55 protein-coding genes (2 of these 55 only partly in view) are annotated in these 56,892 nt (G+C 52.2%); 24 read left to right on the top strand and 31 right to left on the bottom strand.

Annotation, left to right across the window (positions count from 1 at the left end; translation table 11 throughout):
- The 11 genes from ACF8PK_RS21395 to ACF8PK_RS21345 form a co-directional block, all read right to left on the bottom strand.
- Positions 1-494, bottom strand: partial view of a protein-disulfide reductase DsbD gene (locus tag ACF8PK_RS21395; RefSeq protein WP_392443473.1) — the 5' portion only. The gene continues 1,294 nt to the left of window position 1, outside the view; 494 of the gene's 1,788 nt are visible here — the first part of the coding sequence; the start codon lies at positions 492-494; the stop codon falls past the left edge of the window.
- A gap of 223 nt (positions 495-717) precedes the next feature.
- Complete coding sequence (locus ACF8PK_RS21390) at positions 718-1,191, bottom strand: arginine repressor (protein WP_172475432.1); 474 nt, start codon at positions 1,189-1,191, stop codon at positions 718-720.
- Between the two features lie 351 nt (positions 1,192-1,542).
- Positions 1,543-2,004 (bottom strand): aspartate carbamoyltransferase regulatory subunit, encoded by a 462-nt coding sequence (pyrI, locus tag ACF8PK_RS21385; RefSeq protein ID WP_004728498.1) that lies wholly within the window; start codon positions 2,002-2,004, stop codon positions 1,543-1,545.
- Positions 2,005-2,019: 15 nt separating this feature from the next.
- Positions 2,020-2,949 (bottom strand): aspartate carbamoyltransferase, encoded by a 930-nt coding sequence (pyrB, locus tag ACF8PK_RS21380; RefSeq protein WP_004728499.1) that lies wholly within the window; start codon positions 2,947-2,949, stop codon positions 2,020-2,022.
- 432 nt (positions 2,950-3,381) lie between these two features.
- Entirely contained in the window at positions 3,382-4,392 is a 1,011-nt protein-coding gene (argF, locus tag ACF8PK_RS21375) for an ornithine carbamoyltransferase (protein WP_004728500.1), read from the bottom strand.
- Positions 4,393-4,481: 89 nt separating this feature from the next.
- Positions 4,482-5,396, bottom strand: coding sequence for a carbamate kinase (gene arcC / locus ACF8PK_RS21370; protein WP_014204301.1), 915 nt, complete (start codon positions 5,394-5,396; stop codon positions 4,482-4,484).
- A 66-nt stretch (positions 5,397-5,462) separates the two neighbouring features.
- Positions 5,463-6,683 carry an arginine deiminase gene (gene arcA, locus ACF8PK_RS21365; RefSeq protein ID WP_004728502.1) on the bottom strand — a complete coding sequence of 407 codons (1,221 nt, stop codon included), beginning with the start codon at positions 6,681-6,683 and terminating at the stop codon, positions 5,463-5,465.
- Positions 6,684-7,629: 946 nt separating this feature from the next.
- Entirely contained in the window at positions 7,630-9,075 is a 1,446-nt protein-coding gene (locus ACF8PK_RS21360) for a YfcC family protein (protein ID WP_004728504.1), read from the bottom strand.
- 698 nt (positions 9,076-9,773) lie between these two features.
- Positions 9,774-11,081, bottom strand: coding sequence for an anaerobic C4-dicarboxylate transporter (locus ACF8PK_RS21355; protein ID WP_004728505.1), 1,308 nt, complete (start codon positions 11,079-11,081; stop codon positions 9,774-9,776).
- A gap of 157 nt (positions 11,082-11,238) precedes the next feature.
- Positions 11,239-12,690 carry an aspartate ammonia-lyase gene (gene aspA / locus ACF8PK_RS21350; protein WP_004728506.1) on the bottom strand — a complete coding sequence of 484 codons (1,452 nt, stop codon included), beginning with the start codon at positions 12,688-12,690 and terminating at the stop codon, positions 11,239-11,241.
- A 183-nt stretch (positions 12,691-12,873) separates the two neighbouring features.
- Positions 12,874-14,784 carry a GGDEF domain-containing protein gene (locus ACF8PK_RS21345; RefSeq protein WP_392443468.1) on the bottom strand — a complete coding sequence of 637 codons (1,911 nt, stop codon included), beginning with the start codon at positions 14,782-14,784 and terminating at the stop codon, positions 12,874-12,876.
- 223 nt (positions 14,785-15,007) lie between these two features.
- Here ACF8PK_RS21345 and ACF8PK_RS21340 point away from each other — a divergent pair, with 223 nt between their 5' ends.
- Positions 15,008-15,499 carry an FxsA family protein gene (locus ACF8PK_RS21340; RefSeq protein ID WP_004728508.1) on the top strand — a complete coding sequence of 164 codons (492 nt, stop codon included), beginning with the start codon at positions 15,008-15,010 and terminating at the stop codon, positions 15,497-15,499.
- Between the two features lie 98 nt (positions 15,500-15,597).
- Here ACF8PK_RS21340 and trmL read toward each other — a convergent pair whose 3' ends face one another.
- The 4 genes from trmL to ACF8PK_RS21320 form a co-directional block, all read right to left on the bottom strand.
- Positions 15,598-16,071, bottom strand: a complete 474-nt coding sequence (gene trmL, locus ACF8PK_RS21335; RefSeq protein ID WP_004728509.1) for a tRNA (uridine(34)/cytosine(34)/5-carboxymethylaminomethyluridine(34)-2'-O)-methyltransferase TrmL — start codon at positions 16,069-16,071, stop codon at positions 15,598-15,600.
- Positions 16,072-16,151: 80 nt separating this feature from the next.
- Positions 16,152-16,769: a superoxide dismutase gene (locus ACF8PK_RS21330; RefSeq protein WP_392443465.1), complete on the bottom strand. Its 618-nt coding sequence runs from the start codon at positions 16,767-16,769 to the stop codon at positions 16,152-16,154.
- A gap of 79 nt (positions 16,770-16,848) precedes the next feature.
- Positions 16,849-18,228, bottom strand: a complete 1,380-nt coding sequence (cpxA, locus tag ACF8PK_RS21325; protein ID WP_392443462.1) for an envelope stress sensor histidine kinase CpxA — start codon at positions 18,226-18,228, stop codon at positions 16,849-16,851.
- On the bottom strand, positions 18,228-18,914 hold the full coding sequence (locus ACF8PK_RS21320; protein ID WP_004728512.1) for a response regulator: 687 nt from the start codon (positions 18,912-18,914) through the stop codon (positions 18,228-18,230). The genes cpxA and ACF8PK_RS21320 overlap by 1 nt, the downstream gene beginning before the upstream one ends.
- Positions 18,915-19,102: 188 nt before the next feature.
- Between ACF8PK_RS21320 and ACF8PK_RS21315 the strand changes: the two genes are divergently transcribed.
- The 3 genes from ACF8PK_RS21315 to pfkA all read left to right on the top strand — a co-directional run bounded on the left by ACF8PK_RS21315 (position 19,103) and on the right by pfkA (position 21,913).
- On the top strand, positions 19,103-19,648 hold the full coding sequence (locus ACF8PK_RS21315) for a CpxP family protein (protein ID WP_392443525.1): 546 nt from the start codon (positions 19,103-19,105) through the stop codon (positions 19,646-19,648).
- 131 nt (positions 19,649-19,779) lie between these two features.
- Complete coding sequence (gene fieF / locus ACF8PK_RS21310) at positions 19,780-20,688, top strand: CDF family cation-efflux transporter FieF (RefSeq protein ID WP_154180472.1); 909 nt, start codon at positions 19,780-19,782, stop codon at positions 20,686-20,688.
- Between the two features lie 262 nt (positions 20,689-20,950).
- On the top strand, positions 20,951-21,913 hold the full coding sequence (pfkA, locus tag ACF8PK_RS21305) for a 6-phosphofructokinase (RefSeq protein ID WP_004728515.1): 963 nt from the start codon (positions 20,951-20,953) through the stop codon (positions 21,911-21,913).
- 64 nt (positions 21,914-21,977) lie between these two features.
- On the opposite strand, the gene glpX is transcribed toward pfkA, so the two are convergent.
- Complete coding sequence (gene glpX, locus ACF8PK_RS21300; protein WP_004728516.1) at positions 21,978-22,985, bottom strand: class II fructose-bisphosphatase; 1,008 nt, start codon at positions 22,983-22,985, stop codon at positions 21,978-21,980.
- A 314-nt stretch (positions 22,986-23,299) separates the two neighbouring features.
- Here glpX and zapB point away from each other — a divergent pair, with 314 nt between their 5' ends.
- Positions 23,300-23,542, top strand: a complete 243-nt coding sequence (zapB, locus tag ACF8PK_RS21295; protein ID WP_004728517.1) for a cell division protein ZapB — start codon at positions 23,300-23,302, stop codon at positions 23,540-23,542.
- Between the two features lie 75 nt (positions 23,543-23,617).
- Here the strand turns inward: zapB and metF are convergent, their stop codons facing one another.
- The 3 genes from metF to ACF8PK_RS21280 form a co-directional block, all read right to left on the bottom strand.
- The gene (gene metF / locus ACF8PK_RS21290) at positions 23,618-24,505 is read right to left on the bottom strand and encodes a methylenetetrahydrofolate reductase (protein WP_004728518.1); all 888 of its coding nucleotides are present in this window, start codon (positions 24,503-24,505) and stop codon (positions 23,618-23,620) included.
- A gap of 276 nt (positions 24,506-24,781) precedes the next feature.
- A complete protein-coding gene (locus ACF8PK_RS21285) occupies positions 24,782-27,193 on the bottom strand; it encodes a bifunctional aspartate kinase/homoserine dehydrogenase II (protein WP_392443456.1) in 2,412 nt (803 codons plus the stop codon).
- Positions 27,193-28,359 carry an O-succinylhomoserine (thiol)-lyase gene (locus tag ACF8PK_RS21280; RefSeq protein WP_014204308.1) on the bottom strand — a complete coding sequence of 389 codons (1,167 nt, stop codon included), beginning with the start codon at positions 28,357-28,359 and terminating at the stop codon, positions 27,193-27,195. Before ACF8PK_RS21280 ends, ACF8PK_RS21285 begins: the two co-directional genes overlap by 1 nt.
- 217 nt (positions 28,360-28,576) lie before the next feature.
- Between ACF8PK_RS21280 and metJ the strand changes: the two genes are divergently transcribed.
- Complete coding sequence (metJ, locus tag ACF8PK_RS21275) at positions 28,577-28,894, top strand: met regulon transcriptional regulator MetJ (RefSeq protein ID WP_004728521.1); 318 nt, start codon at positions 28,577-28,579, stop codon at positions 28,892-28,894.
- Between the two features lie 76 nt (positions 28,895-28,970).
- Here metJ and ACF8PK_RS21270 read toward each other — a convergent pair whose 3' ends face one another.
- Together ACF8PK_RS21270 and rpmE are read right to left on the bottom strand one after the other, a co-directional pair.
- Positions 28,971-30,245: a malic enzyme-like NAD(P)-binding protein gene (locus tag ACF8PK_RS21270; protein WP_004728522.1), complete on the bottom strand. Its 1,275-nt coding sequence runs from the start codon at positions 30,243-30,245 to the stop codon at positions 28,971-28,973.
- A gap of 210 nt (positions 30,246-30,455) precedes the next feature.
- Positions 30,456-30,674 carry a 50S ribosomal protein L31 gene (rpmE, locus tag ACF8PK_RS21265; protein WP_004728523.1) on the bottom strand — a complete coding sequence of 73 codons (219 nt, stop codon included), beginning with the start codon at positions 30,672-30,674 and terminating at the stop codon, positions 30,456-30,458.
- A 246-nt stretch (positions 30,675-30,920) separates the two neighbouring features.
- Here rpmE and priA point away from each other — a divergent pair, with 246 nt between their 5' ends.
- From priA to rraA, 7 genes are all read left to right on the top strand, one after another.
- Positions 30,921-33,122: a primosomal protein N' gene (priA, locus tag ACF8PK_RS21260; protein WP_143680264.1), complete on the top strand. Its 2,202-nt coding sequence runs from the start codon at positions 30,921-30,923 to the stop codon at positions 33,120-33,122.
- A 307-nt stretch (positions 33,123-33,429) separates the two neighbouring features.
- Positions 33,430-34,437, top strand: coding sequence for a DNA-binding transcriptional regulator CytR (cytR, locus tag ACF8PK_RS21255; protein WP_004728525.1), 1,008 nt, complete (start codon positions 33,430-33,432; stop codon positions 34,435-34,437).
- Positions 34,438-34,566: 129 nt separating this feature from the next.
- Positions 34,567-35,118 carry an SPOR domain-containing protein gene (locus ACF8PK_RS21250; protein ID WP_038152602.1) on the top strand — a complete coding sequence of 184 codons (552 nt, stop codon included), beginning with the start codon at positions 34,567-34,569 and terminating at the stop codon, positions 35,116-35,118.
- A gap of 138 nt (positions 35,119-35,256) precedes the next feature.
- Positions 35,257-35,814 (top strand): ATP-dependent protease subunit HslV, encoded by a 558-nt coding sequence (gene hslV, locus ACF8PK_RS21245; protein ID WP_014204312.1) that lies wholly within the window; start codon positions 35,257-35,259, stop codon positions 35,812-35,814.
- A 36-nt stretch (positions 35,815-35,850) separates the two neighbouring features.
- Positions 35,851-37,182, top strand: coding sequence for an HslU--HslV peptidase ATPase subunit (hslU, locus tag ACF8PK_RS21240; protein ID WP_004728528.1), 1,332 nt, complete (start codon positions 35,851-35,853; stop codon positions 37,180-37,182).
- A 93-nt stretch (positions 37,183-37,275) separates the two neighbouring features.
- Positions 37,276-38,193, top strand: a complete 918-nt coding sequence (locus ACF8PK_RS21235; RefSeq protein WP_014204315.1) for a 1,4-dihydroxy-2-naphthoate polyprenyltransferase — start codon at positions 37,276-37,278, stop codon at positions 38,191-38,193.
- Between the two features lie 75 nt (positions 38,194-38,268).
- Positions 38,269-38,799 (top strand): ribonuclease E activity regulator RraA, encoded by a 531-nt coding sequence (gene rraA / locus ACF8PK_RS21230; protein ID WP_143680265.1) that lies wholly within the window; start codon positions 38,269-38,271, stop codon positions 38,797-38,799.
- Between the two features lie 117 nt (positions 38,800-38,916).
- Here rraA and ACF8PK_RS21225 read toward each other — a convergent pair whose 3' ends face one another.
- Entirely contained in the window at positions 38,917-40,278 is a 1,362-nt protein-coding gene (locus ACF8PK_RS21225) for an MATE family efflux transporter (RefSeq protein ID WP_154180469.1), read from the bottom strand.
- A gap of 173 nt (positions 40,279-40,451) precedes the next feature.
- Positions 40,452-41,222 (bottom strand): triose-phosphate isomerase, encoded by a 771-nt coding sequence (gene tpiA, locus ACF8PK_RS21220; protein WP_004728532.1) that lies wholly within the window; start codon positions 41,220-41,222, stop codon positions 40,452-40,454.
- Between the two features lie 232 nt (positions 41,223-41,454).
- Here tpiA and ACF8PK_RS21215 point away from each other — a divergent pair, with 232 nt between their 5' ends.
- Positions 41,455-41,802: a 5-carboxymethyl-2-hydroxymuconate Delta-isomerase gene (locus tag ACF8PK_RS21215; RefSeq protein ID WP_004728533.1), complete on the top strand. Its 348-nt coding sequence runs from the start codon at positions 41,455-41,457 to the stop codon at positions 41,800-41,802.
- A gap of 34 nt (positions 41,803-41,836) precedes the next feature.
- Positions 41,837-42,274, top strand: coding sequence for a DUF805 domain-containing protein (locus ACF8PK_RS21210; protein WP_392443451.1), 438 nt, complete (start codon positions 41,837-41,839; stop codon positions 42,272-42,274).
- A 54-nt stretch (positions 42,275-42,328) separates the two neighbouring features.
- Here the strand turns inward: ACF8PK_RS21210 and ACF8PK_RS21205 are convergent, their stop codons facing one another.
- Both ACF8PK_RS21205 and ACF8PK_RS21200 read right to left on the bottom strand, forming a co-directional pair.
- A complete protein-coding gene (locus tag ACF8PK_RS21205; RefSeq protein WP_004728535.1) occupies positions 42,329-42,679 on the bottom strand; it encodes a DUF3135 domain-containing protein in 351 nt (116 codons plus the stop codon).
- 113 nt (positions 42,680-42,792) lie between these two features.
- A complete protein-coding gene (locus ACF8PK_RS21200) occupies positions 42,793-43,410 on the bottom strand; it encodes a metalloregulator ArsR/SmtB family transcription factor (RefSeq protein ID WP_038152609.1) in 618 nt (205 codons plus the stop codon).
- A 251-nt stretch (positions 43,411-43,661) separates the two neighbouring features.
- Between ACF8PK_RS21200 and ACF8PK_RS21195 the strand changes: the two genes are divergently transcribed.
- The 4 genes from ACF8PK_RS21195 (at position 43,662) to ACF8PK_RS21180 (ending at position 47,879) form a co-directional block, all read left to right on the top strand.
- Complete coding sequence (locus tag ACF8PK_RS21195) at positions 43,662-43,952, top strand: co-chaperone GroES (RefSeq protein ID WP_004728537.1); 291 nt, start codon at positions 43,662-43,664, stop codon at positions 43,950-43,952.
- Positions 43,953-44,000: 48 nt separating this feature from the next.
- A complete protein-coding gene (gene groL / locus ACF8PK_RS21190; protein ID WP_143680267.1) occupies positions 44,001-45,638 on the top strand; it encodes a chaperonin GroEL in 1,638 nt (545 codons plus the stop codon).
- Between the two features lie 126 nt (positions 45,639-45,764).
- Positions 45,765-47,213, top strand: a complete 1,449-nt coding sequence (gene modF / locus ACF8PK_RS21185; protein WP_392443449.1) for a molybdate ABC transporter ATP-binding protein ModF — start codon at positions 45,765-45,767, stop codon at positions 47,211-47,213.
- Positions 47,214-47,321: 108 nt separating this feature from the next.
- A complete protein-coding gene (locus ACF8PK_RS21180) occupies positions 47,322-47,879 on the top strand; it encodes a VC2662 family protein (RefSeq protein WP_158107820.1) in 558 nt (185 codons plus the stop codon).
- A gap of 86 nt (positions 47,880-47,965) precedes the next feature.
- On the opposite strand, the gene ACF8PK_RS21175 is transcribed toward ACF8PK_RS21180, so the two are convergent.
- Both ACF8PK_RS21175 and epmB read right to left on the bottom strand, forming a co-directional pair.
- A complete protein-coding gene (locus ACF8PK_RS21175) occupies positions 47,966-48,439 on the bottom strand; it encodes an MgtC/SapB family protein (RefSeq protein ID WP_004728541.1) in 474 nt (157 codons plus the stop codon).
- 125 nt (positions 48,440-48,564) lie between these two features.
- A complete protein-coding gene (gene epmB / locus ACF8PK_RS21170; RefSeq protein ID WP_392443447.1) occupies positions 48,565-49,587 on the bottom strand; it encodes an EF-P beta-lysylation protein EpmB in 1,023 nt (340 codons plus the stop codon).
- A gap of 32 nt (positions 49,588-49,619) precedes the next feature.
- Here epmB and efp point away from each other — a divergent pair, with 32 nt between their 5' ends.
- Positions 49,620-50,186 carry an elongation factor P gene (gene efp, locus ACF8PK_RS21165; protein WP_038152610.1) on the top strand — a complete coding sequence of 189 codons (567 nt, stop codon included), beginning with the start codon at positions 49,620-49,622 and terminating at the stop codon, positions 50,184-50,186.
- Positions 50,187-50,306: 120 nt separating this feature from the next.
- Here the strand turns inward: efp and frdD are convergent, their stop codons facing one another.
- From frdD to frdA, 4 genes are read right to left on the bottom strand one after another with little or no spacing between them, the layout of a single operon-like run.
- Positions 50,307-50,669: a fumarate reductase subunit FrdD gene (gene frdD / locus ACF8PK_RS21160; protein ID WP_004728544.1), complete on the bottom strand. Its 363-nt coding sequence runs from the start codon at positions 50,667-50,669 to the stop codon at positions 50,307-50,309.
- A 10-nt stretch (positions 50,670-50,679) separates the two neighbouring features.
- A complete protein-coding gene (gene frdC / locus ACF8PK_RS21155) occupies positions 50,680-51,063 on the bottom strand; it encodes a fumarate reductase subunit FrdC (RefSeq protein ID WP_004728545.1) in 384 nt (127 codons plus the stop codon).
- Positions 51,064-51,065: 2 nt separating this feature from the next.
- A complete protein-coding gene (locus ACF8PK_RS21150) occupies positions 51,066-51,806 on the bottom strand; it encodes a succinate dehydrogenase/fumarate reductase iron-sulfur subunit (protein WP_004728546.1) in 741 nt (246 codons plus the stop codon).
- The gene (gene frdA, locus ACF8PK_RS21145; protein WP_055465843.1) at positions 51,806-53,611 is read right to left on the bottom strand and encodes a fumarate reductase (quinol) flavoprotein subunit; all 1,806 of its coding nucleotides are present in this window, start codon (positions 53,609-53,611) and stop codon (positions 51,806-51,808) included. Before frdA ends, ACF8PK_RS21150 begins: the two co-directional genes overlap by 1 nt.
- A gap of 305 nt (positions 53,612-53,916) precedes the next feature.
- On the opposite strand from frdA, the gene epmA reads away from it, so the two are divergent.
- From epmA to gpsA, 4 genes are all read left to right on the top strand, one after another.
- Entirely contained in the window at positions 53,917-54,891 is a 975-nt protein-coding gene (gene epmA / locus ACF8PK_RS21140; RefSeq protein WP_038152612.1) for an elongation factor P--(R)-beta-lysine ligase, read from the top strand.
- Between the two features lie 163 nt (positions 54,892-55,054).
- A complete protein-coding gene (locus ACF8PK_RS21135) occupies positions 55,055-55,489 on the top strand; it encodes a rhodanese-like domain-containing protein (protein ID WP_014204325.1) in 435 nt (144 codons plus the stop codon).
- A 162-nt stretch (positions 55,490-55,651) separates the two neighbouring features.
- Positions 55,652-56,119 (top strand): protein-export chaperone SecB, encoded by a 468-nt coding sequence (gene secB / locus ACF8PK_RS21130; RefSeq protein ID WP_004728550.1) that lies wholly within the window; start codon positions 55,652-55,654, stop codon positions 56,117-56,119.
- Between the two features lie 188 nt (positions 56,120-56,307).
- On the top strand, positions 56,308-56,892 hold the 5' portion of the coding sequence (gpsA, locus tag ACF8PK_RS21125) for an NAD(P)H-dependent glycerol-3-phosphate dehydrogenase (protein ID WP_055465841.1). 450 nt of this gene lie beyond the right edge of the window; only the first 585 of its 1,035 coding nucleotides appear in the window; it begins with the start codon at positions 56,308-56,310; the stop codon falls past the right edge of the window.

Raw genomic sequence — 56,892 nt, 5'->3', positions numbered from 1 at the left:
TTCGTCGAGGCCGATGGTGCGGGCGTGACTTCGGCTGGCTGATCAAAACTGAAACTGTCGAGCGTAATCACGCGGGTTTCCGGCGGATAACAGAAGCCGGCTTTGGCACAGCCCTGATACTGCACAATCAGTCGCGCACCGTCCTGATAGTCGCGCAGTGGCAGCGTGACAGACAGCGGTGTGGTGTAAATGGTGACATCCCCAAAGAATTCATCGTGATACGGCTGGCCCTGCTGCAACTGATAGTCGCCGAGTGTGACGTTGTCTGCACTGATGCTGATGCGATCCTGATACAGGTAGTAGCCGTCTTTGACCTGCCAATCGAGATAGACCTGATTGCCTTGCTGGAAATAGCTGAACGGAAAGGCTTCATCGACGGTGACAAAACGCGAGTGACTGCCCAGCGCCAGCGGATTGCTGTTGCCAAAGGCGGCCAGTGCGGGCTGGCTGAGTGCGGCACACAGCAGCAGAAAAAAAGACAAAAATATACGCATTATCGAGACATTCTGAAAAAGTGGACGGTCATACTATACCCAAAAAATCCGCGACTGCGTTTGTTGGTGTCAAATTCTGTGCAACATCAGGCGCACCCATGGTGTTTGGGGGGGTTGTTTGATGAGACCGGTGGAAAGGGGATTTGGTTTCATGTTGGGTCGCAAATGGCGTCAATTTGCTGAAAAACCGTGGGCAAACACCCGCACAGGGCGGGTGCTTGAGTTAGGCCACGCCGAGGCGGGTTTTGACGATGTGTTCGCACGCTTCCACATTGTTGGCGTCGCGCGGGATCACCAGTACGGTGTCATTGCCGCCCACGGTGCCAAGAATTTCGCTGTGCGGGTCGATGTCCACTAATCGCGCCACCAACTGCGCGCTACCGGGATGGGTTTTGACCACCACAATCGCTTGGTTGTGAGTGATAAATTCAATCTGCGAGGCGATGGAGGATTCCACGCGCACCGGCGCGGTTTCCACCGTGATGCAATAAACTTTCTTACCGCAGGCATTTTGTACTTTCACCACGCCAAGCTGTGACAGCAGGCGCGACACCGTCGATTGACTGATGCCCTCAAAGCCCAGTTCGATGAGTTTTTCACGCAGTTCATTTTGATTGGCAAAGCTCTGCTGTTGAAGCAGGCGTTTGCACGCCGCCGCCAGAGATTCATCCTCATACGTGAGTGCACTGTGAGGCATTTTTCTGTTCACGGGTAACTCCTTATCCAGTCACGCCTAGGCGCGAGACAATCTGGTATTCCATACCCTGTCAGCACACTCCCAAAGCCTTAGAGTGCGACATCCACCCACGATGCACATCGCAGCATGGGCGGGAAACCTGTGTTGAGCACTGGGATCATTATCGTTGATGGCAGCAGCTTACCATTATTCACAATGTGGCTTTTTGAATAGGATCACCAAACAATAATTCGGATAAATATGTCATGCTTGGTATTTTATGTTGAAGTGATGTAACTTTATGCAATATTGCGTGCGGTGAGCGGGGAGCCACTCAGCGCCAACGTAGGCGGCTGAGTGGCTGGCGGTGAATCAGTTCTCGGTCATGATTTCGCGCGAGAATACTTTTTCACAGTAGTGGCATTTGAGCTGCACATTTTCTTGTTTCAGAATCACGCGAAAGCGGCTGTTGACCGGCTCGCCGTGTGAGATGCAGTTGCTGTTCGGGCAAGCAAACACGCCGTCGATGCGCTCAGGCAGTGCCAGCGTCAGTTTATTCACCACCTGATACTCTTCAATTTGGTTCACGGTCGCATTCGGTGCGTACAGCGCCAGTTGGTTGGCCTGCTCTTTGCTCAGGTAGACGTTCTCAATCTTAATCAAATCTTTATGACCCAGCGCAGACGAGGGCAGGTTGAGGCCGATGGTGATGCGTTGATTGGTTTCATGCAGTTTGAACAGCGACAGAATCTTGATGCCGAGGTTGGCAGGAACGTGGTCAATCACTGAGCCGTTGCGGATCGCTTCTACCTGTAGTTGGTTCTCTTTTACCATGATGACATCTCCTGCTTATAGATTTGGGTTCAGAACAAGGGCGAGTAGGGCTTGGCGGGCATAAACGCCGTTCTCGGCCTGTTGGAAATAGTAGGCGTAAGGGGTGTGATCCACGTCGGTGGTGATTTCGTCCACGCGGGGTAGCGGGTGGAGCACTTTCAGGTTCGCGCGCGCTGCTTTGAGTGTGTCGGCCGAGAGGACGTACGCCGATTTCATGTGCGCGTATTCGGACTCGTCAAAGCGCTCTTTTTGCACGCGAGTCATGTACAGAATATCCAGCTCCGGCACCACTTCCTCAATGCTGGCGTGAGTGCTGAACGCGATGCCTGCTTCTTCCAGTTCTTGGCACAGGTAATCGGGCATCGCCAAGACCTCGGGGGCGATGAAGAAGAAGCGAATGTTGTTGAATTTCGCCAGTGCTTGCGTCAGCGAATGCACGGTGCGGCCATATTTCAAATCACCGACGAATGCGACGTTGAGGTTATCCAGCGTGCCTTGTGTTTCGTAAATCGAGAACAGATCGAGCAAGGTTTGCGTCGGGTGCTGGTTGGCGCCGTCACCGCCGTTGACCACTGGCACGCCGTTGGAGAACTCGGAAGCGAGACGCGCGGCACCTTCTTGCGGGTGGCGCATCACGAACGCGTCGACGTACGAGGAAATCACTTGCACTGAATCGGCTAGCGTTTCGCCTTTCTTCGCCAGCGAGGTGTTGCCGCCGTTGTCAAAGCCAATCACGGTGCCACCGAGGCGTTGTACTGCGGTTTCAAACGACAGGCGGGTGCGGGTGGAGGGTTCAAAGAAACAGCTCGCCACCACTTTGTTTTTCAGCAGCTCAGGGTTAGGTTCCGCTTTGAGGCGGGCGGCCGTATCGACGATAAGTTCCAGTTCATGGCGTGTGAATTCTGGAATCGAAATGATGTGTCGGTTAAACAGCGAGTGTGCCATAACGTCTCTTCCTTTTGTGTGGGTTCATGGCTCGGCCGATGGGCTGAGGACGAAAAAAACTCAAAAAAAAGCCCCCTGAAATAGGAGGCTTTAACAACGATCACCACAGCAAAACAAAACGGCGTGACACGCCCAATACGGACGGCTTTTCAAACGCGATGCTCGATTGAATACGCTCATTTTTTGTTCCCTGTAGACAAATTGCGGAGGATTATACGGACAAAAATCACCGGTGCAATAGCTTTTGAAAAATATTCAAGTTATGGATTTTTATGCGAATTTTACCCAAATGTTCTGCATTTTACCCGCCAGTTTATGCGTCTGGCTTGGTGGTGGTTTTTGCCGAAAAAGCGTTGAAAAAAGGCTGAAAAAAAATGCGGGCTTTATTCAGCCCGCATTGGTCGGTAGGTAAAGGAAGTTTTGGTTTTTGGCTTAGTCGCCGAGTGTTGCCACCATGATTGCTTTGATGGTGTGCATGCGGTTTTCCGCTTCATCGAACACGATGGAGTAGTCGGATTCGATCACTTCGTCAGTCACTTCGCAGCCGTCTTTCAGCACTGGGTAGTCGTGTGCCAGTTGTTTGCCCACGGTGGTGTCTTCGCCATGGAATGCTGGCAGGCAGTGCATGAATTTCACATGCGGGTTGCCGGTTGCTTTAATGACGTTCATGTTGACTTGGTAAGGCAGCATCAAGTTAATGCGCTCTGCCCACGCTTCTTTCGCTTCGCCCATAGACACCCACACGTCGGTGTAGAGGAAGTCACAGCCAATCACACCTTCTTGCACATCGTCAGTCAGGGTAATTTTACCGCCGGTTTGTTTGGCGATTTCGCGGCAAGTCGCAACCAATTCTTCAGTCGGCCAGAATTGTTTAGGTGCCACGAGGCGAATGTCCATGCCCATTTTAGCGGCGCCGACCATCAATGAGTTGCCCATGTTGTTGCGCGCATCACCAAGGTAAGCGAATTTGATTTCGTGCAGTTGTTTGCCACGGCTGTGTTCCATCATGGTCAGGAAGTCAGCGAGGATTTGCGTTGGGTGGAATTCGTCAGTCAGGCCGTTCCATACCGGTACACCGGCATGTGCACCCAGCTCTTCAACGATCGCTTGACCGAAACCGCGGTATTCAATGCCGTCGTACATACGACCCAGCACGCGGGCGGTGTCTTTCATCGATTCTTTGTGACCAATTTGAGAGCCTGAGGGGCCAAGGTAAGACACTTGCGCGCCTTGGTCGAATGCCGCCACTTCAAATGCACAACGGGTACGAGTGGAGGTTTTTTCAAAGATCAGTGCAATGTTTTTGCCAGTCAGGCGTGGCTGTTCATAGCCGTTGTATTTGGCTTTTTTCAGTTCAGCGGCAAGATCCAACATGTGTTGAATTTCGCGTGGTGTGAAGTCGAGTAGTTTCAGGAAATTACGGTTACGTAGGTTAAAAGCCATGATCTTATCCTCATCTGGGAAGCGCTTACGCCATCTTGCCTAAGCGCTGAAAATTCAATGTTTGATTACCAGTGACGCTGCACGGGTGATTACTGATCGCGAGTGATGTTGGTGCCTGCTTGGCCTTCCAGAATGCGCAAGCCATCTTGTAGCGCGCCAATGCCAACCACGGTGCCGCCTTTGCGAATGAATTCGCAGGACGCTTCGATTTTTGGCCCCATGGAGCCTGCATCAAATTGGTATTTCGCCAGCTCAGACGGGGTGGTGTTGCGCAGTGCAGTTTGAGTTGGTTTGCCCCAGTCGAGGTACACCGCATCAGCATCGGTCAGGATCAGCAGTGCATCGGCGCCGATCTGTTTGGCAAGGAACGCGGCTGACATGTCTTTGTCGATCACCGCTTCCACACCGACCAGTTTGCCGTTTTCACGTTTGACTGGGATGCCGCCACCGCCAGTACAGATCACCAAGTGACCTTCATCGATGAGCTTAGTGATCGCTTCATGTTCGATGATGCCGGTGGGTTGTGGGCTTGGCACCACGCGGCGGAAGTATTTGCCGTCCGGTTTCACCGTCCAGTGGTACTTCTCGGCCATTTCACGCGCTTCGGCTTCTTCGTAGACTGGACCAATCGGTTTGGTCGGGTCGGCAAAGGCCGGGTCGTTCGGATCGACCGACATTTGAGTCAGCATGCAAGTCACGTTGCGTTCTGGCAGCAGGTTTTTGAATTCCTGCATCAGCATGTAACCGATCATGCCTTGAGTTTCGCTACCCAACACGTCAAGTGGGTAAGGGCTTACTTTCTTGTATTCCAAACCTTGCAGCGCGAGCAATCCCACTTGTGGACCATTACCGTGCACCAACACCACGTTGTACGCTTTGGCAATTTCAGAAATGGTTTTGGCTGCAATTTCAATGTTGTGGCGTTGAACATCCGCTTCTAACGGTTCACCGCGACGAAGCAATGCGTTACCACCTAATGCGACGACTACTGTTTGTTTAGTCATGGTTATATCTCTTATTATGTGGGCCGAAGCTGGCAGAGGAAGGTCAGCCCCGGCCCGAGTTAGTCACTAGATGTCATCACGTTCAATTGGGCAGCTCATGCAGCGAGCACCGCCACGGCCGCGGCCCAGTTCATCACCCGGAATTGGCAGAACGGTGATGCCGGCTTTGTCGTATTTTTCGTTGGTGTAGGTGTTACGTTCGTAACCAATCACCACGCCAGGACGAACGGTCAACACGTTGTTGGCATCGTTCCACTGTTCACGTTCGGCTTCGAAACTGTCACCGCCGGTGGTGATCATGTTCAGTTTGTCGACGCCCAATGCGTTTTCGATGGTGTGAATGTAAGACGCTTGTTGGGTCGCTTTCACGCGGCCAGATTCATCACCGGTCAGGCTCCAGCAGTTCACATCATCTGGAATCACGTTTGGATACACAGAGAAGGTGTCTTCACGCATGTGTGTCATCACCGTATCCAAGTGCATGCAAGAACGATCTTTTGGCAGTTCCAGTGCGATCACTTGTTTGGCTTGGCCATGTTTGAACAGAGAAGAAGCCAACTGCTCAACCCCTTGTGGCGTGGTACGTTCTGACATACCAATCAGCACAGCGCCGCGACCAATTACCAGAACGTCACCGCCTTCAATGGTGGATTTGTCGTAGTTGCGTTCTTCGTCGCCGAAGTACTTGATGAAGTCTTGGCCGGCGAATGTTGGGTGCCAGCGGTAAATTGCACGCAGGTGGTTGGTTTCACGTTGGCGTGCCACTTTCGCCATTGGGTTGATGGATACACCCCCGTAAACCCAGCATGAGGTGTCACGAGTGAACAGGTGGTTTGGCAACGGTTTGATGATGAAATCGTTCGCCTTGTTCATGGTTTGTAAAATAGAAGACGATTTGATGGGTAGCTGACCGTAAGACAGACCGCCGGTCAGAATTTTCGCCAATTCCATGTGGGGTTGATCTGCAAGGTAGCAGCGCAGATCGTTGGCGAACGTTGGACCAAAACGGTTATCAGAAATTTGCGTATTCAGCAGCCATTCTTTGGCTTCCGGCACATCCAGTGTTTCTGCAAGCAAATTGGTGAGCAGCAATACTTCCACACCTTGGTCGCGAAGTGTTTGGGCAAACACATCGTGTTCTTTGCCCGCACGTTCGATATCCAAAACGTCATCAAATAACAGGTCGTGACAGTTTGATGGCGTCAGGTGGGTGAGTGCGCGACGTGGACGGTGAATTAAAACGCGACGTAATTGACCGATTTCAGAACCTACGTATAACTTACTCATAATCGTATCTCTCTTATTTTCTGTGTATTTCTTAATTTGAAATACATATTTATTTGTAGGGTTAGGTAATGAATTTAAATTAGCTTTTAATTAATTCATTGTTTCGTTCTGATATTCATATTACCCAGTGAGAGAGGCCTTTCTTAGAGAACGATCACAGTTCGATTTTTAATAAATGACCGCCAAAAATAGTCCTTTTTAACAATGTTTATTCATCGAATAGGGATTGATACGCTTGGGTGAATGCGCGTCATTTACGGAAATTTAATCGAGCAAAATAAAGAATATTCATGAAATGAGTGAGATGAATTGATAGTTGGGGAAGTTTATGCAATTTAATTTGATTTATTCGGCTTGTTGAACGACCGAAGTATGCATTTCTAAAGGGTAGATAGTGACTTTAACCGCCGCGAATGGCCGTGTTGTAACAAAAATATCGTGCAAAATATTGATCTGAGACAATTGAAAATACACGTCCAAAGTTTGGGGTGATGATAAAAAACGTCGCATTTTGAATCCGAATATTGTGCATCACGCGCGCATGAAAAAATGCGGCAGAATAATATTTCCGCGTTTGGCACTAATTATCCACGCGTTGAACCGACTGGATTCAAGACGGCGGCATGGATGCGCCGAACTGTGTAGTCGAGGCGTATTTGCTGTTGAAAGGCGAGCAGCAAAAGCTGGTGTCGAAAGATTGAGGCCGAATGATTGGAGGCCGAAGCTGGGTCGCAGAAGATGGGGAACGGACGACTGAGGCGACAAATCGCGGACAAAAGATAAAGGACGAAAGAGAAACGGCGTCCTGATGGCGTCTCTTGCTCCGTCATGGCGCAGAACCCTGTGCCATGGATCATGAGATGGCGGGCAGAAAAAAGCCGCGCTGAGCGCGGCTTGGTGAGCCGTAGAGGCTTTGGTGTGACAGGCCTCGGGGGCACGAACTCGGTTACATAAAGGCACCGACACTGAGCATGATCATGATCAGCACACACAGAATGCCCAGTAGCGGGGCGACCCATTTTAGCCAGCGCACGTAAGGGACACGGGCAATCGCTAAGCCACCCATCACCACTGCTGAAGTGGGCGTGATGAGGTTGACGATACCGGACGCAGATTGGTAAGCGGTCACCACCAGTTCACGACCCACGCCTGCAAAGTCGGCCAATGGTGCCATGATCGGCATGGTCAGGACGGCCAAACCAGATGAAGAAGGCACCAAGAACGACAACAGGATTTCCAACCAGTACATCACGTTGATGAAAATCACCGATGACAGGCCAGTCACCAGTTGTTCGGCTGAATTCAGAATGGTGTCGGTGATCATGCCGCGGTCCATGACCACCACGATACCGCGTGCAATCCCGATGATCAGAGCCACACCCAGTAGGTCACGGGCGCCATCAATAAAGCTTGAGGTAAACTCTTCTTCGCTCATGCGAGCGACCAAACCGATGATGATGGTCGCGCCAAGGAACATGGCCGAGATTTCCGCCATCCACCATCCGGCGACGGAGACCCCGTAAATCATCACGGCAAACGCAGCCGCGAAAATAGTCAGAATCACTTTACGCGTGCCAGTGAACTCCAAGGTTTCACCACTGCGGCTGCCCAGGAAGTGCGCTTTGTTCTCTTCGTATTTATCAAACACGATGGATTTGCTTTGGTCGGCACGCACCATTTTGGCGTAGCGCATGACGTACATGACACAGATGATCCAACCCACAATCAGCATCGCCACGCGTAACCAGATGCCATCGGTGAAGGGAATGCCCGCCGCATTGGCCGCGATGACGGTTGCAAACGGGTTGATGGTGGAACCAAGGGTACCAATGCCTGCGCCGAGCAAAACGGTCGCAGCGGCCACCACAGGGTCAAAACGAGCGGCCATCATCACCGGCACCAACAAGGTGTAGAACGGCAGGGATTCTTCCGCCATGCCATACACAGTCCCGCCGGTGGCAAACAGCGCCATCAGAATGGGAATCATCAACTCTTCGCGGCCTTCCAAGCGTGCGGTGACACGTTCAATACCGGCGTCAATCGCTCCGGTTTTGGTCACCAAACCAAGGAAGCCACCAATCACCAGAATGAATAGCGACACGTCAATCGCCGCCGCTTCATAGCTGTTGTGATCGTAGAAGCCGTCAATCGGCGCAAGCAAAACATCAATCACGCCTTGTGGGTTGCCTTCGGTGGCGTGGTAGGTGCCAGCAACGGGCACTTCACGGCCGAGATCTTCGTTCATGGCACGGTCGTACTGACCGGCGGGCACGATCCAGGTGAGCATCGCCACCAGGGCGATCAACACAAAGAGAATGGTGTAGGCGGAGGGGAACTTAAAGTTGGCCAGAAAGCCGCCTTTACGTTCTGTGGGTGCAGTTTGGGTTGTCATAGCTGTCTCCTTACATTCAGAAAATAGAACGCTCTGAACGCGTTTGGTGGCTAATATTCTCTATTCACCGGATTGTTTTCTCAGGCCCGTTTTGAGCGGGGCGATGCATACCTATATTGGCGCGAAAACAAAAATAGATAGGTTACATCGTCCAACCGGCATCTCAAATCAGTAACTTAGAAAACCTTAATTGCAATATTATCGAATATGGCAACGTATTAAGTGAAATAAAGCTTAAGGAAAATTAATAAATATGGCAAAAAATCTTATTTTTATTCATGGTGATGAAGTGAATAACGCTTCATCGTTAAATAAATTCTAAAGAGGCTGGTGGGGATTATCTTAGCGGTGGTTCACAAATTATTGAGTGGTGATTCGTGGCCAAAATTAGACTCAAAATAAGTCAGGGTAATTGTGTATAAATAATGGAATTCTATTCTTGATTAATTCAGGTTGTTCGCGAATATAAGCGATATTTTATTTCGTCTATTTCAAACAGGGGAATTTTATTCAGTTGAAAATTCAGCGGGTAAAAAATAACTTTTGCACTAATGCTTGATTTAAATCAAGTCGCTTGAGCGCACCGATTCGTGGATTCGATAGGCAACCGGTGGTGGCGTAAAAAGAGGCGGGTCGCGCGGGCAGTCTCGAGTCATAAAAAAAGGGAGCCGAAGCTCCCCTTGATTGCACTTTATTCTCTAGATGAACAGGCCACCGAACAGGAAGCCAAAGGCCACTGCCGATGCAATGGTCACCACGCCTGGAATAAAGAATGCGTGGTTAAACACATATTTACCAATGCGAGTTGAACCGGTGTCATCCATTTCGACTGCCGCCAACAGGGTTGGGTAAGTTGGCAGTACAAACAGCGCGCTCACGGCTGCAAAAGATGCAACTGCAGTCAGCGGTGCCACACCAATCGCCAATGCTGCAGGCATCAGCGCAACCGTGGTTGCCCCTTGTGAGTAAAGCAGCATCGACGCAAAGAACAACACCAATGCCAGCATCCATGGGTAGTCCGCCAACAGGGCACCAGCCACTTCTTTGATGCCATCTACGTGCGCGTTCACAAAGGTTGAACCCAACCATGCCACACCCAGAACGCACACACATGCGGTCATACCAGAGCGGAAGGTGGCAGCAGATGCAATTTTAGACGCGTCGATTTTGGTCACCATCACGATGGCTGCCGCAGCGGCAAGCATCACAGTCATGATCGCTTCGTTACGACCAAGCGCTGGGTTTTCAATCAGACCGACAGAAGACGAAATTGCAGCGGCGTAACACACCACAAACGCAATCGCAGCAAGGAAGATGTAAGTTGCTGGTTTGGCCGTTGGTAGAATTTCACGCTTGTGGTCGTTGTCTAGTTTCACCAAACCTTTGGCGAGGTTTTCTTGGTAAACCGGATCGTCTTTCAGCTCACAACCCATGAAGTTCGCCACAAACGCACCGACCATACAGGCCGCGAATGTGGTTGGAATACAGATGGCCAGCAGGGTTAAGTAGTCCACGCCAAATGGTACCAGCATCGCGGCAAAAGCAACCACGGCAGCAGAAATTGGCGAGGCGGTGATCGCGATTTGTGAGGCGACCACCGCGATAGACAGCGGACGTGATGGGCGTACGCCTTGGCCTTTCGCCACTTCAGCAATCACAGGTAGTGTTGAGAATGCAGTGTGGCCAGTACCCGCCATCAGTGTCATGAAGAATGTCACGATTGGGGCGTAGAAGGTGATGCGTTCAGGGTGTTTACGTAAAAAGTTTTCCGCGATCTGTACAAGCCAATCCATCCCACCAGCAACCTGCATGGCAGCAATCGCTGTGATCACGGACATGATAATCAGAATAACGTCGACGGGAATGAAAGCTTGACTGGTCGGAACGCCCAGAACAAGAGACAGGACAATGACACCAGCGCCACCGGCAAAACCGATCCCGATACCGCCGATACGTGCTCCCAAAAAGATAAAGAGCAGAACAACTAACAGTTCAACCCAAACCATAGTGATACCTCGTTTAATATTATTAATTTAATTATCTGAGAACTCAGGGGGATAAATCCTCAGATAATTAAAACAGGGGCGGTTGGAGCAGGTCCGTTGCGTATCACCAAAAATACGAACAAAACAGGCCCCGGAAAGGGGCCTGATCGAGAAGTGCTTATTCGTAGCGTTTTGCTTTGTATTGTGGGTGCATCAGGTTTTCTACTGAGAAGATGTCATCCAGTTCTTCTTCAGTCAGTAGGCCGCGCTCAAGCACAACTTCGCGTACGCTCTTACCGGTTTCAGCACAGATTTTACCCACGATGTCACCTTCATGGTGGCCAATGTATGGGTTCAGGTAAGTGACGATACCGATTGAGTTGAACACGTAGCCTTCACAGATTTCTTTGTTCACTGTGATGCCATCGATACATTTGTCACGCAGGTTCACACACGCGTTAGACAGCAGTGAAATGGATTCAAACATCGCTTGACCGATCACAGGTTCCATCACGTTCAGCTGTAGCTGACCGCCTTCGGCTGCGAACGATACAGTGTTGTCGTTACCAAGCACTTTAAAGCACACTTGGTTGACCACTTCTGGCACAACTGGGTTTACTTTTGCTGGCATGATAGAAGAACCTGCTTGAAGCTCAGGTAGGTTCAGTTCGTTCAGACCTGCACGTGGGCCAGAAGACAGCAGACGTAGGTCGTTACAGATTTTAGACAGTTTCACCGCAAGGCGTTTCAGTGCACCGTGAGTCATCACGTACGCACCACAGTCAGATGTTGCTTCGATCAAGTCTTCTGCTGGAACCACTTCAAGGCCAGTCACTTCAGCCAAGTGTTTGATCGCAGCCGCTTGGTAACCTGGTGCCGCGTTCAGACCAGTACCGATCGCAGTTGCACCGATGTTCACTTCAAGCAGCAGTTTTGAGGTGTATTGCAGGGCACGAATTTCTTCGTTCAGTGTTACTGCCCAAGCGTGGAATTCTTGGCCAACAGTCATTGGAACAGCGTCTTGAAGCTGAGTACGACCCATTTTCAGGATAGTTTTGAACTCAACGCTTTTCAGTTCGAATGCGCCTTTGAGGTATTCAATCGCGTCAATCAGTTTCAGCACGCTGTTGTATACCGCAATACGGAAACCGGTTGGGTATGCACAGTTAGTGGATTGGCTCTTGTTCACATGGTCATTCGGGTTCACGAACTCGTATTGACCTTTTTCTTTGCCCATGAGCTCAAGCGCAACGTTCGCAATCACTTCGTTCGCATTCATGTTCACAGAAGTGCCTGCGCCGCCTTGGAAGACGTCTGAAGGGAACTGGTCCATACATTTGCCAGTTTCCAGAATCAAGTCACACGCTTGAATGATGTAATTCGCCACATCCTTAGGAATTACGCTCAGTTCTTTGTTTGCGAGTGCAGCTGCTTTTTTGGTCATCACCATACCGCGCACTAACTCTGGTACATCTGAAATGGTGACATTCGAGATGTTAAAGTTTTCCATTGCGCGCAGGGTGTGAATGCCGTAGTAAGCGTCGGCCGGTACGTGACGTTGACCTAATAGATCTTCTTCGATGCGAGTGGCTGTGGTGGATGTCATTGGAGCATCAGATAGGGTAGCCATAACAGGATCCTTAAGATAATTATTCTGATTAGATTTAAAATGCTTAGCCATTTCTGCCTTAAGAATCCATTCATCAGAATTATTGGCTGGAAAATCCGTCCTGACTTCTGTGGCACATAATACTTGAGTAGTATTTAAAAAATAGGAACTGGATCACTTTTTAGTTCAATTTTCAGAAAAGAATTACACGCGATGTGACTCAACTACCGTCAAATTTTCAAAACCATGTGCCGAGACGCAATTTTTGCCTTTGCGCTTGGAGCGGTACATGGCTTTGTCGGCATTGGTGCAGGTTTGCGGGGCTTCGGCGGTCACTTCGGCAACGCCGACACTGACCGTGACTTTGTGCTGTGGCCACGACGAAATGGCGGTGCAGACGCGCTGCATCAGCTTCACCGCTTGGTGAATATCCGTGTGCTGAATGATGACTGCAAACTCATCACCGCCGATGCGCGCGATGAAGTCGGTATCACGCAGCAGTGATTGCAATTGAATCGCGACATACAAGATCACTTCGTCACCGACGGTGTGGCCGAGCGAGTCGTTGATCGCTTTGAATGAATCGATATCGATGATGGCGAGGCAGGTGGGCGGTTGATTGGGGTAACGCTGTTTCAGGCGGGCGTAATACTGCAAGGTGTGCTCGAATTTCTTCTTGTTCCACAGCGAGGTCGCGGGGTCGCGTTCGCTGCGTTCTTTGAGTTCGACAATCGCATTGTAATGTTCGGAGATGTCGGTAAATGAATACACGTAGTACTGCACTTTGGCGATTTTCCCCGCCAATGCCCGCACTTCCGTTTTACACATCACCTCGTGACCATCGGGATCTTGCAGGCTGTATTGGCCTTTCCATTCGCCATGTTGCGCCAGTTGATTGAGCATCAATTTCTGCTTGTGGCGCGAGGGGAGAATGTCCAACACACTGCGCCCATGCAGCAGGTGCAGATCAATGCCCACCAGCTCGCTAAAGCGAGCATTGGCGCGCAAAATGCGGTGCTCGCGATTGGCAAATGCGATGGCGACGCCATTGTCCATCACAAACTGAGCGTAGGTTTGATCCATGCGCACCATGTGAAACGCTTCCCACAACATGCCCAGCACCACAGATGCTAAGCCCAAACACAACCAGATGGTGATCGCGTCGGATCGAATTTGCTCATCGCGGGTTTGAAAGATCTGTTGCAAGGTGGCGGGATCGTAATGCGTCAGCATCATCAACCCGCCAACGGATCCAAAGAGTTGATTTTCAAAGGGTTGGTAAATGAAAAAACCATCTTGGGTCAACAAGGTGCCGCGTTGATTGGGATGCTGCTGAATTGCGCGCCACACGTCGGGGTATTCGCGTGGCAGGTTGTTGAATGCGCGCGTTTGAATTAAATCACCAAATAGTTTGTTGTCGTCACTGCTGACAATGAAATATCCCTGTGCGTCGACAAAGTCGATCGACAGGTTCTGTGTGTTCTCCGTGATTTGATGAATCACCTCCATTACGTCGAGGTTGGCAATGAAATAGCCTTGCCGCCCCGCCAGTGTGTCAATCGGATAGAGAATGCGAAAACCGGGTTTATAGGGGATCACCGGCAGGCCATGTTCGTATTCCAAATCGATGCCGAAGTAGCCTTGTTCGCCGGGGGTTAATTGCTGCGCGTAATGGAAATAGTCACGATGTCCTTTCTCTTGCAGTTGGCTGATGGGGACGATAAACGGGTGGGTCATCTGCGGCGTGTAATCGACTCGAATCACCTCGGTACCGGCTTGGTCTAAATAGCGTAATTGGTAAAACAAACCGGAATTAAACGAGGTGAGATACCACTGGCTTTCGAGGTAGCCCCGGTATTGTGGGTTGTTGCTGAGCGCGAAATCCAACAGCAGTGGGGAGTGGCTCATTTCATAAAAGGATTTTTGAATTTGGGCGTGCGTGCGGCTGGCCTTGGCATCGACAAACGACAGGAACTGTGAACCCTGCACTTCCAATCGGTCGAGCAAGAACTGATGCGCTTTGTCAGATAAATGGTAATAGTAGCCCAGCGGAATCAACGACAGCCCTAGCCACAGAATCACCGTTTTTTTTAGCGTATTGGCAACCCGTTTCATTATGATACATGTTGAGTGAAATCTGTGTTTAAAAGGTAGTTGAGCCTTTGCTAATTTGCCAACGCTGAGGCCAGTGAATTCGGGCGTTTCGAGCTATCCACTTGATTTTCATTTAGAGAAATTTTCCTCTCAGGCAATAATTCGCTACATTTTTGCCTCGTGTTGAGCGCTTGAAGTGCCTAGCGCTTGGCGCTAAGGTTGTAGCCGATAATAAGGAGGGACTGTGTTTCCGATACTACTGATTTTATTTATTGCAGTGCCAGTGATCGAAATCGGCCTGTTTATTCAGGTGGGTGGCGTGCTGGGGCTGTGGCCGACGATTGCGTTGGTGTTGATCACTGCGTTTGTCGGCGCGTCGCTGGTGCGCAGCCAAGGACTCAATACCTTGATGACGGTGCAGCAACGTATGCAGCGCGGCGAGATGCCAGCGCAGCAGATTGTGGAAGGCGTATTGTTGGCGATGGCTGGCGTGTTGCTGGTGGTGCCGGGGTTTATGACCGATGTGCTCGGCATGGTGATTCTGCTGCCCGCGCCTCGTGCCAAGCTGGCGCACTCTCTGATGAGCAAAATGGTGGTGACCCCTATGGCATCCGGATTTCAGTCCAGTCACTTTGAGCGTGATGGCGAGACGCACTCGTCGTCGCATCACGGCCAAACATTTGATGGTGAATTTGAGCGCAAGCAGGATGATCAGGACAAGCTCAATCGTCCTTAAACCAGCTTCCTATAACGAAAAAGCTCTCCATGGGAGAGCTTTTTTATTGCCGATGATTCGGTGTTCATGCGCGGGTTGGAGGCCCTGTTTCGCGTGATTTAACGTGCGCCTTCAAACCCCATTTGACGCCACGCCTCAAACGCGATGATCGCCACCGCGTTGGACAAGTTCAGGCTGCGCGCTTCGGGCATCATTGGAATGCGAATGCGCTGCGCCATCGGCAGGCTTTCAATCAGGTCTGCGGGCAAGCCACGGGTTTCCGGGCCAAACAGCAACACGTCACCACGTTGGAACTGCGCATCGACATGATGGCCGGTGGTTTTGGTGGTGCAGGCAAAAATGCGGTAATCGCCCCGCGCTTCCAGAAATGCGATGAACGCCTGATAATCTTTGTGGCGAGTCACGCGCGCCAGATCGTGATAATCCAGCCCGGCACGGCGCACTTTCTTCTCTTCGAGATCAAACCCCAGCGGCTCAATCAGATGCAGGTTGGCACCGCAGTTGGCACACAAACGAATGATGTTGCCGGTGTTCGGCGCAATCTCGGGTTCATACAGGGCGATATCAAACATGACGCGTTCATTCCTCTCTTGCTGAGCGACGGAGTATATACCCAAGTCACGGCAAGATGCGAGCAAGGGACGGACGCCGCTTAGGCCGAGAGCGCTTTGGCGACTGCGTAGTTTTCGCCCACCGCTTCCCAGTCAACCACATGCCACCACGCATCTATGTATTCCGGGCGGCGGTTTTGGTCGCTGATGTAATAAGCGTGTTCCCACACATCCAGTGCCAGAATCGGTTCACCGCGCACGCTGGCGACATCCATCAGCGGGTTATCCTGATTGCTGGTGGCGCTGATGTGCAGCGAGCCCTCATTCACCACTAACCAGGCAAAGCCCGACCCGAAGGTGTTGACCGCCGCTTGGGCAAACTGTTCTTTGAACGCCTCAAAACTGCCAAAGGTGGCGCAAATGGCTTCGCCAAGCTCCCCTTGGGGTTCACCGCCGCCGTGGGGCGCCATGCAGTTCCAGTACAGAATGTGGTTGTAGTAGCCACCACCATTGTTGCGCAGTGCAGGGGGCAGGGTGGAGATTTGGGCAAACAATTCCGTGAGCGGGGTGTGTTCGTGCGCGGTGCCTTTGAGGGCAGTGATGAATTTGTCGTAATAAGTCCGGTGGTGCTTACTGTAATGGACTTCCATGGTTTTCGCGTCGATGTACGGTTCCAGTGCATCGTAGGCGTATGGCAACTCTGGGAAAATATGAGACATAGTTGATCCTCCGTTTGATTAACTTAACGTTACTGATAATCAATCTCATTATCAACTATGTCTTTTGTAAGGTCTTTCGTTACGCATCCAAGGGCAGCGTAAACTGCACTTTCAAGCCGCCAAGCTGGCTACGGCTGGCGGTGATTTGGCCGCTGTGTTGGCGAATTGCACTTTCGGTGATCGCCAGCCCCAATCCCGTGCCACCGCTGTGGCGATCGCGCGCAGTTGACACGCGATAGAAGGGGCGGAAAATCTCAGCCAGTTCGCTGTCGGGCACGCCTTCGCCGTTGTCTTCAACGGTGACGGTCAGCTGCTGCGCGGTGGCAGCAAAGTGCACTTCAATTTTGTCCTGCCCATAATGAATGGCGTTGCGTACGATGTTTTCCAGCGCGCTCATCAGCAAGGTGGGGTTGCCGGAAATGTTGCATTCTGGGATCGGATCCTGCGTCAGGGTTTTGTGCATCTGTTCGGCTTCAAACTGCGCGTCGCACAATAGCTCTTCCCACAAGCTGCTCAGCGGCTGCACTTCGCGGCTCAAGTGGCTGTTGATCTGCATGCGCGATACTTCGAGCAGTTCGCCAATCATGCGTTCAAGGCGCTGCGCTTCGGTGTCGATGCGTTCCAGTTCGCTGCTGGAGCCCTGTTTGCGCGTTGCTAGTGCGCTGGCCATACGCAGGCGGGTTAAGGGCGAACGGAGTTCGTGCGAGATGTCGGACAGCAGGCGTTGCTGGCCAGAAATCATCTGATTCACCGCTTCGACCATCTGGTTGAAACTGCGCCCGGCTTGGCGAAACTCGGTGGTGCCTTTTTCCAAACTGGGGTCGACCACAAATTCGCCGCGCGCGACGCGTTGGGCTGCCAATGCCAAACGTTGTGCCGGTTTACTCAGGGCCCATGCCAGCCACAGCAGCAAAGGCGTGCTGACCACCATGACGGCCAGCAGCAGTTGCAGCGGGCGGTCAAACAGACGCAATAAAAACGGTGGTGGCTCATCCCAGCGCAAACCGACGTAAAGCAGCAAATCGCGCTGCGCAAGTTGGATTGGCAGGGGGCCGGCAATCATGTAGCGGCCATACAAACGCTGCTGCGGTTTTTCAATCGATTCAATGCTGGTGGTAAAGTTTTGCAGCGCTTTGAGTTTGAAATCCGCATGTTTTTTGGTGGTGAGAATGTTGCCGTCGAGATCAGTCAGGAAGAAACGCGAGCGTTCTTCATTTTTGTGTCCGCCATTCTCTTCCAGCCGCATCAGAATGCGCGCTAAGCTTTCTTCGCGCCCAAAGCGGTTTTCAATCGCGTTGCGGTATTCCAGCAGGCGTTGGTAACCTTCGGGCGGAATGTCGCGCGTTTTTCGCGGATCGAGGTGCGGCAGCGTCAAGACGGCGACCAACACCAACATCATGGTGAACCAGAAGATGGCAAAGATACGGCCGTAGAGGCTATTGATCTTCGGTAGACGCATTAATCCTCCACAATCATCAAGTAACCGCGGCCGCGCAGTGTTTTAATGCGGGGTTTGCCATCACTGCGTTCCGGGAGTTTTTTACGCAGGTTCGACACGTGCATATCAATCGCACGGTCAAATGCCGCCAGTCGTTTCCCCAGCACATCGAGGCTCAGCATCTCTTTGGTCAGGGTTTCGCCCGGGTTTTGCACAAAGTGGGTCAACAGGGCAAATTCGGTGGTGGTGAGATCGAGCAATTGCCCTTGGCAATACGCTTCCTGCTTGCCCGGATACAGTTGTAAATCCTGACACTCAATCATATCGGTTGGCTTGCTTTGCGTGTGGTTGCCCGTGCGGCGCAAAATAGCGCGAATGCGCGCCAGCAACTCGCGGTCGCTGAACGGTTTTGGCAGGTAATCGTCGGCGCCCAGTTCTAGGCCAATCACGCGGTCAATCTCTTCGCCTTTGGCGGTCAACATCAAGACCGGCGTTTGCCATTTCTCACGCAACTTTTTCAGCGTTTCCATGCCATTGAGTTTGGGCATCATCACATCAAGCAGAATCAGATCCACGCTGTCGTTGACGGCGTGTAAGCCAGCTTCACCATCGTTCGCTTCGGAGACCTCAAAGCCTTCGTAGCTCAGGACCTCTTTCAGTAGACCAGTGAGTTCGGTGTCGTCATCAATAAGAAGAATGTGCGCCATATCTGCCTCTTAAACATCGGGGGATTCTCTGTAGTTTACTGTGAAAGTTTGCGCGCAATTAGCGCTAATTGCACTCTTTACGATTCTTTACGCTGCCTAAACACCACTTTACTTAGCAGGTCGTATTCTACACTCAAGCGCTGCAAGGGCAGCCCGTAAGTCAGAATGCAACGATTGAGGATATGATGATGAAAATGGCGAAAAAATTGATGCTTACCGCTGTGGTTCTACCGATGGTGCTGGGTTCAGCGAGTGTGCTGGCCGCTGGCGGCAAAAACAAAGGCCCCGACGATGAGATGTGCGGTCCACGCGGTGAGCGTGGGATTTTCAAACAGCTGAATCTCAGCGCGGAGCAGCAGGCTCAACTGCGTCAGATGCGTGAAGATGGCCGTGCGCAGATGCAACAAAAACGTCAGGCAGGGCCGTCTGAACAGATGAAGGCGATGCGTGACAAAGAACGTGCGCTGATGCTGGCGCCTAACTTCGATAAAGCGCAAGCGACTGAGCTGGCGAAACAGATGGTTGATATGCAAGTGGAACGTCGCGTACAGATGATGGAAAAACGTCATCACATGTTGAGCGTGTTAACGCCAGCGCAAAAAGCGCAGTTCCAGACTCTGCAACAAGAGCGCATGGATCAATGTTGGGAACACGGCCCTCGTGGCGGTCATCACGATGGCAAGGGGTCAAAAGGTCAACGCATGATGCCACCTGCGCCACCAGCTGGTGAATAATGGTGACTCGCATTTTAGGCAGCTTCGGCTGCCTTTTTTACGTTTTTTGACTGGATGTCGGATGAGATTTAACGCACATCAAACGGCCTTTTGCGTATAATTACGTCATTGATTTGCATGGATAACAGACTATGAAACAGGAATACGCCAGATTGGTGACCCTCGCCGCTTGGACCGCGACCACGGTCGCCACGTTGCTGCTGATCGTGAAAATCGCCGCGTGGTGGGTGACCGGCTCGGTCAGCTTGCTGGCATCGCTCATTGACTCGCTGCTCGACATCGCCGCGTCGGTGGTCAACTTGATTGTGGTGCGCTATTCGCTGCAACCGGCAGACCGAGAACACACCTTTGGTCACGGCAAAGCGGAATCCTTGGCGGCGCTGGCGCAAGCGATGTTCATCTCCGGCTCTGCTTGCTTTTTGATCCTCAACGGCATTGACCGTTTCTTCCGCCCCCATGAATTGCAATCGCCAGAGTACGGGATTTACGTCAGTGGGTTTGCCATGGTGGTGACGTTTGCCTTGGTGATGTTCCAGCGCCACGTGGTGCAGAAAACTGGCAGTCAGGCCATCGCGGCCGACTCACTGCATTATCAGTCGGATTTATTTATGAACGGCGCGATCATGGTGGCGCTCGGACTGAGTTGGTTTGGCATCAAACAGGCCGATGCGGTGTTTGCGGTTGGGATTGGGGTGTACATTCTCTACAGCGCTTATCGCATGGCGCATAGCGCAGTCCAAACGCTGCTGGATCGCAAATTGCCTGATGATGAGCTGATGCAGATTCGCACCTTGTCGCTTTCGGTCGATGGGGTGATGGGCGTGCATCAACTGCGCACACGCATGTCCGGCCCGGTGCGTTTCATTCAGCTCCATTTGGAATTGGATGACAACATTCCGTTAATTGAAGCACATCGCATCTCGGATATTGTGGAAGCGAAGCTGCGCAAAACTTTTCCCGGTGCCGATGTTTTAATCCATCAGGATCCGTATTCTGTGGTCTTCGGTCCAGAGCGAAAGCAAAAATTCCAAGGGTGGTGAGGCAAAAGTGGTCGAGGTTGGCTATCTTTTCCCCAATTGAACTAAAAAACCTGATCCTGATGTGAATCAACAACGCTGTGGGTCGAAACTGTAATACTCTTACATAAGTAGCAAACTTACAGAATTTCGTGCAAATAACAGTAGTATTCCTAATTAGGAAATGTAACATAACGCACAGATATAGAATGCTTTTGCTGCCTGCCAATCCAGGGCGGGCGGCGCGAAAAATATTATATTAAGTTCCCAAAAATCGAGGGTGAGCATGATTAAGAAGATCGGTATTTTGACAAGTGGCGGCGACGCCCCAGGCATGAATGCTGCGATTCGCGGCGTGGTTCGTACGGCGTTGGGCGCAGGTCTTGAAGTATTCGGCATCTACGATGGCTATCAAGGCCTGTACGAAGGTCGTATCAAGCAGCTAGACCGTTCAAGCGTGTCTGATGTGATTAACCGTGGTGGTACATTCCTGGGTTCTGCGCGTTTCCCGCAGTTCCGTGAAGAAGCAGTGCGTGAAAAAGCGATCGAAAACCTGAAAACACACGGCATCGATGCATTGGTTGTGATCGGCGGTGACGGTTCGTACATGGGTGCGAAGAAACTGACTGAAATGGGTTACCCATGTATCGGTCTGCCAGGCACCATCGACAACGACATCGCAGGCACGGATTACACCATCGGTTACCTGACTGCACTGAACACCGTGATCGAAGCGATTGACCGTCTGCGTGACACGTCTTCTTCTCACCAACGTATTTCGATCGTTGAAATCATGGGTCGTCACTGCGGTGACTTGACGCTGATGTCTGCGATCGCAGGTGGCTGTGAGTACATCATCACGCCTGAAACGGGTTTGGATATGGAACAGCTGATTTCTAATATTCAAGACGGCATCAAGAAAGGTAAGAAACACGCGATCATCGCGCTGACTGAACTGATGATGGATGCGAACCAACTGGCAAAAGAGATCGAAAAAGCGACGGGTCGTGAGACTCGTGCGACGATCCTGGGCCACATTCAACGGGGTGGTAAACCAACTGCGTTTGACCGCGTGCTTGCGTCTCGCATGGGTAACTACGCCGTTCATCTATTGATGGAAGGTCACGGTGGCCGTTGTGTGGGCATTCAAAAAGAGCAACTGGTTCACCACGACATCATCGACGCGATTGAAAACATGAAACGTCCAGTACGTAAAGATCTGTTCCAGGTGGCTGAAGAGCTGTTCTAAGCGCTTAACCTGCAATTAGTTCGAAAAAAAAGACCGCCTTGGCGGTCTTTTTTGTTGCTCGCGATTAAAGAATGAATTCGCGTACTTCTGGATCTTTACGCTCCAGATAGTGAATCGACTTGATGCGGCGAATGGTGCGGCAGCGGCCACGAATCAGCAAGGTTTCGGTGGTCGCGATGTTGCCTTGGCGGGTAATGCCTTCCAGCAAATCGCCTTTGGTGATGCCGGTGGCGGCGAAGATGACATTATCGCTGCGCGCCATGTCTTCGAGTTTCAACACCACTTCCGCGGTCACACCCATCTGTTCGCAACGTTCGAGCTCACGAGCGCCCCAGATGCGGTTGTCTTCGGTTTCCCCTTTGACTTTATGACGGGGCAGCAAACGGCCGTTCATGTCGCCATCGAGCGCGCGAATCACCGCGGCAGACACCACCCCTTCCGGCGCGCCGCCCACACAGTACATCATGTCCACTTCGCTGTCGGGCATGCAGGTCAGAATTGAGGCGGCCACGTCGCCGTCTGGCACCGCGAACACGCGCACACCGAGCTGTTGCATTTCGACAATCATCGCTTCATGACGCGGTTTTGCCAGCGTAATCACGGTCAAATTGTTCAGGGATTTACCCAGCGCGGCGGCCACATTTTCCAAGTTTTCTTTCAGCGGTTTGTTGAGGTCGATACAGCCTTTCGCGCCTGGGCCGACCACCAATTTTTCCATGTACATGTCCGGCGCTTTGAGGAAGCTGCCTTTCTCGCCGGCGGCCAGCACGGCCAGCGCGTTGGATTGACCCATGGCTGTCATGCGCGTGCCTTCAATCGGGTCGACGGCAATATCAACTTCGTCGCCGCCCACACCCACGTGCTCACCGATGTACAGCATTGGCGCTTCGTCGATCTCACCTTCGCCGATGACGATCTCACCCTTGATTTCGGTTTTGTTTAATAGGGTGCGCATCACTTCTACTGCCGCGCCATCTGCGGCGTTTTTGTCGCCACGGCCAAGCCATTTATATCCAGCCAATGCCGCGCCTTCTGTGACGCGTGAAAAAGCCATTGCCAATTCGCGTTTCATGCTTACTCCAAACCAAGGATCAGTAATAGGGGGAATGATTTGCGGCGGATCTTAGCATATTCGAAAGGAAACGTTTGCTTTTTGACACTCACGAGACTTGCACTCGATCAAAAGTCGTTACGATAGCCTGATTTTTCAGGCTTTGTTTCCCCCTGCGCGTCACGAAAGTAAGCGGGAAGTCAATTTGCGCCGTTTTTTTAACCGAATAGCGCAAAATATCGAATATAGTGAGTGTTTCTCTGCGCTTGGCTGAGTAGAATGGAACGATTAGTGAAGTGAGTTCACCGCAACCGAATCAAGAAAGGGTAAGTACCATGTCTTTTGAAGTACTAGAACAACTAGAAGCAAAAATCCAAACCGCGGTTGATACAATCGCATTACTGCAAATGGAAGTTGAAGAGCTGAAAGAAGAGAAAGTGAAACTGGTCGAAGAAGCGAACGAGCTGAAAGCGAGCCGTGAAGCACTAGAGCAACGTTCTCAACAAATTCAACAAGAACACACTGCATGGCAAGAGCGTATTCGCAACCTGCTGGGCAAAATGGACGACGTGGAATAATCCACCGATTACCGCAATATCGAATTGATAAAAAACGCCGACAGTTGTCGGCGTTTTTTTGTGTCTCATATGGGCTTACAAGCTTGGACGAACACCCAGCGTGTGACAGAGCGCGTAAGTCATTTCCGCGCGGTTGAGGGTGTAGAAGTGAAAGTCTTTCACGCCCTCGCGTGACAAGATGCGCACCATGTCAATCGCTTGGCTGGCACCGACCAGCTGACGCGTCACTGGATCGTCATCCAACCCATCAAATTGCTTCGCCATCCAGCTCGGTACTTTGACGTGGTTCTGCGCCGCAAAACGCGAGGCCTGCTTGAAGTTGGAGACCGGCAAAATGCCCGGGACGATTTCCACATCAATTCCCGCCGCCACACAGCGGTCACGAAAACGCAGGTAGCTTTCGACATCAAAGAAGAACTGCGTGATGGCACGGTTGGCCCCCGCATCTACTTTTCGTCTCAGGTTCAGAAGGTCTGCTTGGGCGCTTTTGGCTTCTGGGTGGACTTCCGGAAAAGCCGCGACGGAGATGTCGAAATCGTGACGTGATTTCAGCAGCGTCACCAAGTCCGAAGCGTACATGTCTGGCTTGCCACCGCCCGGTGGAATGTCACCACGCAGGGCGACGATGTTTTGAATCCCGTTGTGCCAGTAATCGTCGGCAATCTGAATTAGTTCTTCGCGGCTGGCATCGATACAGGTCAGGTGCGGCGCGGCAATCAGGCCGGTTTGGTCTTTGATGGCTTTGATGATCGAGTGGGTGCGATCACGTTCGCCGGAGTTCGCGCCGTAAGTGACCGAGACAAATTTAGGTTTCAGGGTTTTGAGACGATGTACCGAGTTCCACAGCGTTTCTTCCATTTGCGCAGTGCTCGGCGGGAAAAATTCAAACGAAACGTTGATGTCTGAAAGATCAGCAATATTCTGGTTTAGTGCGTCAATATGACTGGCGTGCGTATATCCCATTTTTTCTCTCCCTGTGGCTTCATGCCACAACGCGAACACTGTTAAGATTGACGTTTAGACGTCTATATGGCTACAGAATGTCTTGAATGCATTTTAATGTCAACCTTGCCATTATGAATATTTTTCATGTTGATCGTGAGGGGAATTCAACACCGTTATCAGCACGTTAGCGGTGATTCACGGTCATTCCCATCCTGTTCGACAATTGTTCTGTCCTTGAAATTAATAACAGAATAAACAACAAAAAGCTCGCCATCTTGACGAGCTTTATCATGTTTACAGCAGACCTGCGAGCAAGTTGAGGTCGGACTGAATCGCGCCGGCCGTCACTTCTCGCCCGGCGCCCGGGCCTCGAATCACCAACGGGTTGTCGCGATACCATTTGCTTTCGATGGCAAAGATATTGTCACACGGCAGTAAATTCGCCAGCGCGTGCTCTTTGTCGAGGGCCTCCACACCGACGGTGGCTTTGCCGTTTTTCTCAAGGCGCGCCACATAACGCAGCACTTTGTCTTGGCGCTGCGCCTTGGCCAGACGTTCCGCCAAGCGTTCGTTGAGCAACTGGCTTTTGTCGAGGAAGTCATCCAGCGACAATGCGCGCAGCTCTTCAGGCACCAATGATTCCACGCGGACGCTTTGTGGTTCGATGTCCAGCCCAGATTCGCGCGCCAGAATGACCAGTTTGCGCATGACGTCTGAGCCATCCAAATCACAGCGTGGATCGGGTTCGGTTAAGCCTTGTTGCCACGCCAAATCGACCAATTCACTGAACGGCACTTGGCCGTCGTATTGCTGGAACAGCCACGACAGCGTGCCCGAGAAAATTCCCGACAATGCGGTGATTTCATCGCCACTTTCACGCAAATCGCGCACAGTGTGGTTGATGGGCAAGCCGGCGCCGACGGTCGCGTTGTACAACCAATGACGGCTGATTTTGGCAAACGCGTCTTTGACTTGCTGGTAATAATCGCCCGCAGCTGACCCAGCCACCTTGTTGGCGGAAATCAGGTGCATGCCGTGTTCTGCGATGTCCAGATAGCGATCGGCCAACTCTTGGCTGGCGGTGACATCCAACACCACGACTTCATCAAAGCCTTGAATGTTGCCCAATTGTTTGAGCCACTGCTGACCATCGTTTGGCAGCGCTTCATCGCTGTAATGCGCCAACACGTTGGCTGCATCGATGCCTTGTGGGTTGAACCAGTAGGTTTGGCTGTCAATGACGGCGACCAATTCGAAGTTCATGCCGTGGCGTTTTTCCAGCTCATCTTTTTGTTCAGCAAACAGTTTGAGCCAGCTTGAGCCGATGTTGCCCTTGCCACACAGCGCCAGTGCCACGCGTTTTTGCGCCTGAAACAGTTGCGTGTGCAAACCGGTGACTAACGGCTCAACGTCGGTTTGACGCAGTACGGCCACCAAACTCAAGCCCGATTCCGCTTCGCACACAAATTCCACCGGCGAGGCTTTGAGTTGTTGGAAGAAACCGTAGCTGTGGTGCGCATTCTTGGTGACGCCTGCGCCGACCGCGCCGACCATCGCGTAGCCGTCTTTGAGTTTGATTTCGGCTTCAATGGCTAAATCGTGTAGCAAGCTCAGTGCGCCGGAGGCGATTTCAGCGGTGTAGGCCAAGCGCATGTGGTGTTGGTCGGCTTGTACTTCAAATGCCAGCGGTTCAAGCTGCGCACGTTTGAGTTTTTCCAGCACTTCGTGTTGCGCGCGCTGAACGGTGTGGCCGTGTGCAAATGCCAATTCGATCAGCTGCACGTCGTCAAGCGAGGTGATGATTTTGGCGCCGCGGCCAGAGGCCAGCACGCGTTCAATGCGCGTAGAACCGGATTCCGGCTGGTAGCTGCAACGCAAGCTGAGATCCATCGCGCTTTGGGCGACGGGCTGCAACGTACGGCTGTGTAGCACAGGGGCTGCCAAGCGTGCCAGTTCGTTGGCTTCATCCAAACGCAGCAGTGGCAGCAGGCAGGCATCGCTGACCAAGCGCGGGTCGGCGCTGTAGACGCCCGCCACATCGCTCCAAATCGTCACGCGGTCGACTTCTGCCAGTGCGCCAATCACCGTTGCCGAGTAATCGGAGCCATTGCGCCCGAGCAGCACGGTTTCTCCTGCGTCGTTTTGCGCCATAAAGCCGGTGATCACCACGCGATGATGTGCGTGTTGTGCCAACACTTCTTTGAGCAGTGGATAAGAGCGGGCGCGATCCACTTCGGGTTGCGTGCCACTTTCAGCGCGCAGAAACACGCGCGCATCTTGCGCGGCAGCGGGGAGTTGCAGTTGGTTCAGCAGTGCCGCCAGCAGGCGAGAAGACCACACTTCACCATGACCAAGCACGGCCGCTTGTTGCGCGGTGCTCAGCGGCGCTGTGAGCTCGCCCAGTGCGACGAATTCACCATTCAATTGGGTCAGTAACCGATCGGCGGCATCGCCTTCTAACAAGCCTTCAATCAGTTCACTTTGATACACGCGCAGGGATTGCAGGGTTTCATGCGCGATGCGACCGTCTTTATTCAACGCATCGAGAAACGCGATCAGCCGGTTGGTGGTTTTGCCCGCTGCGGACACCACCACCAAATCGTCGGGTTGAGAATATTCCTGCAGAATATGCGCCACGCGTTGATAACATTCTGGGTCTGCGAGACTGCTACCGCCAAATTTATGCAGTTGACGCGACTGAGTCATTAAAAGGCCTCCTTGGCTTTGTTGAATGCCTGATCTAGATCGGCAATCAGGTCAGAGGCATCTTCCAAACCAACCGACAAACGCAGCAGTTGCTGTGATACGCCCGCTTCAGCGAGGGCTTCTTCGCCCATCGCGCGGTGCGTCATCGACGCAGGGTGACACACCAAACTTTCGACGCCGCCGAGTGATTCCGCCAGCGAGAAGAGGTCGAGTTTGCCGACAAAATATTTCAGTTGTTCAAACGAGCCCGCAAACTCAAAACTGAGCATGGAACCAAAACCGACCTGCTGCTTTTTCGCAATCTCGTGACCCGGATGCTCTGGCAGGCTCGGGTGGTAAATGACCTTCACCAGCGATTGGCTTTGCAGGTAGTTGAGGATGAGTTGGGAGCTTTCTTCATGCACGCGCATCCGCGCGCCGAGCGTGCGCAAGCCGCGCAGCGTCATGTAGCTATCAAATGGCGTGCCCGTTGCACCGATGCAGTTGCCCCACCATTTCAGCTCTTCGGCATGCTGAGCCGCTTTGCTGATAATCACGCCGCCAATCACGTCTGAGTGACCGTTGAGGTATTTGGTGGTGGAGTGCACCACAAAGTCAGCGCCGAGCGTCAGGGGCTTTTGGTACACCGGTGTCAAAAAGGTATTGTCGACCGCCACCAGCGCGCCGACCGCGTGGGCTTGCTGGCAGATTTTTTCGATGTCGACCACCCGAACCAGCGGGTTAGACGGCGTTTCCAGCAGCACCAGTTTCGGGTGTTGGGCCATCGCCGCGGCCAGTGCCTGTTCGTCAGATTGATCGACGAACAGCACTTTGAAGTCACCTTTTTGGGCGCGTGTGTTGAATAAACGGTATGTGCCGCCATAACAATCGTGTGGCGCAATGATTAAATCTTGCGGAGTCAGGAAGGCAGAAACCCATAGGTTGAGCGCTGAAGTACCGCAGTTGGTGACGACTGCATCCGCGCCGCATTCGAGTTCAGACAGCGCTTGTTCGAGCAAACCACGGTTCGGGTTCCCCGAGCGGGTGTAATCGTATTTTGGCACTTCACCAAACGCAGGAAAGCCATAGTTAGTCGAGAGATAAATGGGGGGAACCACAGCGTGATACTGCGTGTCCGATTCAATACCCGTGCGGACCGCAACGGTCGCTGGCTTGCGATTGGTCATGAGCGTTTCCTTTCCTGATTGACGATGTTTTGGCTTCCAAGTCGGCGGTGACGCATGCTGACGCTGATCACCCCGCTGAATAACATCACACTTTACTGGGCAAAAAAGAAGACGTCAACACTTCTAGACGTCTATATGTCTTTGCTTATGGCAGTAAATCCCGCTAAAATTGGGGACTTTGAAAAACTAACTCGAATCCAAACAACGAAGGTGCGCAATGGCAGACTGGAATGGCGACTATATTAGTCCATACGCGGAGCATGGGAAAAAGAGCGAGCAGGTGAAAAAAATCACTGTGTCGATCCCGCTTAAGGTGCTGAAAGTGCTGACGGATGAACGAACTCGCCGCCAAATCAATAACCTGCGTCATGCAACAAACAGTGAGCTGCTGTGTGAAGCGTTTTTGCATGCATACACCGGTCAGCCGCTACCCACGGATGAAGATCTGCGTAAAGACCGTCCGGATGATATTCCTGCCGAAGTGAAAGAGCTGATGACCGCGATGGGCATCGAGTTCGAAGCTTACGACGACTAAGCGCACACGCCCGTCATGCATAAAAAAACCTGGCCATGAGCCAGGTTTTTTTGTCTTCACTTGAAGCAAGGAGCGTTTACGCTTCCATGTAGCCTTGTGGCATGTCGATGCGTGCAACGCCCGAATCCACGGCAGCTTGAGCCACCGCTTTGGCGACGCGTGGCAGTAGGCGAGGGTCCATTGGTTTTGGAATGATGTAGTCGTTGCCGTATGCCAGGTGATCAACGCCGGCCGCTTTCAGGACTTCCGCAGGCACGTCTTCTTTGGCCAGTTGACGAATTGCGTCGACCGCGGCCAGTTTCATTTCATCGTTGATCTCGCTTGCGCGGACGTCCAGCGCGCCACGGAAGATGAATGGGAAACACAACACGTTGTTGACTTGGTTCGGGTAGTCACTGCGACCGGTGCCCATGATCAAATCGCTGCGCACTTCGTACGCCAGTTCCGGTTTGATTTCTGGATCCGGGTTTGAACATGCAAACACCACGGGTTTGTCGGCCATCAGCTTCAGCGCGTCGGCTGGCAGCAGGTTCGGGCCTGATACACCAAGGAACAGGTCAGCCCCGGCAATCACATCTTCCAATGTGCGTTTGTCGGTATTGTTGGCGAACAGCTGTTTGTATTCGTTCAGATCGTCACGGCGCGTGTGAATCACGCCTTTGCGGTCCAACATGTAGATTTTTTCACGCATCGCGCCGCACTTGATCAGCAGTTCCATACACGCCACGGCCGCAGCGCCTGCGCCAAGGCAGACGATGATGCACTCTTCCAGCTTTTTGCCTTGCAGTTCAATCGCGTTCAGCATACCAGCGGCGGTCACGATCGCAGTGCCGTGCTGGTCATCGTGGAATACGGGCACGTCACAACGCTCAATCAGGCGACGTTCGATTTCAAAACAGTCTGGGGCTTTGATGTCTTCGAGGTTGATCCCGCCAAAGGTGTCGGCAATGTTGGCGACGGTATCGACGAATTCATCAATGGTGCGGTGTTTGACTTCGATGTCGATGGAATCGAGACCTGCAAAGCGTTTGAATAGCAGGGCTTTTCCTTCCATCACAGGTTTGGATGCCATTGGGCCCAAGTTACCCAAGCCAAGAATGGCGGTGCCGTTTGAGATCACTGCCACGGTATTGCCTTTGGCCGTGTATTTGTAAACGTTGTCGACATTTTGTGCGATTTCACGCACGGGCTCTGCCACGCCTGGGCTGTAGGCGAGGGCCAAGTCTGCAGCAGAATCTGCTGGTTTCGTTAGAGAAACAGCAATTTTCCCTGGGATCGGCAACGCATGGTAATCCAGCGCACGCTGGCGGAATGCTTCTTCCGGCGTCAGTTCTTGGTTGTCATCGGACATAGGGGAGGTCTCTTTATTGTTTTTGGAAAAGGGGAATTATTCTAATAGATGTCTGTCAAGCTGCCTAGGCAGGATTGCGGGTCAATCGTACAAAACTTGACTAATTTAATCTGATAAGACCAGCTATTTTGTGATCGCGGTAAGGAGAAATTGCAGGCATGAAAAAAGGACGCCGGAGCGTCCTTTTTGAATCTTCGCGTGAAGTCGAAATTACTTCTTGCTTGATAGCGCGCCGAAACGCTTGTTGAAGCGATCAACACGGCCGCCAGTGTCAACAACACGTTGTTTACCAGTGTAGAATGGGTGGCACTGGTCACATACGTCCAGGTGCAGAGCGTCTTTACCTAGAGTTGATTTGAAAACGAAAGTGTTGCCGCAAGAGCAAGACGCTGTTACTTCTTTGTATTCTGGGTGGATACCAGCTTTCATGGGATAACCTCAATTTAGGCCGTGTCGCTATCCGAATCAATGTCGGACACCACACGTAATGTTAATGATACTGTTCGATACTCAGCCTTGGTGACCAAGCATCTTCAAGGCGCGATATATTAATGAATCCCCCGCGCCGGATCAACCGCTTTCGGCGTTATTTTCGCCACTATTTGTGGGTCGAATTTCCCACCCGCATCCAGTAGACTGTGATTTCTCACCATTTTTGACTGCTGACGGACTGTTATGCGCCCAAGTATTGCCCGTGTCGCCCTGCCGGTACCACTGGATAAGCAATTTGATTACCTGATTCCCAACCATTTGTTTCCGATCATCGGCGGCCGTGTGTCGGTGCCGTTTGGCCGCCAGACGCTGGTCGGTGTGGTGACGGCGTTGGCGCAGGAATCGGCGTTTCCGCGCGAGCAGCTCAAAGCGATTAAAGCGGTGCTCGATTCGCAGCCCGTGTGGCCGGAAACGCTGTACCGCTTGTTGCAATGGTGCAGCCAGTTTTATCAATATCCACTCGGCGACACGTTGGCCAATGCGATGCCGAGTGCGCTGCGCAAAGGTAAACCGGCTGATTTTGCCAGCAGTAAAGAGTGGCACATGACCGAGCGTGGACGCGATCAGTTGATGCAAGGCTTTGGCCGCGCGGTCAAGCAGGCGCAGGTGATGCATTTGCTTGAGCCTGGCCCGGTGGCGCATCAGATCATGCTCGATGAAGAGGTGTCCAGTGCTACGCTTAATACTTTGCAAGACAAAGGCTGGATTGAAGTCACGGAGAAGCAGCCGCAGTTTCGCCCTTGGCCCAAAGTGGTTGAAGCCGATGTCGATAAACCCAAACTCAACCAAGAGCAGGCGATCGCCATTGCGTCAGTCAACAGTCAGCGCGGCTTTGGCTGTTATCTGCTGCATGGGGTGACCGGGTCTGGCAAAACGGAGGTCTACCTCAATCTTATCAAACCGGTGTTGGAAGCGGGCAAGCAGGCGTTGGTGCTGGTGCCGGAAATTGGCCTCACGCCACAAACCATCAACCGATTTCGCAAGCGCTTCACCGTGCCGGTGGAGGTGATTCACTCCGGCTTGAACGACACCGAGCGGCTCAATGCTTGGCTGGCCGCGCGTGACAAAGTGGCTGGCATCGTGATTGGTACCCGTTCGGCATTGCTGACCCCGTTTGCCGATCTCGGCATCATTATTGTCGATGAAGAGCACGATGCCTCCTACAAACAGCAAGATAGCCTACGTTATCACGCCCGTGATGTGGCGGTGATGCGCGCCAATTTGGAGCAGGTGCCGATTGTGTTGGGGTCGGCAACGCCGGCATTAGAAACGCTGCACAACGCGCTGACCGGCAAATACCATCATCTGCAACTGACGCAGCGTGCGGGCACGGCGCTGCCGACCACCAACCGCGTGTTGGATGTCAAAGGGCTGTACTTGGAAAGTGGCCTGTCGGCGCCGCTGATTGCCGAAATGCGCCGTCATTTGTCGCAAGGCAATCAAGTGTTGTTGTTCCTCAACCGCCGCGGGTTTTCACCGGCGTTGATGTGCCACGAATGTGGTTGGATCGCCAACTGTCAGCGCTGCGATGCCTATTACACCTATCACCAACACAGCAGCGAAATTCGCTGTCACCATTGCGGCTCCCAGCGTCCGGTAATTCACCAGTGTCAGGGATGTGGTTCTACCCATTTGGTGACCGTCGGCGTGGGCACCGAGCAGTTGGAAGCGCAGCTCAGTGAGCTGTTTCCGGAATACAAAGCGATTCGTATCGACCGCGACAGCACACGTCGCAAAGGCAGCTTGGAGTCAGCGCTTGGCGCGATTCGCCGCGGTGAATATCAAATTCTGATTGGCACGCAGATGCTGGCCAAAGGTCACCATTTTCCGGATGTAACGCTGGTGGCGCTTCTGGATGTCGACGGCTCGCTCTATAGCAGCGATTTTCGCGCGTCGGAGCGATTGGCGCAGCTGTTTATTCAAGTCGCAGGCCGAGCGGGGCGGGCGAGCAAACCGGGCGAAGTGGTATTGCAAACCCACCATCCGGAGCACACCTTGCTGCAAGCATTACTGCACAACGACTACAGTCAATTTGCCGAGACTGCGCTCGCTGAGCGCAAATTGGCACAACTGCCGCCCTATACCTATTTGACGCTGTTTCGCGCCGAAGGCAACCAATCGCAACCTGTGGAAGATTTTCTGCGCCAAGTGCGCCACACGTTGGAAGCGCATCCATTGTGTGAACAGGGTTGCCTGGTGCTTGGCCCAACGCCAGCGCCTTTGGCTAAACGCGCGGGTAAATTCCGTTGGCAATTGCTGCTGCAGGCGCCGAGTCGCTCAGTGATGCAAAAGCTGCTCGCCAGTGCCAAACCGGCCATTCAACTCTTGCCGCTGGCGAGTAAAGTGCGTTGGTCACTGGACATTGAACCGCAAGATCTTAGCTGATTGTTCTTATTGTTATTTTTGTCAAAAAATAAAAACCTTCTTATCGTGATTCACGTCACACTTGCAATGTAAGATTTGTTAATCAGACCGTAACTTTCTATTCGGAAACGAATAAACTATTCGCAATCTTGTGTCAGTGAATCGTTTTCGCTGCATAAAGTGTGCTTAAAGTTGGCCAAAAGCAGTCTCAACGACACGGTAAAAGGAGTGCCGGGTGGTTGAAGAGTAAAGGGCAACTCAAAGCGATCCCATAATCATAAAAAAAGTGCATCGCACTATGAAGAACCGAGAAAGAGGGTAATTACACATGGCGACAATGAAGGATGTTGCCCAGCTTGCAGGCGTATCGACGGCGACAGTCTCGCGCGCTCTGATGAATCCCGAGAAAGTTTCAGCCTCAACTCGTAAACGGGTTGAAGAGGCGGTTTTAGAAGCTGGCTATTCACCGAATTCTTTAGCCCGAAATCTGCGTCGCAATGAATCGAAAACCATTGTCGCGATCGTGCCGGACATCTGTGATCCTTATTACACCGAAATTATTCGTGGTATCGAAGACGCCGCGATGGAACACGGTTATCTGGTACTGCTGGGTGACAGCGGTCAGCAGAAAAAACGTGAAAGCTCATTTGTGAACTTGGTGTTTACCAAACAGGCGGACGGTATGCTATTGCTGGGGACCGATTTGCCGTTTGACGTGAGCAAACCTGAGCAGAAAAACCTGCCACCGATGGTGATGGCGTGTGAGTTTGCGCCAGAACTTGAATTGCCGACGGTGCATATCGATAACCTGACATCTGCCTTTGAAGCGGTGAACTATCTGACGCAGATGGGGCACAAACGCATCGCGCAGATTGCCGGCCCTGAAGCGGCGGTGTTGTGTCAGTTCCGTCAGCAAGGGTATCAACAAGCCCTGCGCCGCGCGGGGATTTCACGCAATCCAACCTACAGTACCATCGGTGACTTTACGTTTGAGTCGGGTGCCAAAGCGGTGCGCCAATTGATGGCCCTGCCGGAGCCGCCGACAGCCATTTTCTGTCACAACGATACCATGGCGATTGGTGCCATTCAGGAAGCCAAGCGTTTGGGCATGCGTGTGCCGCAAGACCTGTCTGTGGTCGGCTTTGATGACATTCAGTTTGCGCAGTACTGCGATCCACCGCTAACCACCATTTCTCAGCCGCGTTACGAGATCGGCCGTCAGGCGATGTTGATGATGCTTGAGTTACTGCGGGGTCATGATGTGCGTGCGGGCTCGCGTCTGCTCGACACCCAATTGGTCATTCGCGAGAGTGCAGCGCCGCCCCGCTCGGCCTAAGCCGTGTGAACGCGGTGATTTCCCTGCAACCAGCGGCGTATTTTGATGCGCCGCTTCCATTTCCGCGCTGTTATCTGCAGCGAATCTGCTTTAACATGTGGACAAAATTGTCAACGTTCGAAATTCTCAGTGGCTAATAAAGATTATGTAAGGCGCGGTCGTAGTCCGAAAAAGCCGACCCCTAAAAAATCAGCTCCTCGACGCAGAAAACCATGGCGCAGCGGCTTGCTGGCGATGCTGTTGGTCGGCGGGTTTGGCTATGGCTTGTATCTGCTCAATCAAGATCCTGAGCCGCCGGCACCGGTGGTGGTCGAGACCAAATCAAAACCGGTCAGCCAACCACAAAACAACAACCGTTTGCCGCCACCACCCACCGAGAAGTGGGACTACGTGGAATCGCTACCCAATCGCGAGATTGAAGTGAAAGCCAAAGAGCTGCAAGTCTCGGACATTCCGTACATCATGCAGTGTGGGGCTTATAAAACCATGCAGCAGGCGGAAGCGCGTAAATTGGACATTGCTTTCCAAGGCCTGAGCAGCAAAATTCGCAAGAAAGAAGACAGCAGCTGGTACCGTGTGGTGCTTGGTCCATACAAATTCAAACGCGATGCAGAGCGTGATAAGCACAAGCTGCAACGCGCCAAGATTGAACCTTGCGCGATTTGGAAAGAGCAGCAATAACAACTTCCCATTGTCATCAAACGCCCGGCCTCAGTGCTGGGCGTTTTTACGATGCGCTGACGATTCCCGCCTTGAATTTTGATTTTCCAACCTCATATAACCACTATCTTGATAGTGAAAAGCACAAAGGGGTTCCTCGTGACTACCATCGTATCTGTACGTCGTAATAACAAAGTTGTCATCGCAGGTGACGGACAAGTCTCGCTTGGCAATACCGTAATGAAAGGCAATGCGCGCAAAGTTCGTCGTTTGTACAACAACAAAGTATTGGCCGGATTCGCGGGGGGGACAGCGGACGCATTCACCTTATTTGAACGCTTTGAAAGCAAACTGCAAATGCATCAGGGCCACCTGACAAAAGCGGCGGTGGAGCTGGCCAAAGATTGGCGCAGCGATCGCGCACTACGTCGCCTCGAAGCCATTTTGGCCGTCGCGGATGAAACCGCATCACTGATCATTACCGGTAACGGCGATGTGTTGCAGCCTGAACACGATCTGATTGCGATCGGTTCCGGCGGTAATTTTGCACAAGCCGCGGCGATAGCTTTGCTGGAAAATACCGATTTAGACGCCCGTGAAATTGCACAAAAAGCGCTGAAGATTGCTGGCGACATCTGTGTGTTCACGAACCATCATCACACCATTGAAGAGCTGGAAATTCCGCCGGAACTGTTACCTGCTGCCGCAGCCGAATAATCGTGTGTGATGCTACTGAATTTGAAGGAAACCACTATGTCTGAAATGACTCCTCGTGAAATTGTCCATGAACTGAACCGTCATATCATCGGTCAGGACAACGCCAAACGTGCGGTCGCCATTGCGCTGCGTAACCGCTGGCGTCGCATGCAGCTGGAAGAAAGCTTGCGTGTTGAAGTCACACCGAAAAACATTCTGATGATCGGCCCAACCGGTGTCGGTAAAACCGAGATTGCGCGCCGTTTGGCGAAACTGGCCAATGCGCCGTTCATTAAAGTCGAAGCCACCAAGTTCACCGAAGTGGGCTATGTGGGCAAAGAAGTTGAAACCATCATTCGCGACCTGACGGACGTGGCAGTGAAGATGACGCATCAACAAGCGATGGAAAAAGTGAAATTCCGTGCGGAAGAGCAGGCGGAAGAGCGCATTCTTGACGCGTTGCTGCCGCCAGCGCGTGATGCGTGGGGCGAAGCGGAGCACAACGATACTGCGTCGTCGACACGCCAAACGTTTCGTAAGAAGCTGCGTGAAGGCAAGCTGGATGACAAAGAGATCGAAGTGAACGTCGCGGTGGCGCAGATGGGCGTGGAAATCATGGCGCCTCCGGGCATGGAAGAGATGACCAATCAGCTGCAGGGCCTGTTCCAGAACTTAGGTGGTGACACCAAGAAAAAACGCAAACTGAAAATTAAAGATGCGTTTAAAGCCCTGACCGAAGAAGAAGCGGCGAAGCTGGTGAATCAGGAAGAACTGAAAGAGCAGGCGATTTACAACGTTGAAAACAACGGCATCGTGTTTATCGATGAGATCGACAAGATCTGTAAGCGCGGCGAATCGTCAGGCCCTGATGTCTCTCGCGAAGGTGTACAACGCGATTTGCTGCCCCTGATTGAAGGCAGCACCGTCACCACCAAACACGGCATGGTGCGTACCGACCATATTCTGTTCATCGCATCGGGTGCTTTCCAAGTGGCACGACCTTCAGATCTGATCCCTGAGCTACAAGGTCGTCTGCCGATCCGCGTGGAGCTGGAAGCGCTTTCTAGTGATGACTTCAAACGCATTCTGACCGAGCCAAAAGCGTCGCTGACCGAGCAATACATGGCGCTGATGAAAACGGAAGAGGTCGACATTGCCTTCACCGAAGATGGCATCAAGCAAATTGCCGATGCCGCATGGCAAGTCAATGAAACCACCGAGAACATCGGTGCGCGTCGCCTACACACGGTGATGGAACGTCTGATGGATGAAATCTCGTTTGACGCCACCGAGAAAGCCGGTGCAAGCCTGACGATTGATTCGGCCTATGTGCGCGCCAAACTCGGCGAGTTGGTCGAAGACGAAGACCTCAGCCGCTTTATTCTGTAATTTCTGAGCCCACCTTGATCTGGTGGGCTTTTTCATATTACGCACTTGCGCGTATACTGAAAACTATGTTGATCGATCTTACAATTTTTCCCCATGAATAATTCTTTACGTATCTGGTTTGACGCGGCGCGTCCGAAAACATTGCCGTTGGCGCTGGTGTCTATTTTTACGGGCAGCGCGCTGGCCTTTTCGTCTGGCCACTTTTCGTTGCCTGTCGCGCTATTGGCGCTACTGACCGCAACCCTGCTGCAAATTCTGTCGAACTTGGCGAACGATTATGGCGATGCCGTAAAAGGCACCGACAACGACAAACGCCTTGGCCCGATGCGCGCGATTCAGTCAGGCGAAGTGTCGCTGGCAGACATGAAGCGAGCGATTTTCATCAACATCGGTCTCACCATTGTGGCGGGATTGGCGCTGGTGTTTTACGCCCTCGACAGCCTAGAAAGCATTCTGGCCTTTATTGGTTTGGGTGTGCTGGCAATGATGGCGGCGATCGCCTATACCGTCGGCAACAAACCGTACGGCTATGTCGGCCTTGGGGATTTGTCGGTGTTTCTGTTCTTTGGTTTGCTCGGCGTGTCTGGCACTTACTTTTTGCACATCGGTCACATTGAGTGGAGTTTGTTTCTGCCGTCGCTGGGCTGTGGCTTGATGGCGGTGGCGGTGCTCAACGTCAACAACATGCGCGACATTGAAAACGATGCAGAATGTGGCAAGCGCACCGTGCCTGTGCGATTGGGCCAACAGCGCGCCAAAACCTACCACTTTTTGCTGCTGACTGGCGCGGTGATCGCGTTTGCCAGCTACTTGTTGATGCAGGGGAAACCGGTGTGGATCAGCCTGCCGTTTTTACTCAGCCTCATCATGGTGACCAAGCATGGCCGCGCGGTGTGGGCTACAGAGCAACCGGCGCAAATTGCCCCGATGCTGCCGGTGATCGTCAAGTGCTCGCTGGTAACTAACCTTTTGTTTGTTGGTGTGGTGATAGCTCAAACTCTGACGAGTTAATTTGCACTCTGTCATTGCATTGACTTACTGACCCGATATACTCGTTGAAAGACTGTTCGTAAAGAGACTAAGGCTATGGAATATAACACCTCTGCGTTATGTGATATCTATCTCGACCAGGTGGATGTGGTAGAACCCATGTTTAGCAATTTTGGTGGCTGCGCGTCATTTGCCGGCCAAGTCACGACCATCAAATGTTTTGAAGACAACGGCCTCATCCGTGAGACGTTAGAACAAGACGGCCTTGGGCGTGTGCTGCTCATCGATGGTGGTGGTTCGCTACGCCGTGCGCTGGTTGATGCTGAACTGGCGGCCATAGCCGAAGAGAACGAATGGGAAGGCATCGTGGTTTACGGCTGCGTGCGTGAAGTCGACGAGCTGGAAGACATGAGCATCGGGATTCAAGCGTTGGCTTCGATTCCCGTGGGAGCGCCGGCACAAGGCATCGGCGAAGTCGATGTGCCGGTCAACTTCGGTGGCGTGACGTTCCTGCCAGAAGATTATCTCTATGCCGACAACACCGGCATCATCCTGTCGCAAGAGCCGCTTAATACGACGGACCTCGACAGCGATGAAAGCGATGAAGATGACGTCATCGACGAATGACTCTGAATCCGAGCATAGAAAAAGCCAGCGTGACGCTGGCTTTTTTTGTCTCGCGCTATCGCATCAACCTAGCAAGATTAGGTCGCGTAAGAAAAGGTTGTGCAAAATGAGCCGCTGCTAGGAGGCACCGGATTGCATCACGCCATCGCGCAGCGTGCGACGTCGCAGGATCAAAGCATACAAGTAGCCCGACAGCCCGCCCAAAATGTTGCCCAGCGCAATGCCAATAAACAGCCCTTCAATGCCATACAAGGTTGACCCGAGCCATGCTGATGGCAGGGTGAAGAGAAAGAGGCGCATAAAGCTCCATTGAAACGCTTTGAGCGGCAGATGAAGCGCGTTGAGCGCCGATACCAGCATCATCACCACCCCTTGAAAGCCATAGCTGAATGGCACCACCAACAGGTAATGCCACAACAAGTCGCGCACCGCTTGTTCTTGAGAGAACAGTGCAGCCAAGGGAATGCTCAATGGCACCATCATGATGAAGACCAGCAACTGAAAAATCAGCGAGAAGCGCAGGCTTAAAAACAGGCCGGAAAAGCTGCGCACCGGATTGTTGGCACCAAAGTTCTGCGCCATAAATGGCGTCAACGCCGAGGTGAGCGACATCAACACCAAGATTAAAATCGATTCGATGCGCTGCGCTGCGCCATAAGCGGCCACCGCAGCGGTGCCGTGGCCGGAGAGCATCATCATCAGCAGTGCGCCGGAAATGGGGTTCATCGCCGTCGACAGCGCCGCTGGTGTGCCAATCTTGAGGATTTGCTGCCAATCGTGACGCAACGACGCAAAGTGCGGCGGCGCCAACAGGCGATCGCGTTTGACCAACACATACAGCGAGCCGACCAATGCGCCCAGCCACGAGAAGGCACTGGCAATGGCCGCGCCCTGAATACCGAGTTCTGGAAACGGGCCGTAGCCAAAAATTAGCAGTGGATCGAGACAGCCGTTAATTGCGCCTGCCAGCATCATCATTTTGGCTGGGGTTTTGGTATCACCGGTGGCGCGAATCGCGCTGTTGCCCGCCATCGGAATCACCAGCAGCGGAATGGTGAGGTACCAGACCTGCATGTATTGCTCAATCAGCGGAATCAACTCAGCTTTGGCGCCCAACAGCAGAAACAGTGGCTCAATGGTGAAAAAGCCCAGCGTGGAGGCGATCGCGACCAAACACACCGCCAGCAGCACACCGTGTGTGGAAAAACGCGCGGCATTGGGCGCATCGCCTTGCCCCAACAACCGACCGATGCTGGTCGACAAGCCCACACCAATGCCCATGGTGATGCAGTTGACGCCAAATGTGACAGGAAAGGTATAGCTGATCGCGGCCAGCGCGTCGGTGCCCAGCAGCGAGATGAAAAAGGTATCGACCAGGTTGAACATCAGAATGGCGATCATGCCGAACGTCATCGGGATGGTCATCTGGCGGAGCACCGTGGGAATCGGGGCGGAAAGCAGGCCGTGTTTGTCGTGCATATACCCTTCTTACATCGCGCGGCACCGTGCCGGACGTGCGTCAGCAGGCAGCCAATTACAGGGAAGAAAGGGGGTAGGATACTCGATCTTGCGGGGAGGCACTAGCCGCGCTCGCGCTGAGTCACGGCGATAAAAAAAGGCCGGCAGTGCCGACCTTTTTCATCAACAAGCGATTACGCTTTTGCTTTTGCAGCTGCTTTCGCGATGGCTGCGAAGCTTTTCGCATCCAGAGATGCGCCGCCAACAAGTGCGCCGTCGATGTCTGGTTGTGAGAAGTAAGCTTCTGCGTTTTCTGGTTTAACAGAACCGCCGTATTGGATGATCACTTGTGCTGCAACCGCTTCATCTTTCGCTGCGATCAGCGCGCGAATAGATGCGTGGATGCGTTGTGCATCTTCAGCCGTTGCTGCTTTACCAGTACCGATTGCCCAGATTGGTTCGTAAGCGATGATTGCGCCGTTCAGAGCGTCTACGCCGTATGCATCGATCACTGCGTTGATTTGACGTGCACAAACGGCTTCAGTTTCGCCCGCTTCGTTTTGCGCTTCAGTTTCACCGATACAGAATACTGGAGTCAGACCGTTTTCTTTCAGGAATGCGAATTTTTGAGCAACAAACTCGTCTGATTCGTTGTGGTATTCACGACGCTCAGAGTGGCCGATGATGATGTGAGTTGCACCGAAATCTTTCAGCATGGCTGGAGACATGTCGCCAGTGTACGCACCGCTGTTGTGCAGGTCAGTGTTTTGTGCACCCAGGATCATTTTTTTGCCGCCTTCTGCAATCAGACGCTCAGCCAGATCCAGGTACAGTGCTGGTGGAGCTACTGCCACGTCAACACCCGTTACACCTTCAAGTTCCGCATTCAGACCAGTCAACAGCTCAGTTACCATTGCTTTGCTGCCATTCAGTTTCCAGTTCCCCATCACTACAGGACGACGCATAGGAATATCTCCAATTTCAATGAATAAAAAAAACGTGATTGCGAAAGAATATAACAGATAAAACTACGTAGATCATGACTCCGGTCATGACTTTCTGGGATCTTGTTTGATGAGGCGCAAGGCCGAGAAGTGATCTGCTATACAGAATAGAGGCCATTCGCTCGGATTTTGTGCTGCGTCTTGCTATTACTGTCAGTTCAGTATGGGGAAAATTACAAACAAGGAAGTGAATATGCCTAATTTGGTGCTCGAGTACTCCAACTCTGTGGATGAACGTGTCAATGTGCAGGGGCTCTTGGAAGATTTGCATCAGGTGGTCATGACGTGTGGCTTATTTGATATTCCCTCGATTAAATCCCGCGCGCTGCGTTGCCACCATTGGTTGGTGGGCGATGAAGGCGACAGCGTGGATTTTATTCACATCAGTTTTGAAATGATGGACGGGCGCACCGCCGAGCAAAAACGCGAGTTGTCACGTCAGCTCATGGATGTGTTGGTGGCGCAAGCCAGCCACGTTCGCAGCTTGACGGTGAACATTCGTGACATGGACCGAGCTTGGTTTCAGAAGGTCACGAACTGACAGCGAGTTGATTCCGTTTGAACAGGAAACGCTAATGTCTTATCAAACACTGCTCTTTTCGTTTCAGGGGGGTATCGGGCGTCGTACATACTGGATTTGGAACGTCTTTTATTATGTGGCGATTGTCACTGCGATCGCGCTGCTTAACCGTTGGCTGCCAGACTGGGCGCCATACCTGCTGCCGCTGTTTATGCTGTTAATTCTGGTGCCGGATTTGGCCATCACCGCCAAGCGTTGGCACGATCGCGATAAATCGAGCTGGTGGCTGTTGCTCAATGTACCGCTGGTGATTGGCCGAATGACGGTGCCGATGGGTGGCGCCAATATGGCGATGACCAGCACGCCCAACATTCTCGATACCCTGATTTCGCTTGCTGCCTTGTTGTGTGGCAGTTGGATTTTGGTGGAGTGCGGTTTTTTGGTGGGCAGCCGCGGCGATAACCGCTTTGGGAAAGCGCCTCACTCATCGTGACAGGACTGTTAGAACCTGTGCGGTCAAGAAAAAAGGAGGCTTGTGCCTCCTTTTTTAACGCCACGACTCGGATGTCGGGCGAAAGGGAATCACGTCCGCGCTCGGCTTTTCTTCCACTATTTCGCCGTCCAGCGCATCACGGAATTTGGCCATTTGCAGACTGAGTTCTCGCATCAGGGTGACGTTCGCGTGGTCTGGATTCTTGCATTGGCTCAGAATCAGGTCGATATGACTTTGCTGCGCCCACAATCGATGCTGCATTCCATCGGAAGCAGAAAGGATCATCTCCTGACACATTTCGCGCTTAAATCGGCTGAATGCTTCAGGATCCTGCTGCGCCAGCTCGACCAGTTCATCAAAGGGTGGCAGAGCCTGGCTGGCTACGTTGGTTTGAGGGGGAGACATAGAACACTCCTCTGCAAGGTCTTGCGTTGATTAAATTATCAACACATCAAGCATAAGCGAGGAACGGTGCACAAGGTGGAACGAATATCGTCGTTCTCAATATTAAGACAATGTTAGGCGGCCGCAATCACGTAGGTGCAGCGGCGTTGGCCTTCGATGATGTGTTCACTGCGTTCAATGCGGCAGGTGTCGCCCAACAGGCGCTGAAAAATGTTCAGCTCTGATTGACACAAATTTGGACAGCGTTTGGCGGCCTTACAGATTGGGCAGTGATTTTCGATCAGCAGATAACCGTGCTCGGTTTGCTCCAGCTCTGCCATGTAACCTTCTTGCTCACGCAGTTCCACCAAGGTGGCGAGTTTGCTGTGTAGATCGGGGCAGGCGTCCAGTTCTTGCTGATAATGGGCCAAGGTTTGCGCTTCACGCTCGGCTGCCACTTTGGCTAAGCCTTCTTTGCCAAAGAGATGTTCCACCGCTTCAATCACTTGAATGGTGAGTTCACCGTGGCGATCGGCAAATTGATCATGGCCTTTGCGGGTGAGTGACCAATGGCGCGTCGGACGACCCACTTTGACTTTCACATCGTGAAACGCCAGGATGCCGTCGTCTTCCAGTGCCTGAAGGTGTTGACGCGCCCCCATGGTGGTCATTCCCAAGTCATCGGCAAGCTGTTTGGCGGTCACGGCACCTTCACGTTTGATGGTGTGTAAAATCCGGTCGATCGTCTTCATCATGTCCCTCTTTATTCTCTGACTATTATGGATATTCAGTTTAATAAAGCAAATTATTTACTATACGGGATGGTGTTAGGCGGTCGAAATGCTCGCAATGCGTCGACTTCACCACGGATTCGTTAATTTCGTCACAATTTTTTCGCGCTTACCCCTTGGGATATGGCGTTTGATACCCCACATATCATTCACAAGCTGGTCAATCAGCGTTTTATTAACCAAACGGAAAATTTAATCAGGAGAGACGACCGATGAATATTCGTCCATTACACGACCGAGTTATCGTTGAACGCCAAGAAGTTGAATCAAAATCTGCTGGTGGAATTGTTCTCACTGGTTCTGCGGCAGAAAAATCAACACGCGGTAAAGTACTTGCAGTCGGCAAAGGCCGCATTCTGGAAAATGGTACAGTTCTGCCTCTGGACGTGAAAGTTGGCGATTCTGTGATTTTTGCTGAAGGCTACGGCACGAAATCAGAGAAAATCGACGGTAAAGAAGTACTGATTTTGTCTGAAAACGACATTCTGGCAATCGTTGAGTAATTGCTCCCAAGCAAACGAACTAAAACCGAATTCTAAAGGAAATACAAAATGGCTGCTAAAGACGTAAAATTTGGTAATGACGCTCGAGTTAAAATGCTAGAAGGTGTAAACGTTCTGGCGGATGCAGTAAAAGTTACCCTTGGCCCGAAAGGCCGCAACGTTGTTCTCGACAAATCTTTTGGTTCACCAACCATCACCAAAGATGGTGTGTCTGTGGCGCGCGAAATTGAACTGGAAGACAAATTCCAGAACATGGGCGCACAAATGGTGAAAGAAGTGGCTTCTCAAGCCAACGACGCAGCGGGTGACGGCACAACAACCGCAACCGTACTGGCTCAGGCGATCGTGAACGAAGGTCTGAAAGCTGTGGCGGCGGGCATGAACCCAATGGATCTGAAACGCGGCATCGACAAAGCGGTGATTGCAGCGGTTGAAGAACTGAAAGCGCTGTCTGTGCCATGTGAAGACACCAAAGCGATTGCTCAGGTCGGCACTATCTCTGCAAACTCAGATGTGAGCGTGGGCAACATCATCGCAGAAGCGATGGAAAAAGTGGGCCGCGACGGTGTGATCACTGTTGAAGAAGGTCAGGCGCTGCAAGACGAGCTGGACGTGGTAGAAGGGATGCAGTTTGACCGCGGTTACCTATCACCTTACTTCATCAACAACCAAGAAGCAGGCAGCGTGGATCTAGAAAGCCCGTTCATCCTGCTGGTTGACAAAAAAGTATCAAACATTCGCGAATTGCTGCCAGTCCTAGAAGGCGTTGCGAAAGCCTCTCGTCCACTGCTGATCGTGGCAGAAGACGTGGAAGGCGAAGCGTTGGCTACTCTGGTTGTGAACAACATGCGTGGCATCGTGAAAGTTGCAGCGGTGAAAGCACCGGGCTTTGGCGATCGTCGTAAAGCGATGCTGCAAGATATCGCGATTCTGACTGGCGGTACGGTGATTTCTGAAGAGATCGGTCTGGAACTGGAAAAAGCTGTGCTGGAAGATCTGGGTCAAGCGAAACGCGTGACCATCACCAAAGAAAACACCACCATCATTGATGGCGCAGGTGATGAAGTGGCAATTCAAGGTCGTGTGACTCAGATTCGTCAACAAATCGAAGATGCGACGTCAGATTACGACAAAGAAAAACTGCAAGAGCGTGTTGCGAAACTGGCAGGCGGCGTTGCCGTGATCAAAGTTGGCGCAGCGACTGAAGTTGAAATGAAAGAGAAGAAAGACCGCGTTGAAGACGCACTGCACGCGACTCGCGCAGCTGTGGAAGAAGGCGTGGTTGCAGGTGGTGGCGTGGCACTGATTCGCGCAGCATCTAAACTAACTGAACTGACTGGCGACAACGAAGAGCAAAACGTGGGTATCCGCGTGGCACTACGTGCGATGGAAGCGCCAATTCGTCAAATCGCGAAAAACGCGGGCGACGAAGATTCAGTGGTTGCGAACAACGTGAAAGCGGGCGACGGTAACTACGGTTACAACGCCGCAACTGGCGAGTACGGCGACATGATTGCCATGGGTATTCTGGATCCAACCAAAGTAACCCGTAGCGCACTGCAATTTGCAGCGTCTGTGGCTGGCCTGATGATCACCACGGAAGCGATGGTGACTGACCTACCGAAGAAAGATGCCCCAGCAATGCCTGACATGGGCGGCATGGGTGGCATGGGCGGCATGATGTAATTCGCGCCCCATTCAAACTGAACAAGCCGGAGTGAATGCTCCGGCTTTTTTTATGCCTGAAAATCCGCTAGAAATTTTTGCGCAGTTTCTGCACACTGAAAAATCAGTTTCCAAGGAAAGGTCAATATGAAAATTCAGCAACTTAAACACCACACCGAATCGGTGTCGCTCACCATTGACGACTGGGCGTTGGCCCAAGGCGAACATTGGGGCATGTTTTCCACCCACAGCCACGCCGCCTCGTTGTTGGTGCGCATTCTGAGCGGCGAACTGACGCCGCAGCAAGGTGAGGTGAGTGACCTGCCCAGCGTGGTGGCATGTGTGTCGCTGCATGAGCAGCAGCGGTTGCTGGATATGGAGCTGGAAAAAGACGACACCGACTTTATGGACCAGATTGATTACGGGTCGACGGTGCAGGAGCTGATTCTGGAAACTGGCTGCGGTGAAACGGCACTGGAAGCGCTATTGATGCAAACCGATCTGCTGGCGCTGCGTCAGCGTGGATTTCGTCAGTTGTCGACCGGTGAAACTCGCCGCGTGATGTTGGCGCGGGCGATGGCGCTTAAGCCACAACTGCTGATCCTCGATGAACCGTATTCCGGGTTGGATATTGCCCACCGCGCGCACCTCTCTCAACTGCTGGAGGAACTGGCGCAGCAGATGCAACTGCTGATTGTCACCTCGCGTGAAGATGAATTACCGCCGTTTGTGACCCACGTGGCGCTCTTTGACGAGCGCAGCTTGTCACAAACCCTAACTCGCGAGGCGTGGCTCCAGCACCCGCTGATGGCGCAGATGAAAGCGCTGTCGCATAGCCGCAGTGACGCCATGCTGACATTGCTGGAGGCTCATCAGAGCGCGCACCGCTATCCGGATCCGCTGGTGGTGATGAATGACGTCACGGTTGAGTATGTCGATGCGCCCATTTTTCAGGGCATCAACTGGCAAATTCGACAAGGGGAGCACTGGCAGGTACGTGGCCCCAATGGGTGCGGCAAGAGCACGCTGCTCGGCCTGATCCTCGGCGATCACCCGCAGTGTTACAGCAACGATATCACCGTGCTGGGGATGAAGCGCGGCAGTGGCGAAACCATCTGGGATATCAAAAAGCACATCGGCGTGGTGTCTTCGGCGCTACACCTGCAATATCGCGTCAATTGCAGCGCGTTGGAAGTGCTGGTGTCGGGCTTTTACGACTCGATTGGCCTGTATCAACAACCGTCCAAGAAAGAGATTCTGTTGGCGCGTGAGTGGCTGAACCTGTTAGAAATGAGCGCGCTGGAGAAGGTCGGATTTCGCAATCTTGATTACGGTCAGCAACGTCTCCTGCTGATTGGCCGCGCGCTGATCAAGCAGCCAGCGCTGCTCATTCTGGATGAGCCATATCAGGGGCTGGATTACCTCAATCGTAAATTGGTGTTCCATGCGCTTAATCGCATTGCTTCGGCGGACATCAGTCAGCTGCTGTACGTCACCCATCATGAAGAAGATGCGTTAGAAGCCATTCACCACTTCGTCGATTTTGTCGCGCAAGAGGCGGGGGGCTATGGCGTGAAGATTCACTCAATAGAGTGAAATCAGTCGCTTAGCGAAAGAATGACGAAAAACTAACAATTGCTGGTCATTGTTGCGGCCATAATAAGCAGGTGCACATTTAAAACTATCCCAACGATGGAGGTTAGTATGAAAAAGATCGTATCCGCGCTGGCAGTGACTGCCGCTCTGGCTTCGACTTCTGCTTTGGCGTCAACACCGGTGATGTTCTCTTCAATCAACAACTTTAATGCGCCGGATGACAATACGGTTGCGGGCGTCCGTGTTGCGGCCCTGTACGGCAATGTTGATCAGGTGAAAGGTTTGGACTTGGCTGTGATTGGTATGTCGGAAACGCAAACCACCACAGGTGTGAACCTGGGTATTTTCGGCGCGCACAAAATCAACCAAGAAATGACGGGTGCTTCACTGGGTCTGTTCAACTGGAACACTGGTAAAACGGTGGGTGCAAACCTCGGTGCCGTCAACATCACCAACGATGTGAAAGGCGCGAACGTCAGCTTCGTGAACTATTCTGAAGGTAACACCATGGTCGATGTGGGTGCAGCGAACTTCTCTGAGACCTCAACCGTGCAAGTGGGTATCTTCAACAAAACATCGAAAATTGAAGGTGTGCAGGTGGGTCTGATTAACTGTGCAGACAACGGCTTCTTCAAGTGTTTCCCGATTATCAACTTCGCGAAATAAGCGGCGGTTGAATGAAAAAAGCGTTGCCAGAGTGCAACGCTTTTTTGTTTCTGAGTGTCTGAGTTTCTGAGCGAGCGAGCCGAGCGTTAGTGCGGGCGACGAAAACGTTGATGCACACCACGGCGCAGGCTTTGAAAGGTATTTTCAACCTTATCTACGCCATATAGCACGCACAGCACCAGCACCGTGATCATCACCGATTGCACGTGGTAACCCAAACCAATCATCAAGCCGAGCGCGGCCAGGACCCAAATGACGGCTGCCGACGTCACGCCATGAATCTTGCCATCTTGCGTCATCATCACGCCAGCCCCGAGGAAGCCAACCCCAGTAATGATTTGGCCGAGCACGCGCGCTTGGTCGAGCGTATTGGGCGAGAGCGATACCGCCATCGCCATGAAAAGGTAAGTCCCGGAGACGATGAGGATCGACGTTCGAATGCCGACCGGCTTGCCGCGCGTTTGGCGTTCCACGCCGATCAGCAAACCCGTAATGGCGCAACACAGTAGGGCTGGCCAACTGAACGGGCCCAAATCAAAGACAGTATCGAGAGAAAGCATCATGGCCTTTACAATTGCTCAAGAAGAAAAAGGCGCAGTATGCGCCCAATTGAACCGTGACGCGAATAAAAGCTTTTGCTGGTGTGGATAACGCTTGCTTATTACGCGGGCGGATAGGCGCTCGGTTATTCCAAATGCAAGTCGAGCGGCGTTTTGCTCTTGCGACCGCCAATCTCGCGCGTCAACGTGGGCACCAAGTAACCGGACACGCGCTCCAGCAATCCACTCATGATGGCTTTGGCTTCGCTGTCACTGATGTAGAAGTGCGCCGCACCTTGTACTTTGTCCAACACATGCATGTAGTAGGGCAGAATACCGGCATCAAACAGAGTGTCGCTCAGCGCCACTTGCGCCGCCACGTTGTCGTTCACGCCTTTGAGCATCACGCCTTGGTTCAGTAACGTGACATTCACCGCGCGCAGGCGTGCCATCTGCTGTTTGAGTGCCAGATTGATCTCGTTGGCGTGGTTGATGTGTGTGACTAACACCACTTGAAGGCGGGTATTGGCCAGTAGCGCCACCAATTCATCGGTGATGCGCGCAGGAATCACCACCGGCAAGCGAGAATGAATGCGCAGGCGCTTGATATGGCTGATGGCGCCAATGCGCTCAATCAGCCAGCTCAGCTCCTGATCTTTGGCCATCAACGGATCGCCGCCAGAGAGAATGATTTCATTGAGCTCTGGCTGTGACGCGATGTAATCCAGACTTTGCTGCCACACCGCTTTGCTGCCTTTATTGTCGGCATACGGAAAGTGGCGGCGAAAGCAGTAACGACAGTTAATCGCACAGCCGCCTTTGACAATCATCAGCGCGCGGTTGCGGTATTTATGCAGCAAGCCGGGCACGGCATTGTTCTGTTCGTCAAGCGGGTCTTCGGAGTAGCCCGGATGGACGTCAAACTCTTCACTGAGTGGCAAAACTTGACGCAGCAGCGGATCGTACGGATTACCTTTTTCCATGCGATCAACAAAACTTTGTGGCACCCGCTGCGCAAACAATTTGCGCGCGTCAAATCCGTTTTGCCATGGCTGGGGATCGATGCCGAGCTGCTGAAGTAATTGCGCGGGATCGGAGATCCCATTCGCGAGCTGTTGGATCCAGTTTTGCTCAACAGAATCGACTTTTCGGGTTATGATGTGCGGCATTAACTTTAACTCGAAGAATGTAAGAGGAAATAATGGCTACTGTTAGCACGAATGAATTTAAAGGCGGTCTTAAAATTATGCTTGATAATGAGCCGTGTGTCATTCTCGAAAACGAGTATGTGAAACCCGGTAAAGGTCAGGCGTTCAACCGCGTACGAATCCGTAAGCTGCTTTCTGGCAAAGTTCTAGAAAAAACATTCAAGTCTGGTGACACCGTTGAAGTCGCTGACGTCATGGATATCGATCTGGACTACCTATACAACGACGGTGAGTTCTACCACTTCATGAACGCAGAAACGTTCGAACAGATCCCAGCGGATCTGAAAGCTGTGGGTGACAGCGCGAAATGGTTGGTTGAGAACAACACGTGCACGCTGACACTGTGGAACGGTAACCCAATCTCCGTGACACCACCGAACTTTGTTGAGCTGGAAATCACAGAAACGGATCCTGGCCTGAAAGGTGACACGCAAGGTACTGGCGGTAAACCAGCGACGCTGACTACCGGTGCTGTTGTACGTGTACCGCTATTCATCCAAATTGGTGAAGTGATCAAAGTGGACACTCGCAGTGGCGAATACGTCAGCCGCGTGAAATAAGTAACCGTTTGATTAAAAAAACCAGCGCTAGCGCTGGTTTTTTTGTGGCCGGAATTCAGGCATTCGGCGCAATAAAAAAAGGCAGGTGAGAGACCTGCCTTTTTGCCTGTTGACGGCGTGTTAGATCATGAAGATAAACACAACGGCCAGCGCAGAAATGATGGTTGCGAAGCCGTAACATGCAATTTTACCTGCCACACCGGTGTGGAATTTCAGGTCGTGCATGCCGTGGTGAACACGGTGCATCGCATGCCACATCGGCAGCGCCAATGTGCCGATCACAAACAGCGCACCGATGATGCTGGTCACGAAACCAGACACACGCTCGTAGCTCATCGCGTCAGCATCAATGATGCCCAGCGGTGCCAGGATACCCAGCACCAGAATGGTCACTGGCGTGATCATGGCAAACCATGTACCACCAGCACCAAATAGACCCCACCATACCGGTTCATCTGAACGTTTTGGATTGGTATTAATCACAATAAGCTCCTTACACCACGAAGAGAACGATCAGTGAAATGAAGGCAACTGCCACCCACTGAGTCAGTACGATGATTTTCTTATCCAGCAATTTGCCGTTCAGGCGAATTGGCACCACTTGTGGCATCATGCTGAAGAAGGTCTGCGCATGGAACAGGCTACCTGCCAGCGCGACGATGTTGATCGCGATGACGATTGGGTTCGCCATAAATGCCAACCAGCTATCCCACGCTTCCGGTCCTTTCACCAATGCACCCAGACCTACGGTCAGGAACAGAGTGAACAGGATGAGTGGCAGTACGGTCGCTTCACGTACCATGTAGAAGCGGTAGAACGGATGATCTTTCCACCAAGTACGTTTCATTTCACGAACATAAGGTTTACGGTTACTCATCCTCAAGCCTCCTGTGGTTTCAGCATTGCAATGACGAAGTCCATAGATGACTCCACTTTGCCTTGGTTTACCGCAGCCGCTGGGTCAACGTGTTTTGGACATACTTCAGAGCAGTAGCCGACGAACGTACAGCCCCAAGCGCCGTTGGCACCATTGATCAGCTTCATTCGTTCTGCTTTACCGTTGTCACGGCTGTCTAGGTTGTAACGGTGAGCCAGTGTCAGGGCCGCAGGACCGATGAACTCTGGGTTCAGACCGAACTGAGGACACGCTGCGTAGCACAGACCACAGTTGATACAACCAGCGAACTGTTTGTATTTCGCCATCTGTTCCGGTGTTTGCAGGTTGGTGCCGTCTTCCGGTTTGCGGTCGTTACCAATGATGTAAGGCTTGATGGCTTCCAGACGCTCGATGAACGGGCTCATGTCCACAATCAGGTCTTTCTCGATAGGGAAGTTCGCCAGTGGCTCAATTTTCACGCCATCAGGGTAGTCACGCAAAAAGCTCTTACAGGCCAGTTTTGGCACGCCGTTGACCATGATGCCGCATGAACCACAGATCGCCATACGACAAGACCAACGGTAAGACAGATCTTTGTCTAGGTGATCTTTCACGTAACCGATCGCGTCTAGCACAGACATGGTTTCATCAAACGGAACTTCAAACGCTTGAAGATGGGGTTCTGCGTCTTTTGCTGGGTCGTAGCGCAGGATTTCCACTTTTTGAATGCGGTTCGCTGACATTATTTCTGCTCCTCTACGCTCTGTGCTGCTTCGGCCGCTGCTGCTTGCTCTGCCGCTTCACCGTATAGACGGGCTTTTGGCTGAGATTTTGTGATGGTGACCGCGCTGTAATCGATCTTCGGTGCATCACCGTTTTGGTAGAACGCCAGCGAGTGTTTCAGGTAGTTCACGTCATCACGCTCTGTGCAGCCGTCGTCAAGACGTTGGTGCGCACCACGAGACTCTTTACGCAGGATGGCAGAGTGAACCATGGTTTCGGCAACTTCTAGGCCATAACCGACTTCGATCGCGTACAGCAGGTCAGTGTTGAACACTTTGCCTTTGTCTTTGATGCTGATGCGTTTGTAGCGTTCTTTCAGTTCTGCCAGTTTGTTGATGGTTTCTTCCATCAGATCTTCCTGACGGTAGATACCACAACCCGCTTCCATGGTGTGACCCATTTCAGTACGGATGTCAGCCCAGTTTTCGTCGCCTTTTTGGTCCAGCAGCGCTTGAATGCGTGCTTCAACCGCTTTCACTTGTTCAGCGATGGCGGTGTCGTTCCAGCCTTTGAATGTTTCAGCACGTTTCACGGCGTGTTCACCGGCAACGCGGCCAAACACCACAAATTCAGCCAGAGAGTTTGAACCTAAACGGTTGGCACCGTGCAGACCGACGGACGCACATTCACCCACAGCGAACAGGCCTTGAATGCGTGTTTCACATTCGCCGTTAGTTTCGATACCACCCATGGTGTAGTGCACGGTCGGACGAATAGGAATCGGCTCTTTTGCTGGATCGACGTTGACGTAAGCTTTGGCCAGTTCACAGATGAACGGCAGACGCTCTTGCAGGTATTCTTCGCCCAGATGACGCAGGTCGAGGTGTACCACATCACCCAGTGGGTGTTTGATGGTGTTGCCTTTTTGCTGCTCATGCCAGAACGCTTGAGAAACTTTGTCGCGTGGACCCAGTTCCATGTATTTGTTCTTTGGATGGCCAACCGGAGTTTCCGGGCCCATGCCGTAATCTTGCAGGTAACGGTAACCGTTTTTATTGACGATGATACCGCCTTCACCACGACAACCTTCGGTCATCAGGATACCTGTGCCCGGTAGACCGGTTGGGTGGTATTGCACGAATTCCATGTCACGTAGGGGAACGCCGTGGCGGTAAGCCATCGCCATGCCGTCACCAGTTACGATGCCGCCGTTGGTGTTGCAGTGGTAAACACGGCCAGCACCACCTGTCGCGAGCACAACAGATTTCGCTTTAATGGTGACCAATTCACCTTCTGACATATGAATCGCAATCAGACCTTGCACTTCGCCGTCAACCACCAGAAGGTCAACCACAAAGTATTCATCAAAGCGTTTGATTTGCGGGTACTTCATTGAAGTTTGGAACAGGGTGTGCAGCATGTGGAAACCGGTTTTATCGGCTGCGAACCATGTACGTTCGACTTTCATCCCACCGAAACGGCGCACGTTGACTTCACCGTTTTCTTTACGGCTCCAAGGACAACCCCATTGCTCCATTTGGATCATTTCGCGTGTCGAATTCGCAACGAAATATTCAACAACATCCTGTTCACACAGCCAGTCGCCACCGCCAACGGTATCGTTGAAGTGGTTATCTAAACTGTCTTCTTCCTTGATAACTGCTGCTGATCCACCTTCTGCAGCGACCGTATGAGAGCGCATTGGATAAACTTTGGAAATAAGCGCGACTTCCAAGTCCGGGTTTGCTTCAGCCGCTGCAATAGCAGTACGAAGACCAGCGCCGCCGGCGCCGATGACTGCGATATCTGTGGTGATAGTTTGCACAGTTATCCTCCAGTGTAGTGAGTTTTTTATGGGGACCGGCTAGGATCCCTTGATTATGATTCGCAGCTTGTCGATACGAAGGAAAGCTTCTTCTCGGTACTCGCTACTTTCCACTTGTACCAAAGTGGTAGCGGTAGTTTAGAAGAGGCGTTGTTTGAAAAAATTGATTCTGTTGGGCTTTTGCTTAGGTAATGCAAGCGCAAGCATACTTATTGCTCTTTGTGTGATTTCGATCACGTACGGGTTTGGTTTTTTTATACATATGAGTAGAATTATCCCTCTCTGTGTATATGTGAAGACCGAAAATGAGCAAGTCAGAATGGATGCCGACCGCATCAATTGAGCAACTGAAGCAGCGCGCAGCGCTATTGAGTCGCATTCGTCAGTTTTTTGCCGAGCGTGATGTGTTGGAAGTGGATACGCCCGCGATGAGTCATGCCACCGTGACCGATGTGCATCTGCATACGTTTCAAACCCAGTTTGTTGGCCCCGGTTACGCGACGGGGCGTCACCTGCATCTGATGACCAGCCCGGAATTTCACATGAAGCGCTTGCTGGCCGCCGGCAGCGGCTCGATTTATCAGATGGCGAAAGCGTTTCGCAATGAAGAAAATGGCCGCTATCACAATCCAGAATTCACCATGCTGGAGTGGTATCGCGTCGGGTTCGATCATCACGATTTGATGGACGAAATGGATGCATTGCTGCAAATGACGTTGCAAACGGGAGCTTCTGAGCGCCTGACCTATCAGCAGGCATTTTTGACCGTGCTGGGGGTGTGTCCGCTGGAAGGTAGCATGGCCGAGCTGAAACAGGCCGCCGCGTCGTTAGGATTAAGCGACATTGCTGAGCCGGAAACGGATCGCGATACCTTGCTGCAACTGCTATTTAGCATGGGCGTTGAAGGCAACATTGGTCAGCACGTGCCAGCATTTGTGTATGATTTTCCCGCCTCGCAAGCAGCGCTGGCCAAGATCAATCCACACGATGCGCGCGTGGCGGATCGCTTTGAGGTCTATTTCAAAGGCATCGAGCTGGCGAACGGGTTTCATGAACTCGACAACCCCCGCGAACAACTGGCGCGTTTCGAGGCCGATAATGCCAAGCGCATCGACATGGGGCTGGCCCCCCAACCGATCGATTATCATCTGATTGCCGCGCTAGAAGCGGGCTTGCCGGCGTGCGCCGGGGTTGCGCTGGGCATCGATCGCTTGATCATGCTGGCGCTGGGTGAGGATCACATTGATAAAGTGACCGCATTTCCGTTTCCCCGTGCCTAATCAAAGGCCAGTGGCCAGCACGCCCCAAAGCGCGAACGCTGGCCAAATGGGAGTCATTTTCGTGGCATAAGTCAGGGATTCTGTGTGCTAACTGCTCGCGTCAGGCTGGCAACCTCGTTATACTCTTTGGCTGTTTTGATCCACCATTGCAAGAGCGCAGGATATGCAAGAATACATTCAGTTTTTCCAACAGAACATGATCCTATCCCTGGCCTGGGTAGGTATTTTGGTGGCGTTGATCGCCAGCATCTATAAATCATCAACGGCTGCTTACAAAGAAGTCACCGCTTCACAGGTGACGCATCTGATGAACCGAGAAAACGGTGTGGTGGTGGATATTCGCACCAAAGAAGATTACAAACGTGGTCACATTACCGACTCAGTTCACATTTTACCGTCGGACATTAAAGCCGGTAACCTGTCTGCCCTTGAAAGCCACAAATCTGACCCAATCATCGTAGTATGCAAAACAGGTCAGACTGCACGTGAAAGTGCTGAGCTGCTGGCAAAAGCGGGCTTTGCGAACGTTAACCTGCTAAAAAGCGGCCTAGTGGCTTGGAACGAAGCAAATCTTCCTCTGGTTCGTGGCAAAAAATAATCGGTCACGAACGTTCTGAAATGGGCGCTGCACAAAATGTCGGCGCCTGAAACCCAGAGTTGTGATACTTGGCACGGATTGGATTTCCACTCTAGTGATCCCGCCAGCTCTCGGTTAGTCTCAGGGCAATGACTCGAAATTATCTGTATTAAGGACAAAATCATGGCTGAAGCAGCACAACAACAAGCTCCGCAACAAAACTTCGCAATTCAACGCATCTATCTAAAAGATGTGTCGTTTGAAGCACCTAACTCGCCAACAATGTTCCAAAAAGAGTGGAACCCAGATGTGAAACTGGATCTGGACACGCAAAGCCGTGAACTGGGCGAAGGTGTGTACGAAGTGGTGCTACGCCTGACTGTGACTGTGAAAAACGCAGAAGAAAACGCATTCCTGTGTGAAGTACAACAAGCGGGTATCTTCACGGCTGACCAAATGGAAGCGGGCCAACTGGCACATTGCCTTGGTGCATTCTGCCCGAACATCCTGTTCCCATACGCACGTGAAACGATCGCGAGCCTTGTGGTGAAAGGGACGTTCCCACAACTGAACCTGGCACCTGTGAACTTTGATGCCCTGTTCATGAACTACCTACAGCAACAAGCTGAACAAGGTGAAGCGCAAGCTTAAGCTGACGCTCTTCACCGCTCTGCCTCTCGCGCCAAAAAGTTGTGAGAGGCAACGCTAATGCACAGCGCATCTTCCTAGCATGGTGCGATGTGCATTTTTGTTTTTACCCACAGCGAAACGCCGTGCGTCTGCATTTGGGCGTGTTTTGGGTATAGAATAAGACAAACTGTTATCCATCAGGCGGAACAATGACTGATTCACACACAAACAATGCTTACGGTAAAGCGATCGCCATGACCGTCATTGGCGCGGGTTCGTACGGCACATCTCTGGCCATTTCTTTGGCTCGCAACGGCGCCAATGTTGTCCTGTGGGGACACGATCCGGTCCACATGGCGCGTTTGGAAGCGGAACGTGCTAACCACGAATTCCTCCCTGACATCGATTTTCCACCGTCGCTGATCATTGAATCCGATTTGCAAAAAGCGGTGCAAGCGAGCCGCGATCTGCTGGTGGTGGTGCCAAGCCATGTGTTTGCGATTGTGCTCAACAGCCTGCAACCTTACTTGCGAGAAGACACCCGGATCTGCTGGGCAACCAAAGGGTTGGAACCGGACACGGGACGTTTGCTGCAAGATGTGGCGCATGACGTGCTGGGTGAATCCCATCCATTGGCAGTGCTGTCTGGCCCGACGTTTGCGAAAGAGCTGGCGATGGGCATGCCCACCGCGATTTCAGTGGCATCGCCTGACGCGCAGTTTGTCGCCGATCTGCAGGAAAAGATTCACTGCAGCAAAACCTTCCGTGTTTATGCCAACAGCGATTTCATCGGC

Source organism: Vibrio sp. CJQ_6 (genome assembly GCF_043106745.1).
GTDB lineage: Bacteria > Pseudomonadota > Gammaproteobacteria > Enterobacterales > Vibrionaceae > Vibrio > Vibrio furnissii.
The sequence above is the reverse complement of the archived record's forward strand: the minus strand, read 5'-3'. Positions and strand labels throughout refer to the sequence as shown.

What these genes read in the sequence shown, in the direction of transcription:
- ACF8PK_RS21390 (WP_172475432.1), bottom strand. Translation starts at nt 1,191, where the DNA reads ATGCCTCACAGTGCACTCACGTATGAGGATGAATCTCTGGCGGCGGCG.
- pyrI (WP_004728498.1), bottom strand. Translation starts at nt 2,004, where the DNA reads ATGGTAAAAGAGAACCAACTACAGGTAGAAGCGATCCGCAACGGCTCA.
- pyrB (WP_004728499.1), bottom strand. Translation starts at nt 2,949, where the DNA reads ATGGCACACTCGCTGTTTAACCGACACATCATTTCGATTCCAGAATTC.
- argF (WP_004728500.1), bottom strand. Translation starts at nt 4,392, where the DNA reads ATGGCTTTTAACCTACGTAACCGTAATTTCCTGAAACTACTCGACTTC.
- arcC (WP_014204301.1), bottom strand. Translation starts at nt 5,396, where the DNA reads ATGACTAAACAAACAGTAGTCGTCGCATTAGGTGGTAACGCATTGCTT.
- arcA (WP_004728502.1), bottom strand. Translation starts at nt 6,683, where the DNA reads ATGAGTAAGTTATACGTAGGTTCTGAAATCGGTCAATTACGTCGCGTT.
- ACF8PK_RS21360 (WP_004728504.1), bottom strand. Translation starts at nt 9,075, where the DNA reads ATGACAACCCAAACTGCACCCACAGAACGTAAAGGCGGCTTTCTGGCC.
- ACF8PK_RS21355 (WP_004728505.1), bottom strand. Translation starts at nt 11,081, where the DNA reads ATGGTTTGGGTTGAACTGTTAGTTGTTCTGCTCTTTATCTTTTTGGGA.
- aspA (WP_004728506.1), bottom strand. Translation starts at nt 12,690, where the DNA reads ATGGCTACCCTATCTGATGCTCCAATGACATCCACCACAGCCACTCGC.
- ACF8PK_RS21345 (WP_392443468.1), bottom strand. Translation starts at nt 14,784, where the DNA reads ATGAAACGGGTTGCCAATACGCTAAAAAAAACGGTGATTCTGTGGCTA.
- trmL (WP_004728509.1), bottom strand. Translation starts at nt 16,071, where the DNA reads ATGTTTGATATCGCCCTGTATGAACCCGAGATTGCGCCGAACACCGGC.
- ACF8PK_RS21330 (WP_392443465.1), bottom strand. Translation starts at nt 16,769, where the DNA reads ATGTCTCATATTTTCCCAGAGTTGCCATACGCCTACGATGCACTGGAA.
- cpxA (WP_392443462.1), bottom strand. Translation starts at nt 18,228, where the DNA reads ATGCGTCTACCGAAGATCAATAGCCTCTACGGCCGTATCTTTGCCATC.
- ACF8PK_RS21320 (WP_004728512.1), bottom strand. Translation starts at nt 18,914, where the DNA reads ATGGCGCACATTCTTCTTATTGATGACGACACCGAACTCACTGGTCTA.
- ACF8PK_RS21315 (WP_392443525.1), top strand. Translation starts at nt 19,103, where the DNA reads ATGAAAATGGCGAAAAAATTGATGCTTACCGCTGTGGTTCTACCGATG.
- fieF (WP_154180472.1), top strand. Translation starts at nt 19,780, where the DNA reads ATGAAACAGGAATACGCCAGATTGGTGACCCTCGCCGCTTGGACCGCG.
- pfkA (WP_004728515.1), top strand. Translation starts at nt 20,951, where the DNA reads ATGATTAAGAAGATCGGTATTTTGACAAGTGGCGGCGACGCCCCAGGC.
- glpX (WP_004728516.1), bottom strand. Translation starts at nt 22,985, where the DNA reads ATGAAACGCGAATTGGCAATGGCTTTTTCACGCGTCACAGAAGGCGCG.
- zapB (WP_004728517.1), top strand. Translation starts at nt 23,300, where the DNA reads ATGTCTTTTGAAGTACTAGAACAACTAGAAGCAAAAATCCAAACCGCG.
- metF (WP_004728518.1), bottom strand. Translation starts at nt 24,505, where the DNA reads ATGGGATATACGCACGCCAGTCATATTGACGCACTAAACCAGAATATT.
- ACF8PK_RS21285 (WP_392443456.1), bottom strand. Translation starts at nt 27,193, where the DNA reads ATGACTCAGTCGCGTCAACTGCATAAATTTGGCGGTAGCAGTCTCGCA.
- ACF8PK_RS21280 (WP_014204308.1), bottom strand. Translation starts at nt 28,359, where the DNA reads ATGACCAATCGCAAGCCAGCGACCGTTGCGGTCCGCACGGGTATTGAA.
- metJ (WP_004728521.1), top strand. Translation starts at nt 28,577, where the DNA reads ATGGCAGACTGGAATGGCGACTATATTAGTCCATACGCGGAGCATGGG.
- ACF8PK_RS21270 (WP_004728522.1), bottom strand. Translation starts at nt 30,245, where the DNA reads ATGTCCGATGACAACCAAGAACTGACGCCGGAAGAAGCATTCCGCCAG.
- rpmE (WP_004728523.1), bottom strand. Translation starts at nt 30,674, where the DNA reads ATGAAAGCTGGTATCCACCCAGAATACAAAGAAGTAACAGCGTCTTGC.
- priA (WP_143680264.1), top strand. Translation starts at nt 30,921, where the DNA reads ATGCGCCCAAGTATTGCCCGTGTCGCCCTGCCGGTACCACTGGATAAG.
- cytR (WP_004728525.1), top strand. Translation starts at nt 33,430, where the DNA reads ATGGCGACAATGAAGGATGTTGCCCAGCTTGCAGGCGTATCGACGGCG.
- hslU (WP_004728528.1), top strand. Translation starts at nt 35,851, where the DNA reads ATGTCTGAAATGACTCCTCGTGAAATTGTCCATGAACTGAACCGTCAT.
- ACF8PK_RS21235 (WP_014204315.1), top strand. Translation starts at nt 37,276, where the DNA reads ATGAATAATTCTTTACGTATCTGGTTTGACGCGGCGCGTCCGAAAACA.
- rraA (WP_143680265.1), top strand. Translation starts at nt 38,269, where the DNA reads ATGGAATATAACACCTCTGCGTTATGTGATATCTATCTCGACCAGGTG.
- ACF8PK_RS21225 (WP_154180469.1), bottom strand. Translation starts at nt 40,278, where the DNA reads ATGCACGACAAACACGGCCTGCTTTCCGCCCCGATTCCCACGGTGCTC.
- tpiA (WP_004728532.1), bottom strand. Translation starts at nt 41,222, where the DNA reads ATGCGTCGTCCTGTAGTGATGGGGAACTGGAAACTGAATGGCAGCAAA.
- ACF8PK_RS21215 (WP_004728533.1), top strand. Translation starts at nt 41,455, where the DNA reads ATGCCTAATTTGGTGCTCGAGTACTCCAACTCTGTGGATGAACGTGTC.
- ACF8PK_RS21210 (WP_392443451.1), top strand. Translation starts at nt 41,837, where the DNA reads ATGTCTTATCAAACACTGCTCTTTTCGTTTCAGGGGGGTATCGGGCGT.
- ACF8PK_RS21205 (WP_004728535.1), bottom strand. Translation starts at nt 42,679, where the DNA reads ATGTCTCCCCCTCAAACCAACGTAGCCAGCCAGGCTCTGCCACCCTTT.
- ACF8PK_RS21200 (WP_038152609.1), bottom strand. Translation starts at nt 43,410, where the DNA reads ATGAAGACGATCGACCGGATTTTACACACCATCAAACGTGAAGGTGCC.
- ACF8PK_RS21195 (WP_004728537.1), top strand. Translation starts at nt 43,662, where the DNA reads ATGAATATTCGTCCATTACACGACCGAGTTATCGTTGAACGCCAAGAA.
- groL (WP_143680267.1), top strand. Translation starts at nt 44,001, where the DNA reads ATGGCTGCTAAAGACGTAAAATTTGGTAATGACGCTCGAGTTAAAATG.
- modF (WP_392443449.1), top strand. Translation starts at nt 45,765, where the DNA reads ATGAAAATTCAGCAACTTAAACACCACACCGAATCGGTGTCGCTCACC.
- ACF8PK_RS21180 (WP_158107820.1), top strand. Translation starts at nt 47,322, where the DNA reads ATGAAAAAGATCGTATCCGCGCTGGCAGTGACTGCCGCTCTGGCTTCG.
- ACF8PK_RS21175 (WP_004728541.1), bottom strand. Translation starts at nt 48,439, where the DNA reads ATGCTTTCTCTCGATACTGTCTTTGATTTGGGCCCGTTCAGTTGGCCA.
- epmB (WP_392443447.1), bottom strand. Translation starts at nt 49,587, where the DNA reads ATGCCGCACATCATAACCCGAAAAGTCGATTCTGTTGAGCAAAACTGG.
- efp (WP_038152610.1), top strand. Translation starts at nt 49,620, where the DNA reads ATGGCTACTGTTAGCACGAATGAATTTAAAGGCGGTCTTAAAATTATG.
- frdC (WP_004728545.1), bottom strand. Translation starts at nt 51,063, where the DNA reads ATGAGTAACCGTAAACCTTATGTTCGTGAAATGAAACGTACTTGGTGG.
- ACF8PK_RS21150 (WP_004728546.1), bottom strand. Translation starts at nt 51,806, where the DNA reads ATGTCAGCGAACCGCATTCAAAAAGTGGAAATCCTGCGCTACGACCCA.
- epmA (WP_038152612.1), top strand. Translation starts at nt 53,917, where the DNA reads ATGAGCAAGTCAGAATGGATGCCGACCGCATCAATTGAGCAACTGAAG.
- ACF8PK_RS21135 (WP_014204325.1), top strand. Translation starts at nt 55,055, where the DNA reads ATGCAAGAATACATTCAGTTTTTCCAACAGAACATGATCCTATCCCTG.
- secB (WP_004728550.1), top strand. Translation starts at nt 55,652, where the DNA reads ATGGCTGAAGCAGCACAACAACAAGCTCCGCAACAAAACTTCGCAATT.